This is a genomic window from Gordonia jacobaea (assembly GCF_965344965.1).
Classification (GTDB): domain Bacteria; phylum Actinomycetota; class Actinomycetes; order Mycobacteriales; family Mycobacteriaceae; genus Gordonia; species Gordonia jacobaea.
In genome coordinates this window covers 286,388-344,058 of record NZ_CBDRLS010000003.1, presented here as the reverse complement: position 1 = coordinate 344,058, position 57,671 = coordinate 286,388, and the positions used below count along the sequence as shown (strand labels likewise).

52 protein-coding genes and 1 riboswitch (2 of these 53 running past the window's edge) are annotated in these 57,671 nt (G+C 66.2%); of the genes, 13 read left to right on the top strand and 39 right to left on the bottom strand.

The window, feature by feature from the left end; genetic code table 11:
• The 5 genes from ACRVY7_RS12400 to ACRVY7_RS12380 all read right to left on the bottom strand — a co-directional run.
• Positions 1-1,277 carry the 5' portion of a cysteine desulfurase gene (locus ACRVY7_RS12400; protein WP_431817256.1) on the bottom strand. It extends 7 nt beyond the left edge of the window, so only the first 1,277 of its 1,284 coding nucleotides appear in the window; the start codon lies at positions 1,275-1,277; the stop codon falls past the left edge of the window.
• A gap of 3 nt (positions 1,278-1,280) precedes the next feature.
• Positions 1,281-2,054 (bottom strand): Fe-S cluster assembly ATPase SufC, encoded by a 774-nt coding sequence (gene sufC, locus ACRVY7_RS12395; RefSeq protein ID WP_431817255.1) that lies wholly within the window; start codon positions 2,052-2,054, stop codon positions 1,281-1,283.
• 184 nt (positions 2,055-2,238) lie between these two features.
• Entirely contained in the window at positions 2,239-3,426 is a 1,188-nt protein-coding gene (sufD, locus tag ACRVY7_RS12390) for a Fe-S cluster assembly protein SufD (protein ID WP_431817254.1), read from the bottom strand.
• Positions 3,426-4,859, bottom strand: coding sequence for a Fe-S cluster assembly protein SufB (sufB, locus tag ACRVY7_RS12385; RefSeq protein ID WP_049697309.1), 1,434 nt, complete (start codon positions 4,857-4,859; stop codon positions 3,426-3,428). Before sufB ends, sufD begins: the two co-directional genes overlap by 1 nt.
• The gene (locus tag ACRVY7_RS12380; protein WP_049697308.1) at positions 4,856-5,629 is read right to left on the bottom strand and encodes a helix-turn-helix transcriptional regulator; all 774 of its coding nucleotides are present in this window, start codon (positions 5,627-5,629) and stop codon (positions 4,856-4,858) included. The genes sufB and ACRVY7_RS12380 overlap by 4 nt, the downstream gene beginning before the upstream one ends.
• A gap of 129 nt (positions 5,630-5,758) precedes the next feature.
• On the opposite strand from ACRVY7_RS12380, the gene mptB reads away from it, so the two are divergent.
• From mptB to ACRVY7_RS12360, 4 genes are all read left to right on the top strand, one after another.
• Positions 5,759-7,534, top strand: coding sequence for a polyprenol phosphomannose-dependent alpha 1,6 mannosyltransferase MptB (gene mptB / locus ACRVY7_RS12375; RefSeq protein ID WP_200903194.1), 1,776 nt, complete (start codon positions 5,759-5,761; stop codon positions 7,532-7,534).
• A gap of 118 nt (positions 7,535-7,652) precedes the next feature.
• Positions 7,653-8,624 carry an ABC transporter ATP-binding protein gene (locus tag ACRVY7_RS12370; protein WP_049697306.1) on the top strand — a complete coding sequence of 324 codons (972 nt, stop codon included), beginning with the start codon at positions 7,653-7,655 and terminating at the stop codon, positions 8,622-8,624.
• A complete protein-coding gene (locus ACRVY7_RS12365) occupies positions 8,621-9,427 on the top strand; it encodes an ABC transporter permease (RefSeq protein ID WP_431817253.1) in 807 nt (268 codons plus the stop codon). Before ACRVY7_RS12370 ends, ACRVY7_RS12365 begins: the two co-directional genes overlap by 4 nt.
• Positions 9,424-10,464, top strand: a complete 1,041-nt coding sequence (locus ACRVY7_RS12360; RefSeq protein ID WP_431817252.1) for a COX15/CtaA family protein — start codon at positions 9,424-9,426, stop codon at positions 10,462-10,464. The genes ACRVY7_RS12365 and ACRVY7_RS12360 overlap by 4 nt, the downstream gene beginning before the upstream one ends.
• A 21-nt stretch (positions 10,465-10,485) precedes the next feature.
• Here the strand turns inward: ACRVY7_RS12360 and ACRVY7_RS12355 are convergent, their stop codons facing one another.
• Positions 10,486-10,863: a hypothetical protein gene (locus ACRVY7_RS12355; RefSeq protein WP_331436632.1), complete on the bottom strand. Its 378-nt coding sequence runs from the start codon at positions 10,861-10,863 to the stop codon at positions 10,486-10,488.
• A 79-nt stretch (positions 10,864-10,942) separates the two neighbouring features.
• On the opposite strand from ACRVY7_RS12355, the gene ACRVY7_RS12350 reads away from it, so the two are divergent.
• Together ACRVY7_RS12350 and ACRVY7_RS12345 are read left to right on the top strand one after the other, a co-directional pair.
• Positions 10,943-11,461: a phosphoribosyltransferase gene (locus tag ACRVY7_RS12350; protein WP_049697517.1), complete on the top strand. Its 519-nt coding sequence runs from the start codon at positions 10,943-10,945 to the stop codon at positions 11,459-11,461.
• A gap of 54 nt (positions 11,462-11,515) precedes the next feature.
• Positions 11,516-12,478, top strand: coding sequence for a quinone oxidoreductase family protein (locus ACRVY7_RS12345; RefSeq protein ID WP_431817251.1), 963 nt, complete (start codon positions 11,516-11,518; stop codon positions 12,476-12,478).
• 28 nt (positions 12,479-12,506) lie between these two features.
• Here the strand turns inward: ACRVY7_RS12345 and ACRVY7_RS12340 are convergent, their stop codons facing one another.
• Complete coding sequence (locus tag ACRVY7_RS12340; protein ID WP_152929978.1) at positions 12,507-13,520, bottom strand: heme o synthase; 1,014 nt, start codon at positions 13,518-13,520, stop codon at positions 12,507-12,509.
• Between the two features lie 311 nt (positions 13,521-13,831).
• Here ACRVY7_RS12340 and tkt point away from each other — a divergent pair, with 311 nt between their 5' ends.
• From tkt to pgl, 5 genes are all read left to right on the top strand, one after another.
• Entirely contained in the window at positions 13,832-15,910 is a 2,079-nt protein-coding gene (tkt, locus tag ACRVY7_RS12335) for a transketolase (RefSeq protein WP_431817250.1), read from the top strand.
• A gap of 97 nt (positions 15,911-16,007) precedes the next feature.
• Positions 16,008-17,129 (top strand): transaldolase, encoded by a 1,122-nt coding sequence (gene tal / locus ACRVY7_RS12330; RefSeq protein ID WP_049697301.1) that lies wholly within the window; start codon positions 16,008-16,010, stop codon positions 17,127-17,129.
• Between the two features lie 5 nt (positions 17,130-17,134).
• Complete coding sequence (gene zwf, locus ACRVY7_RS12325) at positions 17,135-18,670, top strand: glucose-6-phosphate dehydrogenase (RefSeq protein ID WP_049697300.1); 1,536 nt, start codon at positions 17,135-17,137, stop codon at positions 18,668-18,670.
• A 67-nt stretch (positions 18,671-18,737) separates the two neighbouring features.
• Complete coding sequence (locus ACRVY7_RS12320; protein ID WP_431817249.1) at positions 18,738-19,655, top strand: glucose-6-phosphate dehydrogenase assembly protein OpcA; 918 nt, start codon at positions 18,738-18,740, stop codon at positions 19,653-19,655.
• Positions 19,652-20,404 carry a 6-phosphogluconolactonase gene (gene pgl / locus ACRVY7_RS12315; protein ID WP_431817248.1) on the top strand — a complete coding sequence of 251 codons (753 nt, stop codon included), beginning with the start codon at positions 19,652-19,654 and terminating at the stop codon, positions 20,402-20,404. Before ACRVY7_RS12320 ends, pgl begins: the two co-directional genes overlap by 4 nt.
• Before the next feature lie 20 nt (positions 20,405-20,424).
• Here the strand turns inward: pgl and ppc are convergent, their stop codons facing one another.
• From ppc to ACRVY7_RS12250, 13 genes are all read right to left on the bottom strand, one after another.
• The gene (ppc, locus tag ACRVY7_RS12310) at positions 20,425-23,259 is read right to left on the bottom strand and encodes a phosphoenolpyruvate carboxylase (RefSeq protein ID WP_431817247.1); all 2,835 of its coding nucleotides are present in this window, start codon (positions 23,257-23,259) and stop codon (positions 20,425-20,427) included.
• A gap of 133 nt (positions 23,260-23,392) precedes the next feature.
• Positions 23,393-23,626 (bottom strand): preprotein translocase subunit SecG, encoded by a 234-nt coding sequence (gene secG / locus ACRVY7_RS12305; protein WP_049697296.1) that lies wholly within the window; start codon positions 23,624-23,626, stop codon positions 23,393-23,395.
• 149 nt (positions 23,627-23,775) lie between these two features.
• Positions 23,776-24,564 carry a triose-phosphate isomerase gene (gene tpiA / locus ACRVY7_RS12300; protein WP_049697295.1) on the bottom strand — a complete coding sequence of 263 codons (789 nt, stop codon included), beginning with the start codon at positions 24,562-24,564 and terminating at the stop codon, positions 23,776-23,778.
• A complete protein-coding gene (locus ACRVY7_RS12295) occupies positions 24,564-25,775 on the bottom strand; it encodes a phosphoglycerate kinase (protein ID WP_431817246.1) in 1,212 nt (403 codons plus the stop codon). The genes tpiA and ACRVY7_RS12295 overlap by 1 nt, the downstream gene beginning before the upstream one ends.
• Positions 25,775-26,797 carry a type I glyceraldehyde-3-phosphate dehydrogenase gene (gap, locus tag ACRVY7_RS12290; protein WP_431817245.1) on the bottom strand — a complete coding sequence of 341 codons (1,023 nt, stop codon included), beginning with the start codon at positions 26,795-26,797 and terminating at the stop codon, positions 25,775-25,777. Before gap ends, ACRVY7_RS12295 begins: the two co-directional genes overlap by 1 nt.
• 139 nt (positions 26,798-26,936) lie before the next feature.
• On the bottom strand, positions 26,937-27,914 hold the full coding sequence (gene whiA, locus ACRVY7_RS12285; protein ID WP_200903193.1) for a DNA-binding protein WhiA: 978 nt from the start codon (positions 27,912-27,914) through the stop codon (positions 26,937-26,939).
• Between the two features lie 108 nt (positions 27,915-28,022).
• Complete coding sequence (locus tag ACRVY7_RS12280; protein ID WP_431817244.1) at positions 28,023-29,033, bottom strand: gluconeogenesis factor YvcK family protein; 1,011 nt, start codon at positions 29,031-29,033, stop codon at positions 28,023-28,025.
• Positions 29,030-29,932, bottom strand: a complete 903-nt coding sequence (rapZ, locus tag ACRVY7_RS12275) for an RNase adapter RapZ (protein ID WP_049697291.1) — start codon at positions 29,930-29,932, stop codon at positions 29,030-29,032. Before rapZ ends, ACRVY7_RS12280 begins: the two co-directional genes overlap by 4 nt.
• On the bottom strand, positions 29,925-31,955 hold the full coding sequence (uvrC, locus tag ACRVY7_RS12270; protein WP_431817243.1) for an excinuclease ABC subunit UvrC: 2,031 nt from the start codon (positions 31,953-31,955) through the stop codon (positions 29,925-29,927). The genes rapZ and uvrC overlap by 8 nt, the downstream gene beginning before the upstream one ends.
• A gap of 48 nt (positions 31,956-32,003) precedes the next feature.
• A complete protein-coding gene (locus ACRVY7_RS12265) occupies positions 32,004-32,489 on the bottom strand; it encodes a PH domain-containing protein (protein ID WP_431817512.1) in 486 nt (161 codons plus the stop codon).
• Positions 32,490-32,506: 17 nt separating this feature from the next.
• The gene (gene ribH, locus ACRVY7_RS12260; protein WP_049697288.1) at positions 32,507-32,995 is read right to left on the bottom strand and encodes a 6,7-dimethyl-8-ribityllumazine synthase; all 489 of its coding nucleotides are present in this window, start codon (positions 32,993-32,995) and stop codon (positions 32,507-32,509) included.
• Positions 32,992-34,332 carry a bifunctional 3,4-dihydroxy-2-butanone-4-phosphate synthase/GTP cyclohydrolase II gene (locus tag ACRVY7_RS12255; RefSeq protein ID WP_331436630.1) on the bottom strand — a complete coding sequence of 447 codons (1,341 nt, stop codon included), beginning with the start codon at positions 34,330-34,332 and terminating at the stop codon, positions 32,992-32,994. Before ACRVY7_RS12255 ends, ribH begins: the two co-directional genes overlap by 4 nt.
• A gap of 5 nt (positions 34,333-34,337) precedes the next feature.
• Positions 34,338-34,988, bottom strand: coding sequence for a riboflavin synthase (locus ACRVY7_RS12250; protein ID WP_331436629.1), 651 nt, complete (start codon positions 34,986-34,988; stop codon positions 34,338-34,340).
• Between the two features lie 118 nt (positions 34,989-35,106).
• Positions 35,107-35,265: riboswitch (FMN riboswitch) on the bottom strand.
• A 176-nt stretch (positions 35,266-35,441) separates the two neighbouring features.
• Here ACRVY7_RS12250 and ACRVY7_RS12245 point away from each other — a divergent pair.
• Complete coding sequence (locus ACRVY7_RS12245) at positions 35,442-35,699, top strand: lipopolysaccharide assembly protein LapA domain-containing protein (RefSeq protein WP_049697512.1); 258 nt, start codon at positions 35,442-35,444, stop codon at positions 35,697-35,699.
• Between the two features lie 2 nt (positions 35,700-35,701).
• Here ACRVY7_RS12245 and ribD read toward each other — a convergent pair whose 3' ends face one another.
• The 12 genes from ribD to mihF form a co-directional block, all read right to left on the bottom strand.
• Positions 35,702-36,685 (bottom strand): bifunctional diaminohydroxyphosphoribosylaminopyrimidine deaminase/5-amino-6-(5-phosphoribosylamino)uracil reductase RibD, encoded by a 984-nt coding sequence (gene ribD, locus ACRVY7_RS12240; RefSeq protein ID WP_431817242.1) that lies wholly within the window; start codon positions 36,683-36,685, stop codon positions 35,702-35,704.
• Between the two features lie 22 nt (positions 36,686-36,707).
• On the bottom strand, positions 36,708-37,406 hold the full coding sequence (gene rpe / locus ACRVY7_RS12235; RefSeq protein WP_235434263.1) for a ribulose-phosphate 3-epimerase: 699 nt from the start codon (positions 37,404-37,406) through the stop codon (positions 36,708-36,710).
• A gap of 10 nt (positions 37,407-37,416) precedes the next feature.
• On the bottom strand, positions 37,417-37,983 hold the full coding sequence (locus tag ACRVY7_RS12230) for a GtrA family protein (RefSeq protein ID WP_049697509.1): 567 nt from the start codon (positions 37,981-37,983) through the stop codon (positions 37,417-37,419).
• Between the two features lie 231 nt (positions 37,984-38,214).
• Positions 38,215-39,525, bottom strand: a complete 1,311-nt coding sequence (locus ACRVY7_RS12225) for an HNH endonuclease (protein ID WP_431817241.1) — start codon at positions 39,523-39,525, stop codon at positions 38,215-38,217.
• Positions 39,526-39,634: 109 nt separating this feature from the next.
• On the bottom strand, positions 39,635-41,008 hold the full coding sequence (locus ACRVY7_RS12220; protein ID WP_431817240.1) for an RsmB/NOP family class I SAM-dependent RNA methyltransferase: 1,374 nt from the start codon (positions 41,006-41,008) through the stop codon (positions 39,635-39,637).
• Positions 41,005-41,949 (bottom strand): methionyl-tRNA formyltransferase, encoded by a 945-nt coding sequence (gene fmt, locus ACRVY7_RS12215; protein WP_431817239.1) that lies wholly within the window; start codon positions 41,947-41,949, stop codon positions 41,005-41,007. The genes ACRVY7_RS12220 and fmt overlap by 4 nt, the downstream gene beginning before the upstream one ends.
• A 39-nt stretch (positions 41,950-41,988) precedes the next feature.
• Positions 41,989-43,920 carry a primosomal protein N' gene (locus ACRVY7_RS12210; protein WP_431817238.1) on the bottom strand — a complete coding sequence of 644 codons (1,932 nt, stop codon included), beginning with the start codon at positions 43,918-43,920 and terminating at the stop codon, positions 41,989-41,991.
• Between the two features lie 64 nt (positions 43,921-43,984).
• Entirely contained in the window at positions 43,985-45,196 is a 1,212-nt protein-coding gene (gene metK, locus ACRVY7_RS12205; protein ID WP_005202699.1) for a methionine adenosyltransferase, read from the bottom strand.
• Positions 45,197-45,325: 129 nt separating this feature from the next.
• Complete coding sequence (gene coaBC / locus ACRVY7_RS12200) at positions 45,326-46,570, bottom strand: bifunctional phosphopantothenoylcysteine decarboxylase/phosphopantothenate--cysteine ligase CoaBC (protein ID WP_049697283.1); 1,245 nt, start codon at positions 46,568-46,570, stop codon at positions 45,326-45,328.
• 12 nt (positions 46,571-46,582) lie between these two features.
• Entirely contained in the window at positions 46,583-46,882 is a 300-nt protein-coding gene (gene rpoZ, locus ACRVY7_RS12195; protein WP_005202695.1) for a DNA-directed RNA polymerase subunit omega, read from the bottom strand.
• Positions 46,879-47,481 (bottom strand): guanylate kinase, encoded by a 603-nt coding sequence (gene gmk / locus ACRVY7_RS12190; protein ID WP_197500791.1) that lies wholly within the window; start codon positions 47,479-47,481, stop codon positions 46,879-46,881. Before gmk ends, rpoZ begins: the two co-directional genes overlap by 4 nt.
• Positions 47,478-47,792, bottom strand: coding sequence for an integration host factor, actinobacterial type (gene mihF / locus ACRVY7_RS12185; protein ID WP_005173231.1), 315 nt, complete (start codon positions 47,790-47,792; stop codon positions 47,478-47,480). The genes gmk and mihF overlap by 4 nt, the downstream gene beginning before the upstream one ends.
• Before the next feature lie 614 nt (positions 47,793-48,406).
• On the opposite strand from mihF, the gene ACRVY7_RS12180 reads away from it, so the two are divergent.
• Positions 48,407-48,961 (top strand): hypothetical protein, encoded by a 555-nt coding sequence (locus ACRVY7_RS12180; RefSeq protein ID WP_431817237.1) that lies wholly within the window; start codon positions 48,407-48,409, stop codon positions 48,959-48,961.
• Between the two features lie 69 nt (positions 48,962-49,030).
• On the opposite strand, the gene pyrF is transcribed toward ACRVY7_RS12180, so the two are convergent.
• The 7 genes in view from pyrF to pyrR are tightly spaced (each overlapping or abutting the next) and all read right to left on the bottom strand, a layout consistent with a single transcriptional unit that may run on beyond the window.
• A complete protein-coding gene (pyrF, locus tag ACRVY7_RS12175) occupies positions 49,031-49,873 on the bottom strand; it encodes an orotidine-5'-phosphate decarboxylase (RefSeq protein WP_431817236.1) in 843 nt (280 codons plus the stop codon).
• Positions 49,873-53,208 (bottom strand): carbamoyl-phosphate synthase large subunit, encoded by a 3,336-nt coding sequence (gene carB / locus ACRVY7_RS12170; RefSeq protein WP_431817235.1) that lies wholly within the window; start codon positions 53,206-53,208, stop codon positions 49,873-49,875. The genes pyrF and carB overlap by 1 nt, the downstream gene beginning before the upstream one ends.
• Positions 53,208-54,377 carry a glutamine-hydrolyzing carbamoyl-phosphate synthase small subunit gene (gene carA / locus ACRVY7_RS12165; protein ID WP_431817234.1) on the bottom strand — a complete coding sequence of 390 codons (1,170 nt, stop codon included), beginning with the start codon at positions 54,375-54,377 and terminating at the stop codon, positions 53,208-53,210. Before carA ends, carB begins: the two co-directional genes overlap by 1 nt.
• The gene (locus ACRVY7_RS12160) at positions 54,374-54,895 is read right to left on the bottom strand and encodes a PH-like domain-containing protein (RefSeq protein WP_431817233.1); all 522 of its coding nucleotides are present in this window, start codon (positions 54,893-54,895) and stop codon (positions 54,374-54,376) included. Before ACRVY7_RS12160 ends, carA begins: the two co-directional genes overlap by 4 nt.
• Positions 54,892-56,223: a dihydroorotase gene (locus ACRVY7_RS12155; protein ID WP_049697276.1), complete on the bottom strand. Its 1,332-nt coding sequence runs from the start codon at positions 56,221-56,223 to the stop codon at positions 54,892-54,894. Before ACRVY7_RS12155 ends, ACRVY7_RS12160 begins: the two co-directional genes overlap by 4 nt.
• The gene (locus tag ACRVY7_RS12150; protein ID WP_431817232.1) at positions 56,220-57,191 is read right to left on the bottom strand and encodes an aspartate carbamoyltransferase catalytic subunit; all 972 of its coding nucleotides are present in this window, start codon (positions 57,189-57,191) and stop codon (positions 56,220-56,222) included. The genes ACRVY7_RS12155 and ACRVY7_RS12150 overlap by 4 nt, the downstream gene beginning before the upstream one ends.
• On the bottom strand, positions 57,191-57,671 hold the 3' portion of the coding sequence (gene pyrR / locus ACRVY7_RS12145) for a bifunctional pyr operon transcriptional regulator/uracil phosphoribosyltransferase PyrR (protein ID WP_431817231.1). The gene runs 92 nt beyond the window's last position; the window shows 481 of its 573 coding nt (coding positions 93-573); its start codon lies off the right edge, out of view — the gene reads right to left on this strand; its stop codon occupies positions 57,191-57,193. The genes ACRVY7_RS12150 and pyrR overlap by 1 nt, the downstream gene beginning before the upstream one ends.

The following is a 57,671-nucleotide window of genomic DNA, read 5'->3' as shown; positions in this document are numbered from 1 at the left end:
ACCCCGAAGAACTTCTGCGCCTTGACGATTGCCGCGGCGAGAGCGTCGACCTCGTCGTGCGTGTTGTACACCGCGAACGACGCACGAGCCGTCGCGGCAACTCCGAAACGTCGGTGCAGTGGCCACGCGCAATGATGTCCGACGCGGATCGCGACACCCTCGTCGTCGAGGATCTGTCCGAGGTCGTGTGCGTGAATGCCGTCGACGACGAACGAGACTGCGCCGCCACGGTTTTCGGTCGTGTTCGGTCCGACGATGCGCAGTCCATCGATCTCACCGAGCGAGCGCAATGCATGCTCGACGAGCGAATGCTCATGCGCGGCAACAGCGTCCATCCCGATCGCCGACAAGTAGTCGACCGCTGCACCGAGTCCGACGACCTGCGAGGTCATCGGCACGCCTGCCTCGAACCGCTGAGGCGGATCGGCGTAGGTGGTTGCCTCCATCGTGACGGTCTCGATCATCGATCCGCCGGTGATGAACGGCGGCAGCGCGGCCAGAAGTTCCGCTTTGCCGTACAGCACGCCGACACCCGACGGTCCGAGCATCTTGTGTCCGGAGAACGCCGCGAAGTCGACGTCGAGGGCACGGAAATCGACGGGCATGTGCGGAACCGACTGGCAGGCGTCGAGCACGACGAGCGCACCGACAGCACGTGCGCGGCGAACCAACTCGTCGACGTCGGCCACGGCACCGGTCACGTTGGACTGGTGCGTGAACGCGACGACCTTCACGGTGTCGTCGAGCTCGAGTGAATCGAGGTCGATGCGACCGTCGTCGGTCACCCCGTACCAGCGCAGGGTGGCGCCCGTGCGTCGGCACAGCTCTTGCCACGGAACGAGATTCGCGTGGTGTTCGAGCTCGGTGATGACGACTGTGTCGCCCTCGCCGAGTTGGCGGCCTCCGAACAGCGGAGCGCTGCGGTCATCGCCGAGCGTGTAGGTGACCAGGTTCAGCGACTCGGTGGCGTTCTTCGTGAACACCGTCTCGGGTGCGGTGACACCCACAAAGGCGGCAATCTTCTCGCGGGCACCCTCGTAGTCGTCGGTGGCTTCCTCGGCGAGCTGATGCGCGCCACGATGCACCGCGGCGTTATGGGTCGTCAGGAACTCACGCTCGGCATCGAGCACCTGGACCGGACGCTGCGAGGTGGCACCGGAATCGAGGTAGACCAACGGCTTTCCGTCGCGAACGGTGCGAGACAGAATCGGGAAATCGGCACGGATGGCGTCGACGTCGAGCGTCGAAGCCTGATCGGCCACGGTCTCCGTCGACATGACTCAGCCCGCCGCAGCAGCCGTCGTGAAGCGGACGTAACCGTTCTCTTCGAGCTCGTCGGCCAGTTCGGGGCCACCGGATTCGACGACGCGACCGTTGACAAACACGTGCACGAAGTCCGGCTTGATGTAGCGCAGGATTCGCGTGTAGTGCGTGATCAGCAGAATGCCGCCGTTCTCCTCCGCCTTGTACGTGTTCACGCCCTCGCTGACAACGCGCAGGGCGTCGACGTCGAGGCCGGAGTCGGTCTCGTCGAGAATCGCGAACTTCGGCTTGAGCAGGTCGAGCTGCAGGATTTCGTGGCGCTTCTTCTCGCCACCGGAGAAGCCCTCGTTGACCGAGCGCTCGGCGAACGACGGATCGATGTCGAGCGCGGTCATCGCTTCCTTGGTCTCCTTGACCCAGTGGCGCAGCTTGGGAGCCTCGCCACGGACCGCGGTCGCCGCTGTGCGCAGGAAGTTCGACATCGAGACGCCGGGAACCTCGACGGGGTACTGCATCGCGAGGAACAGACCTGCGCGGGCGCGCTCGTCGACACTCATCTCCAGCACATCCTCACCGTCGAGGGTGATGGTGCCGCTGGTGACCGTGTACTTCGGGTGGCCTGCGATGGCGTAGGAGAGCGTCGACTTGCCGGAGCCGTTGGGGCCCATCAGTGCGTGGGTCTCCCCCGACTTCACGGTGAGGTCGACGCCTTTGAGGATGTGGATCGGCTCGGCGTCGGTGTCGGACTGCGCGACGTCGACGTGCAGGTCACGGATTTCGAGTGTGCTCATGTGGCTTTCTTTCTGGGGCTGGGTGATCTCGACAAGCTCGATCAGCGGGTTCGGTCTCGGATCAGCGGGTTCGGTCTCGATCAGCGGGTTCGGTCTCGATCAGCGGGTTCGGTCTCGATCAGCGGGTTCGGTCTCGATCAGCGGGTTCGGTCTCGACATGCTCGATCAGCTGGTTGAAGCGCGATCAGGCACCGGAGATCTCGAGTTCGTGTTCGATTGCGGCGGAGAGACGTTCGCGCAGCTCGGGCACCGTGATCTTGGCGATGACCTCGCCGAAGAATCCACGGATGACGAGGCGTCGGGCCTGGTCTTCCGGAATGCCGCGGGCCTGCAGGTAGAACAGCTGCTCGTCGTCGAACCGGCCGGTGGCGCTGGCGTGGCCCGCGCCGACGATCTCGCCGGTCTCGATCTCGAGGTTCGGCACCGAGTCGGCGCGCGCGTTGTCGGTGAGCAGCAGGTTGCGGTTGAGCTCGAAGGTGTCGGTGCCCTCGGCTTCCGGACGGATCAGCACGTCGCCGATCCAGACCGTATGCGCCTCACGACTGCGGTCGCCGGACGGATCTCCTTGCAGCGCACCCTTGTACACCACGTTGGAGCGGCAGTTCGGCTGGTTGTGGTCGATGAGGAGTCGCTGTTCGAGATGCTGTCCGGCATCGGCGAAGTACAGACCCCAGAGTTCGACGTCGCCGCCCGGCGCCGCGTAGCGGACCAGCGGTGAGAGGCGGACGAGGTCGCCGCCGAGGCTGATCGCGAAGTGACGCAGTACGGAATCGCGACCCACCTTAATGTGGTGCGTTGCGACGTGCACGGCGTCGTCGGCCCAGTCGTGGACATTGACGACCGTCAGCGCGGCTTGGTCGTCGACGATGAATTCGACGTTCTCCGCGTAGGTTCCGCTGCCCTTCTGATCGAGAACGACGACGGCGCGCGCGAATGCCTCGAGGCGGATCTGCACGTGACCGAACGCCGTCTTGTCGACGCCGGGACCCTCGAGCGTGATCACGATCGGGTCGGCGACCTCGACCTCGCGGGCGACGGTGACGACCGTGGCCTCGTCGAAGGACGAATATGCCTGCGCCGCAATGCGATCGAACGGGACTCCGCCCTGTCCGAGTCGCTTGTCGTCGCGCCCGACGGTCTCGACGGTGACGCCGTCACCGGCGCCGGTGACCGAGACAGTCGCCTGTCCGTCGGCCGTCGCGCTGCCATCGTGCAGGCCGCGCAAGCGTCGGAACGGGGTGAATCGCCACGCCTCTTCACGTGAGCTGGGAACCTCGAACGCCTCGACGTCGAATGAGGTGAACAGTTCGCCCTTGTTGACGGGCGCGAGTGTGCTGCCCGGAACCGAGACCGGGATTGTCGGATCAGCCATCAGCCGACGGCTCCTTCCATCTGAAGTTCGATGAGGCGGTTGAGTTCGAGTGCGTACTCCATCGGGAGTTCCTTCGCGATGGGCTCGACGAATCCACGCACGACCATGGCCATCGCCTCGTCCTCGGTCAGTCCGCGACTCATCAGGTAGAAGAGCTGATCGTCGCTGACCTTGGAGACGGTGGCCTCGTGACCCATCGTGACGTCGTCCTCGCGGATGTCGACGTACGGGTAGGTGTCGCTGCGGCTGATGGTGTCGACGAGCAGTGCGTCGCACTTCACCGTCGAACGGCTGCCGTGCGCACCGTTGTTGACCTTGATCAAGCCGCGGTAGGAGGCTCGTCCACCGCCACGCGCGACCGACTTGGAGACGATGTTGCTCGAGGTGTGCGGCGCGAGGTGGACCATCTTGGAACCCGTGTCCTGATGCTGACCCTCACCGGCGAATGCGACGGAGAGCACCTCGCCCTTGGCGTACTCGCCTGTGAGCCAGACGGCCGGGTACTTCATCGTGACCTTCGAGCCGATGTTGCCGTCGATCCACTCCATCGTGGCGCCCGCCTCAGCCTTGGCACGCTTGGTGACCAGGTTGTAGACGTTGTTCGACCAGTTCTGGATGGTGGTGTAGCGGCAGCGTCCGCCCTTCTTCACGATGATCTCGACCACGGCCGAGTGCAGTGAGTCGGTCTTGTAGATCGGCGCGGTACAACCCTCGACGTAGTGCACGTAGGCACCCTCGTCGACGATGATCAGCGTCCGCTCGAACTGGCCCATATTCTCGGTGTTGATCCGGAAGTAGGCCTGCAGCGGGATGTCGACGTGCACGCCCGGGGGCACGTAGATGAACGATCCGCCCGACCACACCGCGGTGTTCAGCGCGGAGAACTTGTTGTCGCCTGCCGGGATGACCGATCCGAAGTACTCGCGGAAGAGCTCGGGATGCTCCTTGAGACCGGTGTCGGTGTCGAGGAAGATCACACCCTGCTGCTCGAGATCCTCACGGATCTGGTGGTAGACCACCTCGGACTCGTACTGAGCGGCGACACCTGCGACGAGACGCTGCTTCTCGGCCTCGGGGATGCCGAGCCTGTCGTAGGTGTTCTTGATGTCCTCGGGCAGGTCTTCCCAGGAAGCGGCCTGCTTCTCGGTCGAGCGCACGAAGTACTTGATGTTGTCGAAGTCGATGCCGTCGAGCTCGGCGCCCCAGTGCGGCATGGGCTTGCGGTCGAAGATGCGCAGCGCCTTGAGGCGGTTCTCGAGCATCCACTCCGGTTCGCTCTTCTTCGACGAGATGTCGGCGACCACGGCGTCGGAGAGTCCACGCTGCGCGCTCGCTCCAGCGACGTCGGAATCGGCCCACCCGTATCCGTACGTGCCGAGTGAGGCGATGGTCTCCTCTTGGGTCAATGGAGCCTGTCCATCTGTAACTGTCATCGCTGGGCCTTTCGACTCGTCTGCTTCGGGTCGGCGACGGCGTCATTGCCGGGCTGGTTGTCGCCGATCATCAGGGGGACATGCGTTGTACACGCGCAATCGCCGTTGGCGATCGTCGCGAGACGTTGTACGTGCGTACCGAGAAGCTCGGTGAACGCCGCGGTTTCTGCCTCACAGAGCTCGGGGAACTCCGCCGCGACGTGTGCCACGGGGCAGTGATGCTGGCAGATCTGGACGCCGGAGCCGACCAACCTGGTGTTGGCGGCGTAACCCGCGCTGGTGAGGGCGTCGGCGATCTCTTCGACGGTGTCGGCGACAGAACCGGACTCCGCGACGGGACGTACCCCGTCGACGATGCCCTCGATGCGGTCGCGCGCGAACTCACCGATCGCTTCCTCGCCGGCGATGTCGCGGAGTTTGCGCATGGCAGCTCCGGCGAGATCGTCGTATGCGTGTTGAAGCTTTCCGCGGCCGGTCGCCGTCAGTTGGAACCACTTCGCCGGCCTGCCCCGACCGCGCTCGCCGCCCCGGCCGAAACCGGGCGAGGCGTGTTCGGCATCACCGGCATCGACGAGAGCGTCGAGATGACGACGCACGCCTGCTGGACTGATACCCAACCGCTCGGCGATCTCTCCCGCGGTCAGCGGCCCGTCTTCGACGAGCAGCGACACCACGGCAGCACGCGTCTGCCCGTCGGCATGCATGGCTCCTGGATCGGCGACCACACCGGGACGGGCGCTGTCGGCAGACAGCACTGCATCACTCCGCATGGTTTTCACAACGCCAGTGTGACGTAATTGCTTCCCGGCTTCCAGCAAGGGTGACCTAAGGGGTTGGCCCGCACGGTGCTCAGGTGCGGCATCGGAGGACCGCGAGGCGGCAACCATTACAGTCGTCTCGTGCCTGAAACCAGTGTCCTGCGTCGTGCCGCGACGTACCTCGGGCTGAAGTCTGCCCGACCAGCCGACACGGATTCCGATACGCCCGGCGGCTACGGCCGGTCGGTGGCGACACTGCACGAGACCGAGCAGGAAGTCGGCCCACTCAACGCGGAAGAGAATCGACGCCTCTTCCGGATCAAGATTTTCGGAGCCACCGGTTCGGTGCTCCTGCTGATCGGTTCGCTGGGTACCGGCCAGATCCCCGTGCTGCAGAATCCCGTCGCCGGGATGCGCCTCCTGTCGCTGCCGTCCCGAATGTGGAGCACGGCGCTGACGATGTCGATCGGCGGAACGCTGATGCTCGTCGTCGCGTGGCTGATGATCGGACGCTTCGCGGTCGGCAGGTTCAGCGTGGAGGTGCTCGAAGGTCGAAGCCCGCAGCGGCGCATGACCCGCCGCCAGGCCGACAGCACGCTGCTGCTCTGGATCGCCCCGATCCTCGTTGCTCCCCCGCTGCTCAGCAAGGACATCTACTCGTACCTGGCACAGAGCGCCATCGCCGAACGCGGCATGGATCCGTACTCGGTGAGCCCCGTCCGCGGACTCGGCGTCGACGACGTCCTGACGCGATCGGTGCCCAACCTCTGGCGAGACACCCCCGCACCCTATGGCCCGTTCTTCATCTGGATCGGTGAGGGCATCACCAAGATCACCGGCGACAACATCACCGCGGCGATCTTCCTGCATCGACTCGTTGCGCTGCTCGGGGTGGGCTTGATCGTCTGGGCGCTACCCCGCCTCGCACGGCGCTGCGGGGTGTCGGGAGTTGCCGCGCTCTGGCTCGGCGCGATGAATCCGCTCGTGATCCTGCACCTCGTCGGAGGCATCCACAACGAGGCACTCATGCTCGGCCTGATGCTCGTCGGATTGGAGCTGTGTTTCGCGGGGATCTACAGCAGCGGGAGGTTGCGGGGCTCCGGATTCTGGCCGACCCAAGCCGGGTGGATGCTCATCGCCGGCACGGCGGTGATCGCGGCGTCGTCCATGGTGAAGGTCACATCGATGCTCGCCCTCGGATTCGTCGGTATCGCCCTCGCGAGACGGTGGGGCGCCACTCTGCCCGCGCTTCGTCATGCTCCGGTGAGTACCTGGTGGTCGCGCTCGCGCGATTCCGTGCGCGCACTCGCGGCGTCGGCAGGCTTTCTCTTCGTGATTCTCGCCATAGTCGTCGTGGGCATTTGTCTAGGCACAGGACTCGGTTTCGGCTGGACCACGACGCTGTCGACGGGCGAGATCGTTAGATCCTGGATGTCGATGCCGACGTTGATGTCGGTGAGCACGGGCAGGGTCGGCGTGTGGCTCGGCCTCGGCGATCAGACGCAGGCCATCCTCGACGTCGCGCGACCGATCGGGCAGCTCATCGCCGCGATCTTCGTCGTCCGCTGGATGCTGGCGACGCTCGCCGGACGACTACACCCGCTCGGCGGTCTCGGCATCGCGATGGCGACCGTCGTCTTGTTCTTCCCGTTCGTGCAGGCCTGGTACCTGTTGTGGGCCGTCATCCCGCTCGCCGCGTGGGCGACCGGCCCGTGGTTCCGCGTACTGAGCATCGCGGCGTCGGCGATCATCGCGATCGTCGTCATGCCGACCAGCTCCAACACGAGCGGCGTTGTGCTCGCGCAAGGACTGCTCGCCGGTGTGATCATGGTCGCGGTCCTGACGGCGCTGTTCTTCGAAGATCTGCCGTTCACCCGGCACAGACGCCGACGGTCGTCGTCGAACGCCGACACGTGACGACGTCGGGCACGGGGGTGTCCGAGGGAACACCGTTTTCTCTCCAGCACCCCTCAACGCATAGTCTTGGCGTGTGCGCAGCACGGCTTCACCTTCACCATCTCCGGCAGACGATCCGATGACCGATCGTCGCCCTCGCGGATCCGTATCGACGGACGCGACGACAGAACCCGACGCCGCACTCCGCGTACGCGGACTGGTGAAGCGATACGACGACCGTGCCGCCGTCGACGGACTCGACCTCGATCTGGAGACCGGAACCGTCCTCGCACTCCTCGGCCCCAACGGCGCGGGCAAGACCACGACGGTGGAGATCTGCGAGGGATTCCTCCACGCCGACGAGGGCAGTGTGTCGGTGCTCGGCCTCGATCCGTGGCGTGACAACGACCGACTACGCACACGGATCGGCGTCATGCTGCAGGGCGGCGGCGCATATCCCGGCGCTCGCGCCGAAGAGATGCTGCGCCTGTGCGCCGCGTACTCGGCCGACCCCATCGATCCCGATTGGCTGCTCGGCGCCCTCGGTCTCGAATCAGCCGCGCGTACCCCGTTCCGGCGCCTCTCCGGCGGTCAGCAGCAGCGGCTTTCGCTCGCGTGCGCCATCGTCGGCCGACCGGAACTGGTCTTCCTCGACGAACCCACCGCGGGACTCGACGCCCAGGCACGCCTGGTGGTCTGGGAGATCATCGACCGCCTGCGCGGCGACGGCGTCTCGGTGTTGCTCACCACACACCTCATGGACGAAGCAGAAGAACTCGCCGACCAGGTCGTAATCATCGACCACGGGAAGGTCGTCGCGAACGGCACCCCGGCGGAGTTGACCAGCCGCGGAGCCGAGAACGAACTGCGGTTCACCGCCCCGCGCGGACTCGACCTCACGATGCTCGAACTTGCACTTCCCGAGGACTATCGCTGTACCGAACCGCTGCCCGGCAATTACCTGGTCAGTGGCGACGTGACACCACAGGTGTTGGCGACGGTGACCGCGTGGTGCGCCAAGATCAACGTGCTCGCCACCGACCTGCGCGTCGAGACCCGCAGCCTCGAAGACGTCTTCCTCGACCTCACCGGACGGGAGTTGCGTCGATGACCGCCGCACGGACACGGTCGACGTCGCGGTTCCCGCCGGGAACCTTCGCGCCGAACCCGCAACCCGCGTCGCTTCCCGCCATGCTCGCCGCACAGACGCGGCTCGAGTTGACCCTGCTCCTCCGCAACGGTGAGCAGCTGCTGCTGACCATGTTCATCCCGATCACACTGTTGATCGGCTTGTGCCTCCTACCCCTCGACACCGACCTCGGCACGACCAATGCCGAGCGCGCAGCGACGTTCGTGCCCGCCATCCTGACCGTCGCGGTCATGTCGACCGCGTTCACCGGACAGGCCATCGCCGTCGGGTTCGACCGACGCTACGGCGCACTGAAAAGACTTGGGGCGACGCCGATTCCGCGGTGGGGCATCATCGCGGGCAAAGCGATGGCCGTCGTCATCGTCGTCATCGCACAGGCAATCCTGCTCGGAGCGATCGGCTTTGCCTTCGGATGGCGCCCCGAACCCGTCGGCCTACTGATCGGCGCCTTCGTCATCGCGCTCGGCACGGCTGCGTTCTCGGCCCTCGGGTTGCTGCTCGGCGGAACACTCAAGGCAGAGGTCGTCCTGGCGCTGGCGAATCTCCTGTGGTTCGCGATGCTGGGCATCGGCAGCCTCGTCGTGATGTCGTCGCGCGTACCCGACTCCGTGTGGTGGGTGGCGCGCGTCGTGCCGTCCGGCGCGTTGACCGAAGCGCTACAACAAGCTGCCGACGGACGTGTCGACGTCTTCGGCGTAGTGGTTTTGCTGGCCTGGGCCGTCGTCGGCTCGGCGCTGGCAGTGAGGTGGTTCCGATTCCAATGACGACGTCAGAAACCCGTACCGAGCGGTCCCCTGAGTCCAACGATGCCGAATCGCGGGACACCACGACTCGGCGTCGCGGCCTGTTGGGCCGCGTCCCCGGATTCGCAGATCCGACGGCGCGTTTCGTTTACGGCTGGGCAATCGCACAGTTGGTGGTCAACGTCGGCATCGTCGTCACCGGAGGCGCGGTGCGTCTCACCGGTTCGGGTCTCGGCTGCCCGACGTGGCCTCAGTGCACCGACGGTTCCTTCGTTCCGCATCAGGCGCTCGGGATGCACGGAGCCATCGAGTTCGGAAACCGGATGCTCACCTGGGTCCTGGTCGTCGTGGCCATCGGCACATGGCTCGCCGTGTTCCGCCGACGCGGCTCGACGCGCGGCGACCGCTGGCTGGCGACACTCATCGCGCTCGGCATCCCGTTCCAGGCTGTCATCGGCGGCATCTCCGTGCTCACCGATCTGAATCCGTGGGTCGTCTCGCTGCACTTCGTCTTGTCGATGGCGTTGGTATCGGCGGCAACCGTTTTGGTGTTCCGTACCTCCCCTTACGAGCGGGAGAAGTCGACCAACGTCGTGGCAGCTCGCCTCGGCAGCGCCCTCTCGTGGCTGATCTACGTGCTCACCTGGGCGACCATCTACGTCGGGACCATCGTCACCGGATCGGGGCCGCATGCCGGTGATGCCGATGCGCCGCGCAATGGACTCGATCCGAGCGCGATGACGCAACTGCACGCCGACTTCGTGTTCGTGCTCGTGGGTCTTGCACTGGCAGGCGCCGTCACCGCACGGGTGCTCCGCATGCCCCAGACCCGCGCCGCGCTCATCTACGTCGGGCTGCTGGCACTCCAGGGCGTGATCGGTGGCATTCAGTACGCCACGGACCTACCGATGGTGTTGGTCATCGCGCACATGCTCGGGAGCGCGCTGTTGATGATCGGCGCCACCTGGCTGGTGCTGTGGTTCGGCAGGGACCAGCGGGCAGGTGGCGATCAGCAGGATTCCACCCGACGCGAAGTCAGCGACGCACCCGTCAACTGACCGGGCACGCCTGCTGGACTGTCAGATGATCGCGCTGTTGCGCGCCTTGGGGAAGTGCTCGGAATGGGCGACCCAGCCGGCCATCTTGCGATAGTGCTCGGGCGACACGGTTGCCTTCGACGTCAGCTCCCGATCCCACTCCCCGATCTCGAGGCCCGGCACGGCGTCGACGACGGCATGTGCGGTCGCGATGTCGTCGACGACCCGGTCGCCGAGGTATCCGTCGGACTCGCCGACGAGCGTGATGCGTACCCCGGCGGTGCCGATGGGCTGCAGGACCGCCTTGGCAGCGCCGCCCTCGCCCGCGACGAACTTCTTGATCGAGGCGACGACCTCGGCGGGCGCCTTGACCGGCGGTGTCGAGCTCTCGGCCTTTTCGGTGGTCTGCTCATCGCTCATGGTCTGTAGAGCATACCGACCGACGGCCGGTGGCCCATCCGAGGTGTGCGGCAGCCGCAGACTTGGCAGAGTTGTGTTCATGAACTCGCCCGCGCAGGAGCGCGAAATCCTCACCTGGGAACTCAACGGCGTCGCCTGCCGCGAGCTGGCCCAGATGGTCGCAGACGACGGGTATGTCCCCGACATCATCATCGGGATAGCTCGCGGCGGCCTCATCCCCGCCGGAGCAATGGCCTATGCGCTCGACTGCAAGCTGATGCTGTCGCTCAACGTCGAGTTCTACACCGGCATCGGTGAGACGCTGTCGGAGCCCGTGATGCTCCCCTCGCTACTCGAGAGCAGCGGCCTGCACGATCAGCGGGTGCTTGTCGTCGACGACGTCGCAGACTCCGGGAAGACCCTCAAACTGGTCGACGACTTCTGCGAACAGCAGGGCCGCGTCGCCGAGGTCCGCAATGCGGTGATCTTCCAGAAGCCGCACACCATCACGACTCCCGACTACTGCTGGCGCACCACGGACAAGTGGATCAACTTCCCGTGGTCGGTGGATCCGCCGGTCGTCGGCACGAGGAACTCCAGCAGCGAGTCGGACCTCTAGCGTGGCGTTCGGTACCGGCGACGGCCACAATTCCGCGCCGTGTAGAAACGACTCATGCGCGCAATTCAGGTGACACATCACGGCGGTCCCGAGGTGCTCAACTACGGGACCGTCGACGACCCCATCCCTGCTCGTGACGAGGTGATCGCGCGGACCACCGCCATCGGGGTCAACTTCATCGACACCTATCTACGGCGTGGCATGTACCCGTCGACCCCGCCGTATGTTCCGGGCACCGAGGGCGCGGGCGAGATCGTCGCGGTCGGCAGCGACGTCACCGACCTCGAGCCCGGCCAACGGATCGCCTGGGTCGACGCGCCGGGTTCTTACGGCGAACTCGTTGCGGTACGCGCCGCCCGTGCCATCCCCGTTCCCGACGGTGTTCCCGACGTCGTAGCGGGCTCGACGATGCTGCGCGGCCTCACCGCCCACTATCTGCTCGACGGCAGTGCACACCCAGCGGCTGGTGACACGATCCTGCTGCACGCGGGCGCCGGGGGCGTCGGCCTGATCCTGACGCAACTCGCCAAGCGTCGTGGCATCACGGTGATCACCACCGTGTCGACAGACGAGAAGGCAGCGTTGTCGGCGCAGGCGGGTGCCGACCACGTCCTGCGATACGGCGACGACCTCGTCGGTCAGGTCCGCGAGCTCACCGACGGCAAGGGGGTCCCGGTGGTGTACGACGGCGTCGGAGCCGACACCTTCGAACAGTCACTCGCCTCGACCGCGGTCCGCGGGATCGTCGTCGTGTTCGGCGCGGCCAGCGGACCTGTCCCACCGTTCGATATCCAGCGACTCAATCCGGCGGGCTCGCTGTCGGTGACGCGTCCGACGCTCGGCCATTTCATCGCCGACACCGACGAATTGCGGTGGCGTTCGGGTGAGTACTTCGACGCTGTTCTCGACGGCCTCGATGCCCGCGTCGGTCAGGAGTATCGCCTCGCCGACGCCGCACAGGCGCAAACGGACCTGGAGAACCGGATCACAACGGGAGCCACCGCACTCATTCCGTGAGGCGGTGACGCCGACCTGCGGCCACTCGTCAGAAGTAGCTGGCGATGGTCGGCAGGTTGACCACGGCGTCGATGGCGAGTCCGCAGAACAGGGCCGCGAGATACTCGTTCGACTGCAGGAACACCTTCAACGGTGCCACCTCGACGCCGCGACGAGTGTCGCGATAGAGCTTGTGCACCCGGTTGAGGAACCACACGCCCGCCACCACGGCGACGCCGGCGTAGATCCAGCTCGCGGCTCCGATGAGCAGGAACGAGCAGATCACCGTGAGCCACGTGTAGATGAGGATCTGGCGGGTGACGTGCTCTTCGGTGGCGATCACCGGCAGCATCGGTACGCCCGCGGCCTTGTAGTCCTCGCGGTAGCGCATTGCCAGTGCCCAGGTATGCGGCGGAGTCCAGAAGAAGATCACACCGAACAGCACGATCGGCTGCCAACTGAGCGAACCTGTGACCGCAGCCCAGCCGACCAACGTCGGCATACATCCGGCCGCGCCGCCCCACACCACGTTCTGCCAGGTACGACGCTTGAGAATCAGCGTGTACACACCGACGTAGAAGATGATCGTGGCGGACACGAGCAGCGCGCTCAGGAGGTTTGCCGACCACCACAGGACAGCGAACGAGGCCACCCAGAGCAGCAATCCGAAGATCAACGCGTTGGTTCTCGTCACCGCGTGACGAGCCAGCGGACGCTTCGCGGTGCGTCGCATCTTCTTGTCGATGTCGGCGTCGACGACCATGTTGAGCGTGTTCGCGCTCGCCGCGCCCAACCAGCCACCGAGCAGCGTGAACGCGATGATTCTGAGGTCGACGTGTCCACGATCTGCCTGCAGCATGACCGGGATCGTCGCCACCAGCAGCAATTCGATGACACGAGGCTTGGTGAGCGCGATATAGGCCATCACCGTGCCGCGAACGCGAGCGACGAGACTCGTGCCGACGGTCGTGTTCGATTCGCTGACGGGGCGGTCAGAATCCACCTCGGACGTGCCGCGAGAAGTGGCGGAACCATCTCCGCTCACACGCTCACCGATCCTCACGTCAACTCCCCTGCCCCGCCGACGATTCGGCTCGCGGGCATTTCCGACTACTACTCAGCATGGTAGACGCTGGGGTGTTCGATCAAAGAATTGAGGCTCCGCGCCGTCGGCGACCTGCGACGACCGGCTGACATGACGATCGTTACCGGCCACCCCCCACACCGACGGCACTAGCCGATTACTCTGGTCATCGTGGGTCGAAAGGCCCTGCATCAGCACTCGGACGTAACGCCCGCGAGTTGGCGTTCGCCCGACACACCAGCACCACACGCATCACGCAGGCACACCAACACGTACAGGAGACGGCACACGTGGCTGATACCGACGAGATCCGCGAACGCACCGAGGCGGCCTACCCCGAGGACTGGTCCGACGTGGACACGCGTGCGGTCAATACGGCTCGCATTCTTGCCGCCGACGCCGTCCAGAAGGTCGGCAACGGCCACCCCGGCACCGCGATGAGTCTTGCTCCGCTCGCTTACACGCTGTACCAGCGCGTCATGCGTCATGACCCGGTCGACACCACCTGGGTCGGTCGTGACCGCTTCGTCCTGTCGTGTGGACACTCGAGCCTCACGCAGTACATCCAGCTCTACCTCGGCGGATTCGGCCTCGAACTCGCCGACCTCGAAGCACTCCGCACCTGGGAGTCGCTGACGCCGGGACACCCCGAGTTTCGTCACACCAAGGGCGTCGAGATCACGACGGGTCCGCTGGGTCAGGGACTCGCGTCGGCCGTGGGCATGAGCATGGCGTCGCGTTACGAACGTGGCCTCTTCGACCCCGACGCCGCGCCGGGCGCCAGCCCGTTCGACCACTTCATCTACGTCATCGCCTCCGACGGCGACATCGAAGAGGGCGTGACGTCCGAGGCGTCCTCGCTCGCGGGCACCCAGGAACTGGGCAACCTGATCGTGTTCTACGACCAGAACCAGATCTCCATCGAAGACGACACCACCATCGCGCTCGGCGAGAACACCCCGCTGCGCTACGAGGCGTACGGCTGGCACGTGCAGACGGTCGAGAGCGGCGAGGACGTCGTGGCGATCGAAGCGGCAATCGAGGCGGCCAAGAAGGTCACCGAAAAGCCGTCGCTGATCTGCTTGCGCACCATCATCGGCTACCCCGCTCCCGACAAGATGAACACGGGCGCCATCCACGGTTCGGCTCTCGGCGCCGACGAGGTCGCCAAGACCAAGGAAGCCCTCGGATTCGATCCCGACAAGAACTTCGACGTCTCCGAAGAGGTCATCAGCCACACCCGCAAGCTCGTCGAGCGCGGGATCGAGGCCAAGGAATCGTGGACGCCGGCGTTCGACGCCTGGGCGAGCGCCAATCCCGAGAACAAGAAGCTGTTCGACCGTCTGCACGCACACGAGCTACCCGAGGGATGGCGCGACGTGATCCCGACGTGGGCTCCCGGCGACAAAGATCTCGCGACCCGCGCGGCGTCGGGCAAGGTGCTCTCGGCGCTCGGTGGCATCCTGCCGGAACTGTGGGGCGGTTCGGCCGACCTCGCGGGCTCGAACAACACCACCATGGACGGGGCGGCGTCGTTCGGCCCGACCGCGATCTCCACCAAGAAGTGGTCGGCCAATCCCTACGGCCGCACGCTGCACTTCGGTATCCGCGAGCATGCGATGGGCGCGGTGCTCTCCGGAATCGTGCTGCACGGACCGACGCGCGCCTACGGCGGCACGTTCCTGCAGTTCGCCGACTACATGCGTCCATCGGTCCGACTGGCTTCTCTCATGGAGATCGATCCGATCTACGTGTGGACGCACGATTCCATCGGACTCGGCGAAGACGGCCCGACCCATCAGCCCGTCGAACATCTCGCCGCGCTGCGTGCCATCCCCCACCTCGACGTCGTACGTCCGGCTGATGCCAACGAGACCGCAGCGGCGTGGGCGCACCTGCTGACGCGTCGCAACCATCCCGTCGGCCTGGTGCTCACCCGACAGAACGTCCCGGTCCTCGAGGGAACGTCGGTCGAGGGAGTTGCCGCAGGCGCGTACGTGCTCAGCGATTCGGACGACGACGCGCAGGTCGTCATCATCGGCACCGGCTCCGAGGTGCAGTTGGCGCTCGAGGCGCAGAAGACTCTGGCCGAGAAGGGAATCGCGGCCCGTGTGGTGTCCATGCCGAGCATGGAGTGGTTCGACGAACAGCCACAGGGCTACCGCGACTCGGTGCTGCCCCCCGCAGTGCCGCGGGTTTCGGTCGAGGCCGGTATCGCGATGCCGTGGTACCGCTGGGTGGGCAATGGCGACCAGATCGTGTCGCTCGAGCACTACGGCGCGTCGGCCGACTACAAGGTGCTCTACGAGAAGTTCGGCATCACCGCCGAAGCCGTCGTCGCGGCGTCGCTACGCGCAGTCGCGGGCTGATCGCCGGACGAGATCCATAACTGAACATCGAAATCCCAACCGAGGCACACCCACTAGAGGCGCCCCCACAAGGGGCGCACTGCCGGAGGAGAGAACCGTGACACAGAACGAGAAGCTCGCAGAATTGTCCGCAGCCGGGGTTTCGGTGTGGCTGGACGACCTGTCCCGAGATCTGATCAGCTCGGGACAGCTCCAGGAATTGATCGACACCAAGTCGGTGGTCGGCGTGACGACCAACCCGTCGATCTTCCAGGCCGCATTGTCGAAGGGCACCGCGTACGACGACCAGATCAATGAGCTGGCCGCGCGCGACACCGATGTCGACAGCACGGTCCGGACGCTGACCACCGACGACGTCCGCAACGCCTGCGACGTCCTCAAGCCCGTCTTCGACAGCACCAACGGACTCGACGGTCGGGTGTCGATCGAGGTCGATCCCCGCCTTGCACACGACACCGACAACACGGCCGCGCAGGCCGTGGAGTTGTGGAAGATCGTCGACCGTCCCAACGCGCTGATCAAGATCCCGGCGACCAAGGAGGGCCTGCCCGCGATCTCCCGCACCCTTGCGGAGGGCATCAGCGTGAACGTCACCCTGATCTTCTCGGTCGAGCGCTACCAGGAGGTCATCGACGCCTACCTGAACGGGCTCGACGCCGCACTCGCTGCGGGGCATGACATCTCGAAGATCCACTCGGTTGCGTCGTTCTTCGTCTCCCGTGTCGACACCGAGGTCGACAAGCGCCTCGACGCGATCGGCACGCCACAGGCCGTGCAGCTCAAGGGCTCTGCCGCACTCGCGAACGCTCGTCTGGCCTATCACGCCTACCAGCAGGCGTTCGAGATCGACTCACGATTCGCCGCACTCCGCGAACAGGGAGCGCTGCCGCAGCGTGCGCTGTGGGCATCGACGGGAACCAAGAATCCCGACTACGCCGACACGCTCTACGTCAGCGAACTCGTCGCACCGAACACCGTCAACACCATGCCGGGCAAGACCATGGACGCGTTCGCCGATCACGGTTGGGTCGACACGTTGTCGATCGTGGGCCGCGCACAGGAATCGCGTGAGGTCTTCGACGCGATCGCCGCTGTCGGCGTCGACTTCTCGGACGTGTTCAAGGTCCTTGAGGACGAGGGCGTGTCGAAGTTCGTCGACGCATGGACCGATCTCCTCGGTGCCACCGAGGAGCAGCTCTCCGCCGCGAAGAAGAGCTGACGTAGGTGGCAGGCACCGAGGGATGGAAGAACCCGCTCCGCGACCCACGTGACAAGCGCCTCCCCCGCATCGCAGGCCCGTGCAGTCTCGTGATCTTCGGTGTCACCGGAGATCTCGCACGCAAGAAGCTGATGCCCGCGGTGTACGACCTCGCCAATCGCGGCCTCCTGCCGCCCTCGTTCGCGCTGGTCGGGTTCGCCCGACGCGACTGGGACGACGAGGATTTCGCGAAGGTCGTGCACGACGCCGTACGTGAACATGCCCGCACCGGGTTCCGGGAGGAGGTGTGGGAGCGGCTGTCGGAGGGGTTCCGCTTCGTTCAGGGCTCCTTCGACGACGACGCCGCTTTCGATCGTCTGCAGCAAACGCTGTTGCGCCTCGACAAGGAGCGCGGCACCGACGGCAATCACGCGTTCTACCTGTCGATTCCACCCAACGCCTTCCCGACGGTCTGCGAGCAACTCGAGCGCAGTGGGTTGGCCTCCGAGGAGGGCGACAACTGGCGCCGCGTGGTGATCGAGAAGCCGTTCGGCCACGATCTGCAGTCGGCGAAGGAACTCAACGCCATCGTCAATGCCGTGTTCCCGGAGTCGTCGGTGTTCCGCATCGACCACTACCTCGGCAAGGAGACGGTGCAGAACATTCTCGCGCTGCGCTTCGCGAACCAACTGTTCGATCCCCTGTGGAGTTCGCACTACGTCGACCACGTCCAGATCACCATGGCCGAAGACATCGGCCTCGGCGGACGTGCCGGCTATTACGACGGCATCGGTGCCGCGCGCGATGTGATCCAGAACCATCTGCTCCAACTCATGGCGCTGGTCGCGATGGAGGAGCCGATCTCGTTCGAGCCCAAGCAATTACAGGCCGAGAAGATCAAGGTGCTCTCGGCGACGAGCAACATCCTGCCTCTCGACGAGAACACTGCGCGCGGCCAGTACGGGCCGGGCTGGCAGGGCAGCCAGAAGGTCCCGGGACTCCTGGAGGAGGAAGGGTTCAGCGCCGACTCCATCACCGAGACCTACGCGGCGATCGCGCTCGAGGTGGATTCACGACGCTGGGCGGGCGTGCCCTTCTACCTGCGCACGGGAAAACGCTTGGGCCGCAGGGTGACCGAGATTGCACTGGTCTTCAAGCGCGCACCGCACCTTCCGTTCGACAAGACGATGACCGAGGAGCTGTCGCAGAACGCACTCGTGATCAGAGTGCAGCCGGACGAGGGCATCACACTGCGGTTCGGGTCGAAGGTTCCCGCGTCGAGCATGGAGGTCCGCGACGTCAACATGGACTTCAGTTACGGCACGGCGTTCACCGAAGCATCTCCCGAAGCCTACGAGCGGCTGATCCTCGACGTGCTGCTCGGTGAGCCGTCGCTGTTCCCGGTCAACGACGAGGTCGAATTGTCGTGGAAGATCCTCGATCCCGTCCTCGAGCACTGGGCGCAGTCCGGTCGACCCGACACCTACGAGTCGGGTACCTGGGGACCCGACTCCGCCGACGAGATGATGGAACGTACCGGCCGAACATGGCGTCGACCCTGACGCCGACTCGGCCGATCCCGACCGACCGGTTTTCGCCGCATCCCCCGCCCGCGCCGAGGAGGCACTGATGATCGTCACCCTGCCCGATACGACGACCAACGAGGTCGCCAAGAAGATCGTCATGGTCCGCGAGGCCGGAGGCGCCATCAGCCTCGGGCGCGTGCTGACCCTGGTGGTCGTCGCCGAACACGGCGAACCGACCGAGGCAGCCATCGAGGCGGCCATCGGTGCCAGTAGCGAACACCCGAGCCGGGTGATCGTGATCTCGTGCGATCCGCGCGACGAACAATCGCGGCTCGACGCGGAGATCCGTGTCGGTGGTGATGCGGGTGCGTCGGAGGTGGTGCTGCTGACGCTGCATGGTGAGCTGGCGAATCATCCGCGCAGCGTCGTGACTCCGTTCCTGCTACCCGACACCCCCATCGTGACGTGGTGGCCAGGTGCGGCCCCCGAGGATCCCGCCAAGGACACGATGGGCAAGATCGGGCGTCGGCGCATTCTCGACGCGACGAAGTCGGCGAACCCGGAGACGGTCCTCGAACGTAGGTTGGCCACGTACGCTCCCGGCGACACCGACCTCGCGTGGACGCAGATCACCGGGTGGCGAGCGCTGCTCGCGTCGGCTGTCGAGCGGCCTCCGCATACCCCGATCACTGCCGCGGAGGTGACCGGACCCGCGACCTCCCCGAGCGTCGATCTGCTTGCGGGATGGCTTCTTTCGACACTCGGCGTTCCGACACAGCGGAACATCGGCAGCTTCGAGGTACGTCTCCACCGTGACGAGGGCACCACGGTCATGTCGATCGACCAGAACGGCAACGCCGTACTGAGCGCCCCGGGCAAACCCGACGGCCGTGTGGCGATGATGCACCGCGACCTGCCGATCTGCCTGGCAGAGGAATTGCGCCGACTCGACACCGACGACATGTACGAACTCGCCCTGCGCGGCGCGGTGGAGCTACAGGCACAGGGAGCGCCGGTATGACGACGGAAACACTCGTGTTCGACGACCGCGACATGCTGACCACCACGGCGGCAGCACGATTCGTCGACATAGTGTCACGTGCGCAGAAGGAGCGTGGCGTCGCGTCGGTGGTGCTGACCGGAGGAAGCAACGGGATCGGCATTCTGCGCGCTCTGGCACCGGGAGGCGAGGTCGACACAAGCCCGCTGGACTGGTCACGGATCGACTTCTACTGGGGTGACGAACGTTTCGTTCCGAACGACGACCCCGAACGCAACGTCGGACAGGCGACCGAGGCCCTTCTCGCGCACGTGCCGGTCGACCCGGCCCGAGTGCATCCGGTGGCGGCGTCGGACGGACCGTTCGGCGACGACATCGAGGCTGCCGCACAGGATTACGCGGCCGTCCTCGCGGCCAACGCGGATAACGGCATCTCCCCCGCGTTCGATCTGCACCTGCTAGGGATGGGCGGCGAAGGTCACATCAATTCGCTCTTCCCCCACACCGATGCCACGGCGGAGAACGTGCGGACAGTCGTGTCCGTCGAGAACTCGCCGAAGCCACCGCCGCGTCGGATCACGCTGACCTTCCCCGCGCTGAACCGGTCGTCAGCGGTGTGGTTCCTGGTGTCGGGCGCCGACAAGGCCGAGGCCGTGGCCGCCGCGCATTCGGGGGCGTCGCGCGACGACTGGCCGTGTGCAGGCGCGCACGGGACGTCGGAGACCGTGTGGTTCCTCGACGACGCCGCCGCCGGGAAACTCGCGGTGTAGTTCCCCGGTCGGCGGTCTGGCTAGCCGCTGTTCCGCAGTGCCGTCGCCAACCCGTTCATCGTGAGCTGGATGCCACGCCGTACCCGCGGGCTGTCGTCGCCTGCGCGGAACCGTCGCAACAGCTCCACCTGGAGCAGGTTCAACGGCTCGAGATACGGGAATCGGTTGTACACCGAACGCTTCAGCGCCGCGTTGTCGGCCAGCAGGTCGTCGGTGCCGGTGATCTTCGCGTACATCGCGAGGGTGCGCTCATGCTCGTCGACGATCATTCCGAATACCTTGTCCCGCAACGCTTCATCCGGAACGAGCTGCGCGTACCGGTGCGCGAGACCCATGTCCGACTTGGCGAGCACCTGCGCCATGTTCGACATCACCGTGCGGAAGAACGGCCACTTCTCGTAGTACCGATGGAGGGTCTCGAGTCGCTGCGGGTCGTCGCCGACCCACTGCTCGAAGGCCGTGCCGGTGCCGTACCAGCCCGGCAGCATCACACGAGACTGCGTCCACGACAGCACCCACGGAATGGCGCGCAGGTCCGAGATCTTCTCGGTCTGCTTGCGCGACGCGGGCCTGCTGCCGATGTTGAGTGCGCCGATTTCCGACAGCGGTGTCGACGTGGTGAAGTACTCGACGAACCCGGGCGTCTCGTGCACTAGCTTCGAGTACGCGGCACGGGCAAGGGCCGCTACCTCGTCCATGTTCTGGTACGCCTGTTCCGATTCGTCACCGAGACCCTCGACGTCGAGCAACGACGACTCGATGGTTGCCGCGAGAAGCGTCTCCAGATTGCGTTCGGCGACAACGGGTTCCGCGTACTTGGCCGCGATGATCTCGCCCTGCTCGGTGATACGCAGCGAACCCTGCACCGCCCCCGGCGGCTGGGCGAGGATCGCGTCGTAGCTCGGGCCGCCACCACGACCGACCGTGCCACCGCGACCGTGGAACAGACGCAGGCGGATACCTGCCTTCTTGGCCGCCTCAACGAGGTCGAGTTCGCCGCGATATAGCGCCCAGTTGGCGGCCATGTACCCGCCGTCCTTGTTCGAATCCGAATACCCGAGCATGACCTCCTGCATCCCGGCCTGCGAATCGACGAGGTCGCGATAGAAGGGCAGATCGAGTGCGGCGAGCAGCGTTTCGGCACCCTGCTGGAGATCTTCGATCGTCTCGAACAGCGGGACGATCCGCACCGTCGAGACCAGCTTGCCGTCGTCGTCGATGTCGATCAGGCCTGCTTCTTTGAGCAGGATCATCGGCTCCAACATGTCGCTGACCGAGGTACACATCGAGATGACGTAGTTCGGTACCGACTGCGGGCCGAATGCCTCGACGGCGACAGCGGCAGCGCGCACGATGTCGAGTTCCTTGCGCGCGAGCTCCGACAGGTCCGAGTCGGGCCTGGTGAGCGGACGGCGTGCCTGGAGCTCCGCCGACAGTACCGCCACCCTGTCCTCCTCGGACAACGACAGGTAGTCGGGTGTGACTCCTGCCCATGCCAGCAGCTCGGCGACGACCTCTTCGTGCATGTCGGAGTTCTGCCGCATGTCGAGACCGGACAGATTGAATCCGAACGTCCTGACGCCCTCACGCAGGCGCAGGAGACGGTCGTCGGCGATGGCGTCGTCGTGGTTCTCGCGGAGCGCTTCGTCGACGACGTCGAGATCGGCGAGAAGTTCGGCGGAGTCGGCATAGGGCGGCTTGCCGTCGATGAGGTCGAGATCCTCCTTCTGCAACACGTCCGGGCCGAATAGCGACTCCGCCGTCGCGACGAGTCGCGCACGAATGTGCTTGAGTGCCAACCGGAATGGCTCGTCGGTTGCCGGGTCGTCCGCGTCGACACCCGCGAGTTGGACGAGCCGCCCGCTGGTCTCGATCAACCGCGCCGACATGCTCAGCTCCTGACGGAGCAGCCGGAGTTCGGACAGGTGGTGTCCGATCGCGGTGCGCGCGGCGAGGGACGTCGCCAACGTGACCACATCGCCGGTCACATACGGGTTGCCGTCACGGTCGCCGCCGATCCACGAGCCCATCCGCAGGATCGGCTCGTCGGACAGGCCGGCGTCGGGGTACGCCGCCTGCAGTGTCGACCGCACCGACGTATTGATCTTCGGTACGACGTCGAAGAACGAGGCGTTGTAGTAGCGCAGGCCGGAACGGATCTCGTCCTGGATGGTGAGACGTTCGAGACGGATGAGTGCCGTCTGCCACAGCGTCAGGATCTGGCGCTCGATAGCCTCGATGACCTCGGCGTCCTCGTCGGAGGTGAGGTTGGTGCGTCCGCGAAAGCGCATGAGCTCGGTGATGCGGTTCTGTGCGTCGAAGACGGTGCGACGTCGGGTTTCGGTCGGATGGGCGGTGATCACCGGGACAACCGTCGCGTCGGCGAGCGCCGCTCCCACCTGCGCGTCGGACAGGTCTGCTGCCGCGAGCTTCGCGTAGGTGGCCGCGAGGCTGCTCTCCTGTGGCGGATCGCCCGCACGCACGTGAATGGCACGCCGACGCTCACGGTGGATGTCCTCGGCGAGATTCGCCAGAAGCGCGAAGTTACCGAATGCACGGATGACCGGCATCGCGGTGTCGATGTCGAGATCGATGAACATGTCGGCGAGATCATCTCGGTCGATCTCGGCGCGTCGGATTTTGAAAGCCGCGACACGCGCAGCCTCGACCAGATCGAAAACCTCGGCGCCCGCGTGCTCTCTGATCGCGTCACCGAGAAGACCGCCAAGCAGCCGGATGTCTTCACGCAGCGGTTCGGTGAGGGCACGCCCCTCGTCGTCAACGGAGATCAGATCATCGATGGACGTCGATGGACGCCAGGCCGGGGCACCGTGGGACGGATCGGTTGAGGTCATGTCCTCAAGTATTCAGGTATTCAGCGAACGGGGCATCTCGACGCAACCCGAGAAGGACAGAGCGGACACAGCACAAGGGCCGCGCACTGTGCGCGGCCCTTGTGCTGAATGTGTCAGAAGTACGTGATCTGGGTCAGGAGTACTTGATGTCGAGTTCGACGCCGATGATGAGGATGAACCACACCAGGCCGACGAAGATGGTCAGCCGGTCGAGATTGCGCTCGACAACGCTCGAACCCGAAAGACTCGACTGCACGCCGCCGCCGAACAGCGAGGACAGGCCACCGCCCTTGCCGCGGTGCAGCAGCACGAGAACGACCAGCATAACGCTGGTCACGATCAGACCGATTTCGAGCGCGAGCTTCATCCGGTGAGCATTCCTGTTTCGTCGTGTACGGCAGAGGGCAGGTTGGCCTCGTTGCAGGCGCAAGCGCGCATGACGAAACCAACCTGCCATAGTCTACGCGTCGCGAGCTATGACCCCGCGAGCGACCCACGGCCGGTGGGCACCACCCGTCAGGGCAGCGGACCACCTGCCGCGATGGCCGAGAGCGTTGCGAAGTCGTCGGCCTTCAGCGATGCACCGCCGACAAGGGCGCCGTCGACGTCGGGCTGTGCCCCGAGGTCGCCGACGTTCTTGGCATTGACCGAGCCGCCGTAGAGCACGCGTACCGTCGCCGCGGTGGCCTCGTCGGCCAACTCGGCCAGCGCACCGCGAACGGCGCCACAGACCTCTTGGGCATCCTCCGCACTGGCCACACGGCCGGTGCCGATGGCCCAGACGGGTTCGTAGGCGACGACGACCTTGCCGATCTCTTCTGCCGAGAGCCCTGCCAGCGAACCCTTGAGCTGCTCGACGTTGTGTGAGACCTGGTTTCCGGCCTCACGAACGTCGAGGTGCTCGCCAATACACACGATGGGGGTCAGTCCGTGACGCAGCGCCGCCTTGGTCTTGGCCAGCACCACCTCGTCGGTCTCACCGTGCATGGTCCGACGCTCCGAGTGTCCGACGATGACGAAGGTGCAGCCGAGCTTCGCGAGGAACGCTCCGCTGATCTCGCCGGTGTAGGCGCCCGAGTCGTGCTCGGACAGATCCTGCGCCCCGTAGGTGAGCAGCAGCTTGTCGCCGTCGACGACGGTCTGCACACTGCGGATGTCGGTGAACGGCGGGATCACCGTCACGTCGACCTTCTCGAAGTACTTCGCCGGCAGTGCGAACGCGATCTTCTGCACCAGGGCGATGGCCTCGAGATGGTTGAGATTCATCTTCCAGTTGCCCGCGATGAGCGGTTTACGAGCAGCCATCAGTCCTCCAGCACCTTCAGACCCGGAAGCTCCTTGCCTTCGAGGAACTCCAACGACGCACCGCCACCGGTCGAGATGTGCGAGAAGCCCTCTTCAGGCAGCCCGAGCGTGCGCACGGCCGCAGCCGAGTCGCCACCGCCGACGACGCTGAACGCGCCGTTGTTGGTTGCGGTGATGATCGCCTCGGCCACACCCTTGGTGCCCGCGGCGAACTTCGGAAACTCGAACACGCCCATCGGACCGTTCCAGAAGATGGTCTTGGCCCCGGTCAGCACCGCGGCGAAGCGGTTGACTGACTCCGGCCCGATGTCGAGGCCCATCCACTCGTCGGGGATGTCCTCGACCGAGACGGTGTCGGACTCGGCATCGGCGGCGAACTTGTCGCCGACGACGACGTCGACCGGAAGGTGGATGACGTCGGCGAACCGGTCGAGAAGGTCCTTGCAGACGTCGATCTGATCTTCCTGCAGCAGCGACTTACCGACGGAATGTCCTTGTGCGGCAAGGAAAGTGAACGCCATACCGCCGCCGATGACCAGGGTGTCGACCTTGGGGGCCAGCGATTCGATCACGCCGAGCTTGTCCGACACCTTCGAGCCACCGAGCACGACGGCATAGGGTCGCGCCGGATCGGTCGTCAGCGTCGTCAACACATCGACCTCACGCTCGACGAGCTGACCCGCGTAGTGCGGCAGTAGCTTGGCGACGTCGTACACCGACGCCTGCTTGCGGTGCACCACACCGAAACCGTCGGAGACGAACGCGCCGTCGTCGCCCACGAGCTCGGCGAGTTGGGCAGCCATGGCCTCGCGCTCGGCATCGACCTTCGATGTCTCGCGGGCGTCGAATCGAACGTTCTCGAGCAGGAGCACGTCGCCGTCGGTCAGACCCTCGGCGCGTGCGAGCGCATCGGGACCGACGACGTCGGCGGCGAGCTGCACGTTGCGGCCGAGTTCTTCACCGAGGCGCGCGGCCACCGGCGCCAACGAGTACTTCGGGTCGGGTTCGCCCTTGGGACGACCGAGGTGGGCGGCGATGACAACCTTGGCGCCCGCGTCGATCAACGCGTTGAGCGTCGGCAGCGACGCGATGATGCGGCCCGGATCGGTGATCTTCGTTCCGTCGAGCGGAACGTTGAAATCCGACCGGACCAGCACCGCGCGCCCTGAAACGCCTTCGGCCAGAAGGTCTTTCAGAGTCTTTACACTCATTACAGCGACTTACCCACCAGATCGGAGAGGTCGACGAGGCGGTTGGAGTAACCCCACTCGTTGTCGTACCAGGAGCTGACCTTGGCGAGATTGCCCTCGATGACCTTGGTCAGGCCCGCGTCGAAGATCGACGAGTGCGGGTCGCCGACGATGTCCGAGGAGACGATCGGTGCGTCGTAGTACCGCAGGATGCCCTTGAGCGGTCCGTCGGCGGCAGCCTTCATCGCGGCGTTGATCTCGTCGACCGACGCGCCCTTCTCGAGTTCGACGGTGAGGTCGGTGATCGAGCCGGTCGGGATCGGCACACGCAGCGCGAAGCCGTCGAGCTTGCCCTTCAACTCGGGGAGCACGAGGCCGATGGCCTTGGCGGCACCGGTCGAGGTCGGGACGATGTTGATCGCCGCTGCACGTGCGCGACGGAGGTCCTTGTGCGGACCGTCCTGCAGGTTCTGGTCGGCGGTGTAGGCGTGAACCGTGGTCATCAGGCCCTTGATGATGCCGAACTCGTCGTTGATCACCTTCGCGAACGGGCCGAGGCAGTTGGTGGTGCACGACGCGTTGGAGATGATGTTCTGGCTGCCGTCGTACTTGTTGTCGTTGACGCCCATGACGATGGTGATGTCCTCACCGGTCGCGGGTGCCGAGATGACGACCTTCTTCGCGCCGGCCTCGAGGTGGCCCTTCGCCTTCTCGGCGTTGGTGAAGATGCCCGTCGATTCGACGACGACGTCGACGCCGAGGTCGCCCCAGGGAAGCGCTGCCGGACCCTCGCGGACCTCGAGCGCCTTGATCTTCTGGTTGCCGACGACGATGGTGTCCTCACCCTCGAGCGACACGTCCTCGTCGAGGATGCCGCCGACGGAGTCGAACTTCAGCAGGTGTGCGAGGGACTTGTTGTCGGCCAGGTCGTTGACCGCGACGATCTCGATGTCGGTCTGGCCCAGCTTCTTTTGTGCCTCAACGGCACGGAAGAAATTGCGGCCGATTCGGCCGAATCCGTTGACGCCTACCCGAACAGTCACTGTGTGCTCCTTAAGCGGTTTCATCGGTCTCGGGCCTCACGGCCCGGGTCATGGGCGCAGCCAAAGTGCCTCCGCGAACCCAGTCACCGTCCAGCCTAGTGGTCCCGAACTGCTCCGGCACCCATTAGGGTCGCTAGCGTCAGGCGTCGTCGAGAAGATCCGACGTGACCGCCGACTCGGTATCGGGAATCCCCTCGGTGCGCGCCTTCTTGTCGGCCATCGACAACAGGCGCCGGATCCGTCCCGCGACGGCGTCTTTGGTCATCGGTGGATCGGCGAGTTGACCGAGCTCCTCCAACGATGCCTGCCTGTGCGTGACACGCAATTGCCCCGCGGCGATGAGGTGGTCGGGGACTTCGTCGCCGAGGATCTCCAACGCCCGTTCGACCCGCGCGGCCGCGGCGACGGCGGCACGCGCCGACCGTCGTAGATTCGCGTCGTCGAAGTTCGCGAGGCGGTTCGCGGTTGCGCGCACCTCGCGTCGCATCCGTCGTTCCTCCCACACCAAGCGCGTGTCGTGTGCGCCCATGCGGGTGAGCAGGGCACCGATGGCCTCGCCGTCGCGGATCACCACGCGATCGGCACCGCGCACCTCGCGTGCCTTGGCAGACACACCGAGCCGACGAGCGGCGCCGACGAGCGCGAGCGCCGCCTCGGGCCCGGGACAACTGACTTCGAGGGCCGACGAACGACCCGGTTCAGTGAGTGATCCGTGCGCGAGAAATGCTCCGCGCCAAGCAGCTTCGGCGTCGGCGACGCTACCGCCGACAACCTGTGCAGGCAGTCCACGGACCGGTCGGCCACGCAGGTCGAGAAGGCCCGTCTGACGCGCGAGTCCCTCGCCGTCTTTGGTGACACGCACGATGTAGCGCGCGCTCTTACGGATGCCGCCGCTGCGGAGAACGTGGACATCGGAGGCATAGCCGTAGAGGTCGTGGATGTCGCGGCGTAGGCGGCGCGCAACGTTGCCCATGTCGACCTCGGCCTCGACCACCACGCGACCGGCGACGATGTGCAGGCCGCCCGCGAACCGCAACAGTGCAGACACCTCGGCTTTGCGGCAACTCACCTGTGTCACCGTGAGCCGGCTCAACTCGTCCTTCACGGCCGCGGTCATTGCCACCGGTCCCTTGCCTCCTGTCACCTGGTTCCCAAACCCCTCGATCGGGCGATTGCGCAGACACCCGAGTCACGCAACGCCCGCGCTGCAGACAATAGACCCAGCCTAGTCGGTGACTTCACCTTCGCACAGTTGCTTCACCAGCGATGCAACCTTGACGGGGTCGTGTACGTGCTGACCGGGGACGGCCAGATCACCGACACGCAGTTGTGCGCCGAAGTTTTTCGCCGCCCGCACCAGGTGATCACGCTCGGCACCCGACGGTACAGACGCCGAGTCGACGACGACGTCGTCGATCGACAGCGTGTCATCGTGCGCGTGCAGGACGTGAAGGTGCCGCTCGACCGAGAAGCCGGGCGTCTCCCCTGGTTCGGGTGCCAGGTTGACGAACAACATCTTGCGGGCTGCGCTCTGCCGCAACGCCTTTCGCTGGGCAGGCACGAGCACGTGCGGGATGACGCTCGAGAACCACGAACCCGGACCGAGCACCACGAGGTCGGCGGCGGCGATGGCGTCGAGAGCGTCGTCACAGGCGGGCGGGTCGGGAGGCATCAGACGCACGCGACGCACCTTGCCCGGCGTCGTCGCGACCGCGACCTGTCCCCGGATCACACGACTGATGCGTGGATCAGATTCGAGGCCGGAGACATCCGCCTCGATCTCCAATGGGCCGGTCGACATGGGAAGTACCCGGCCGTCGATGTCGAAAAGTCTGCCCAATTCATCGAGGGCCGCGACCGGGTCGCCGAGAACCTCGGACAGGCCCGCGAGGAGCAGATTGCCGACGGGATGCCCTGCGAGTGCGCCGTATCCACCGAAACGATGCTGCAGAGTGCGTGCCCACAGCTCGTGACGGGAGCGCTCCATCGCGCCCGGTTCGGGGTCGTCGTCTCGATCGTCGAGCGCGGCGGGCGCGCTCATCAGCGCGACCATCGCCATTCGCAGATCACCCGGAGGGATGATGTCGAGCTCGCTCCGGAGCCTGCCGGACGAGCCGCCGTCGTCGGCCACCGTCACCACCGCCGTGACGTTCTGGCTGAGATACCTCATCGCCGTCAACGTCGCGTAGAGGCCGTGGCCTCCACCGAGTGCGACGATGCGTTCCGGGCTGCTCATTCGCGCCCCAGATCGCGGTGCATCACGCGTACGTCGTACCGGGTCGAACCGGCGTCATCTCCCGCAGCTTTCAACCGCGAAGCGAGTTCTTCGGCGATCGCGACGCTGCGATGCTTGCCGCCGGTACACCCGACGCTGATCGTCATGTACCGCTTACCCTCGCGCAGGTAGCCCTTGCCGACGACACCGACGAGGTCGGTGTAGAGGTCCAGGAAATGCCCTGCCTCGTCGTGACCGAGCACGTAGTCGCGAACCGATTCGTCGCGGCCGTTCTTCTCGCGCAGCTCCGACACCCAATACGGGTTCGGCAGGAATCGGACATCGGCCACCATGTCGGAGTCGATCGGCAACCCGTACTTGAACCCGAACGACTGCACCGCGACGGACAGTCGTGGCTCGCCGTCGTGCGGATAGACCTCCTCGACGAGCTCACGCAGCTTCGAGACCGTCAACGACGACGTCTCGACGACGAGGTCGGCCGAGTTCTTGATCGGGGCGAGGATGACACGTTCGCGAGCGATACCTTCGACGAGAGTTTCGCTGCCCTGCAACGGATGTCGACGACGAACCTGCTCGAATCTACGGACGAGGACCGGATCGGTCGCATCGAGGAACAGGACCTTCGTAGCGATCCCCGCGAGTTCGAGTTGGGTGCGCAGAGACTCCAGCTGGGCGCCGATCGTCGGATCGGATGCCCGCAGCACCACCGCCAGTCGGGTGACCGGCGGGTCGGACTCGCGCACGGTCTCGACGAGCGTCGAGAGCAGCGGAGCGGGGACGTTGTCGGCCACATACCAGCCGTCGTCCTCCAAGATGTTGGCGACAGTCGATCGGCCTGCACCCGACATACCTGCCACAAAAAGGACGACGAGTTGATCGTCGTCGGCGATCTCAGCCACTCTCTGCTCCCGTCTGGGTTGGAACACTTGGGACACCGTTCTGATCTGAAACACCACTCTGGGCCGGAGCGCCCGCGTTGACGGGCTCCAGCGCGTCGTGGACCGCGCGCGCCGTCGCCTCACCGATGCCGGGGACCTGTGCGATCTCGTCGATCGACGCCTCGCGCAGTCGGGCAACCGAACCGAAGTGGGTGACCAGTGCGGTGCGGCGTGCACGCCCGAGGCCGGCGACGCCGTCGAGCACCGATTCGGTCATCCGTTTGCTGCGCTTGCTGCGATGGAAGGTGATCGCGAACCGGTGGGCTTCGTCGCGCACGCGTTGCAGGAGGAACAACGCCTCGCTGTTGCGTGGCAGGATCACCGGATCGTCGTCGCCGGGTACCCACACCTCTTCGAGACGCTTGGCGAGGCCGATGACGGAGACGTCGTTGACGCCGAGTTCGTCGAGAACGGCTGCCGCAGCGTGGACCTGGGGCGCGCCACCGTCGACGACGTACAGGTTGGGCGGATACGCGAACTTCTTCGGCGGAGGCGGCGCGGAATCGACCGCACGCGCGGAGATCTCGCCCGATGTCACCTGCACCGCGGCCGACGCGGCGGCCTCCTGGTCGGCGCGATGACGCAGAAATCGCCTGCGGGTCACCTCCGCGATGGATGCCACGTCGTCGGAGTGCCCGTCACCGGCAGCCTGCCGAATCGAGTAGTGACGGTAGTCGGACTTGCGTGGCAGCCCGTCCTCGAACACGACGAGGGATGCGACGACGTCGGTTCCCTGGACGTGCGAGATGTCGACGCATTCGATACGCAGGGGTGCCTGGTCGAGTCCGAGCGCTTCCTGCAATTCGGTCAGGGCGGCCGACCGCGTGGTGAGATCGCCTGCGCGCCTGAGCTTGTGCTGGGCGAGAGCCTCACCCGCATTGCGCTCGACGGTCTCGAAGAGTGCGCGCTTGTCGCCGCGCTGCGGTACGCGCAGCCGGACCTTCGACCCGCGCAGGCCCGAGAGCCACTCGGCGAGTTGCTCCTCGTCCGGTGGCAGCTCCGGGACCAGTACTTCTCGTGGGATCGCCTCGCTGCCGTCGAGGTCGTCCTGCCGACCGTAGAACTGGGTGAGGAACTGCGAGACCTGCTCGGCGGGCGACTCGTCGTCCGGTTTCTCGACGACCCACCCTCGCTGCCCGCGTACGCGCCCGTCGCGGACGTGGAAGATCTGCACCGAGACCTCGAGGTCGTCGCCGACCATCGCGACGACGTCGGCGTCGGTTCCGTCGCCGAGCACAACGGCCTGCTTCTCCATCGCGCGTCGCATCGCGCCGACGTCGTCGCGCAGCCGTGCCGCACGCTCGAAGTCGAGTTGCTCTGCCGCCGTGTTCATCTCGCGTTCGAGGCGTCGAATCATCTGATCGGTGCGTCCGGCGAGGAAGTCGCAGAAGTCGTTGACTATTGCACGGTGCTCATCGGCACTCACGCGTCCGATGCACGGCGCAGCGCACTTGTCGATGTAGCCGAGCAGGCACGGACGATCGATCTGGCGATGCCGTTTGAACACACCTGCGGAGCAGGTCCTGGCCGGAAAGACGCGAGTGAGGAGGTCGACCGTCTCGCGGATCGCCCACGCATGCGAGTAGGGACCGAAATACCGGACGCCCTTCTTGCGCGGACCGCGGTAGACGAACAACCGCGGGTACTCCTCGTTCATGGTGACCGCGAGCATCGGGTAGGTCTTGTCGTCGCGATAGCGGACGTTGAACCGCGGATCGAATTCCTTGATCCAGTTGTACTCGAGCTGAAGCGCCTCGACCTCGGTGCCGACGACCGTCCACTCGACCGACGCCGCGGTCGTGACCATCCGACGCGTGCGTGGATGCAGCGACGCCACGTCGGCGAAGTACGACGTGAGACGCGAGCGGAGGTTCTTGGCCTTGCCCACGTAGATGACGCGGCCGTGTGCATCGCGGAAACGGTAGACCCCGGGGTCGGTCGGAATCGTCCCCGGCGCGGGACGGTAGGTAGTCGGGTCTGCCACGGATTCCAGGCTAGTACGCGGTACCGACCACAGCGGCGCACCCGCCGGTCAGGTCGATGACGAACCGCTCTGGTACCGCGCTGCGAGTACGCGATAGCGATCCATCGCCTCGACAGCCCTGTCCCCGTCGCCCGCTTGGACCGCCAACACCGGGATGTGCTCGTCGGCCGGCAGGAGCAACTGCGCACCGAACCCGCGGTCCGGGTAGGTCAATCCGCGCACCCGATCCCACCCGAACAGTCGGTCTCCCCACAGGTTGCGCACCGATACACCCTGCTTTCCCACGCGCAGCCGCGGCCGGGTGAAGAGCAGAATGGCGGCCGCGATGATCAGTCCGATGATGATGATCGCCGCCTGATCCGACGCCCCGATGTTCTCCGGGCCGGTGTCGGAGATCGTCAGCAACACGCCGAAGACGATGTGGATGGCCAGCACGACGATGGCGACGACGACGGCGATCCGCGCGAGTCGGCGTGGTCGGTAGATCATGTCCCACTCCGCATCACCGTTGCGGAGTGAATCGGTCGACGCCATCTGCGGACTGCTCTCGGTCACGCGGGCGACCCGGCGGTGCTCAACGCACGCAGTGTGAGCGCCGACGCCAACGCCGCGGCGGTCGCCTGGGCACCCTTGTCCTCCTTGGAGTCGGGAAGCCCGGCGCGGTCGAGGGCCTGCTGCTCGTTGAGCGTGGTCAGGACGCCGTTGCCGACAGGGGTCGACTCGTCGAGCGACACACGGGTCAGACCAGCGGTCACGGCGTCGCAGACGTATTCGAAATGAGGCGTCTCGCCCTTGATCACGACCCCGAGTGCCACGACCGCGTCATGGGTTCGGGCCAACGCCTGCACGATGACCGGCAATTCGATGGCGCCCGCGACCTGGACGATGGTCGGGTTGTCGACGCCGTACTTGGCTGCCTCCCGCACCGCACCGTCGAGGAGCGCGGTACAGATCGTTGCGTGCCACTGCGACGACACGATGGCGAGCGAGATGTCGCCCGCATCGCCGAGGTCGAGTTCGGGTTCGCCCGCGCCGCTCATGCCTGTCCCGCCTCACCTGCGACCGCTGCGCCGTCGGCGAGCGGTTCGTCGAGTCCGATGATGTCGTGGCCCATACGGTCGCGCTTGGTGCGCAGATACCGCAGGTTCTCCTTGTTTGCGCGCACCGGCATCGGCACCCGTTCGACGATCTGCAGACCGTACCCGTCGAGTCCGACGCGCTTCGCGGGATTGTTGGTCAGCAACCGCATCGAGGTGACGCCGAGGTCGGCGAGGATCTGCGCGCCGAGTCCGTAGTCACGCGAGTCTGCGGGCAGCCCGAGCTGAAGATTGGCGTCGACCGTGTCAGAGCCCGCGTCCTGCAGCTGATAGGCCTGCAGCTTGTGCATGAGCCCGATACCGCGGCCCTCGTGACCGCGCATGTAGAGCACCACGCCACGACCCTCGGTGGCGACCATCTCCATCGCGGCGTCGAGTTGCGGCCCGCAGTCACAGCGAAGCGATCCGAACACGTCACCGGTCAGGCACTCGGAGTGCACGCGCACCAGCACGTCGCTGCCGGTTCCGTCCTCGCCCGCGATGTCGCCCATCACCAACGCGACGTGCTCGACGTCGTCGTGAATGCTCGTGTAGCCGACCGCGCGGAACTCACCGTGCCGGGTCGGGATCCGTGCGTCGGCGACGCGGACGACGTGCTTCTCGTGTCGACGCCGCCAGGCGATGAGGTCGGCGATCGAGATGAGCGCGAGGTCATGTTCGTCGGCGAAGACCCGCAGTTCGGGAGTCTGCGCCATCGAGCCCTCGTCCTTCTGCGAGACGATTTCGCAGATCACGCCCGCGGGGGTGAAGCCTGCGAGGCGCGCGAGGTCGACGGCGGCCTCGGTGTGTCCGGGGCGTCGAAGAACTCCACCGTCCTTGGCGCGGAGCGGCACCACGTGGCCGGGTCGGGTGAAGTCGTTCGCGGTGCTCTCCGGATCGGAGAGCTTGCGCATGGTCGTCGCACGGTCGGACGCGCTGATGCCGGTGCCGATGCCCTCACGCGCGTCGACCGTCACGGTGTAGGCGGTGCCGTGCTTGTCCTGGTTCACCGAGTACATCGGGGGCAGGCCGAGCCGGTCGCAGGTGTCGCCGTCGAGGGGCACACACAGGTAGCCCGAGGTGTAGCGCACCATGAACGCAACCAGTTCCGGGGTCGCCTTCTCGGCGGCGAAGATCAGATCGCCCTCGTTCTCGCGGTCCTCGTCGTCGACGACGACCACAGCCTTACCGGCGGCGATGTCGGCGATGGCGCGCTCGACGGTGTCGAGCTCGACCGTCGTGTGCGTACCGGTGTCGTCGGTGACTGGGCTCTCGGTGAGGGCGCTGTTGTCGGTGCTCATCTGTGTCACTTCACTCCTGCTGCGTCCGCGGGTGTCGCGGTGGTATTCGCCGACGCGAGACGTTCGACGTACTTGGCGATGACGTCGACTTCGAGGTTGACCACGGCACCCACCTGCGCCGTACCCAAGTTCGTCTCGTTCAACGTGGTGGGGATCAGGGAAATTTCGAACCAGCTCTGCCCGTTCCCGCCGGGTTCGGTACCGATGGCCGAAACCGTGAGGGACACTCCGTCGACGGTGATCGATCCCTTCTCCACGAGATAGCGCGACAGTGTGTCGGGAACCGCGATGCGCACGACGGTCCAGTGCTCGGAGGGAGTCACGGAGGTCACCGTTCCGGTTCCGTCGACGTGGCCCTGCACGATGTGGCCCCCGAAGCGTCCGTCCGCAGCCATCGCGCGTTCGAGGTTGACGCGGCTGCCGGTCGCGAGGACATCGAGCGAGCTGCGATTGAGGGATTCGGCCATCACGTCGACCGTGAACGCGCCGTCGGACGAAAGCTCCACGACGGTCAAGCACACGCCGTTGACCGCGATCGAGTCACCGTGTGAGGCGTCAGAGGTGACGAGCGGTCCGGAAATGGTGAATCGGGCCGAATCCGAAAGGTCGTCGCGCGCGACGATCGTGCCGAGTTCTTCGACGATGCCGGTGAACAATATGCGCTCCTGTCCTGCCCTCGTTGTGGGCGACCCGCTGCGTTCTGGGCTGCCCGGCGTGTTCTGGCGAACACTGTCGGCAACCCGCTGGGGCGGACAGGGCGGCACACGTGTGCCGTCTTGTTCTCTCGCATCCGGACTGTGACCGTCGGCTCCGGAATCACACCGGATCTGCTGACCCCGACCTTGTGGCCGGGCGCTCGCGGGCTTGTCGTCGCGAACCTGATCGCGACCACTCACCGCCGGTGGGGACTTTCACCCCGCCCCGAGAACGTCACTTTCGACGCTAGCACGCAGGTGAAGGGGTTCGACACTCACCCGAAACCCGCAATCCGCCACCGGTGCCCCTCACCGGGTGATAATTCCGATCAGCGGGCGTACATCGCCCACGCCGCAGTGCTCAACCGCAGCACTCAACCGCAATGCTCAACCTCATGGAAAGGCGGTGTCGCCGTGACCGCGAACACCGAGCGCAGTTCAACAGGACAGACGACGTCGTCGAAGCTCCTCGGACTCGCCGCACGCAACTGGATTCCACTCCTGCTCATCGTTCTGGGCGTCATCTTCATCGCGCAGAACACCCAACATGTGCGCATCAATTTCTTGTTCATCCACGTCGGAGCGTCGCTGTGGCTCGTGCTGACGATCATCGCGCTCGCGGGCGTCATCGCGGGATGGTTCATCGGCCGGAACCGCTTGAAGCGCAAGTAGGTTCAGCCGCGCGCCATGCGAATGAGAACGTCGTCGCCGAGTCGCTCGACCTCGGTGGTGGCGAATCTCTGCGCTTGCGCGAGCGTCGTGAGTGTCGGCCGATCGACAGATGCAGCACCTGCGCCGAGCACTGTCGGCGCAACGTAGGCCTCGATCTCATCGACGAGACCCGCGTCGACGAACGCACCGATGATCGCCGGTCCACCCTCGACGAGCACCCAGGTGGCGTCGGGTAGCGCCGCGAGGACGTCTGCCGGCTCGCGGCTGCGGACATGCAGAAACGGTGCGGCGTCGTCGCGGATGCGCGCCGACGTGTCGACGTCGCGCAACCCCATCGCCACCCTGGTCGGCTGGTGTGGCGCGAGAGTGTCGTCGGGCAGGCGTGCGGTGAGCGAGGGATCGTCGGCGAGCACGGTTCCGGTGCCGACGACGATGGCGTCGATCTGCCCACGCTGCCGGTGTGCGCGCGCTCGCGACTGAGGGCCGGTGATCCACCGACTCGTGCCGTCGGGTGCTGCGACCCGGCCGTCGACGGTCGATGCGATCTTCGCGGTGACGAACGGTCTGCCGTGCTCCTGCGTGAACAGCCAATGGCGCAGCGGGCCTCTGCGCGCCTCGACGTCGAGGCGACCGGACTCGACGTCGACGCCCGCGTCGCGCAGCCGTCCGGCTCCCCCGCTGGCGGTGGGATTGGGGTCGGCCACCGCGAACACCACGCGCGAGATCCCCGCGTCGATCAGAGCTTGTGAACAGGGGCCCGTGCGGCCTGTGTGATTGCAGGGTTCGAGTGTCACCACAGCGGTCGCGCCGCGCGCCGCGTCTCCCGCAGCACGCAGCGCCATGATCTCGGCATGCGGCCCACCAGGCGGCTGCGTGTGGCCGCGCGCGATGATCTCGCCGTCGGGCGACACGATCACCGCCCCGACGGGCGGGTTGGGAGAGCTGAGTCCCAGCGCGCCGACCGATTCCTCGATGGCTGACCGCATCGAAGAATCGAGCAGGGGGTCGTCAGTCGACACGAGCCCTGGCCGTGGCGGCCTGCTCGCGCAACGCTGCGACGGCCTTACCGGGATCGTCGGCGCCGTAGACGGCAGAGCCCGCGACGAAGCAGTCGACGCCCGCCTCCGCGGCCTGCTCGATGGTGTCGGCGTTGATCCCGCCGTCGATCTCGACGAGCAGTCGCAGATCCGACGAGTCGACGATCGTGCGCACGATCTTGACCTTCTCCAGCACCTCTGCGATGAACTTCTGTCCGCCGAAGCCCGGCTCGACACTCATCACGAGCAACGTGTCGATGTCGCGCAGGATCTCCAGATATGGCTCGAGCGGCGTGTTCGGCTTGATCGCCAGGCCGGCCTTTGCCCCTGCGGCGCGGATGTCGCGCGCAACGTCGACGGGATCCGACGTCGCCTCGGCGTGGAACGTGACGTTGTAGGCACCGGCCTCGGCGTATGGCGGAGCCCAGCGCTTGGGATCGTCGATCATCAGGTGGCAGTCGAGGGGGATGTCGGTTGCCTTGAGCAGGCTCTCGACGACCGGGAGTCCAAGGGTGAGGTTCGGGACGAAATGTGCGTCCATCACGTCGACATGCAACCAGTCGGCGCGAGTGCTGCCCGGATGCGCGACCGCGGCGGATTCGGCTGCGAGATTGGCGAAATCGGCGGAGAGAATCGACGGCGCGATCATCGGAGCGTTGGCGTCAGTCATGGCAGCCAATCTAACTGTCCACCGGCCCCGACGATGTGGCAGGTTCCGCGGAGGCAGTTGGCGGCACCTGCTCTTCACGCTCGGCGATCGGTGACCGCACCGCACGGAACGTCCACAGCTTGTTGACGGCGAAGTTGATGGGCATCGTGATCACGATCGTGATGATCTGGGCCCAGTATTCGCGCGAATGCAGGCCTGCTCCCTCGTGGAAGAACGACGACGAGAGGTAGATCGGCGACGTCGGATTGGTGAAGCCGACCTTCAGGAACATCCCGACGATCGCGGCGACGCTGCCGACCGCGAGAAATGGCCAGAACTCCGACCACCAGCTGGCATGTTTGGAGCTTTTGAAGGTCCATGTGCGGTTGAGCTGGAAATTCACGCAATTCGCCACGAGGAATCCGACGATCCAGACGATAACGGTGAACCGAAGGTTGAAGTCGGTTCCGCTGACGTGCCACACCACGTCGTTCGCCTTCGAGGTACCGCCGTGCGCCTTGTTGAGCAGGATCGCGACGACCATGTTGACGACGACTCCGCACGCCCCGACAATGCCGAAACGGACAAATTGGCCCATGCTACGTATGTGTTCGGCGTACCGGGCTGCGCGAAGATCGTTCACGTAAGGGCAATATACGTGGTCACCGCTCAAACTCCCGCACCGAGAATCCGCGCGCCGTGGAAAGTGATCACAATTGAGTGTTCTGAATGCGCTGCATTTCGACCATCTGCCATAGCTGATGTCGACTCGTCGTCGTCGACGACGAGGTCGGCGGGACCCTCGTCATCGTCAGTTGCGCAACCGACGTCACGCTGCGTTGATCAGCGCCGCCAGTTCGGTCTCGAGCGCACTCTCCCCGGGCGGCCGGAAGCCGACAGCGGGCGGTGACGTGCTCCGGTGCTCGCGCCCCGAGGGTGTGATGACGTCGATCACAGTGATGTCGCCGAACTCGGTGCGCCGACGGTACTTCCAGCCGGGTAGTTCCTTGACCAGATTATGGAGACGGCACAGCCCCTCGCCGTTCTCCGCGGTCGTTGGCCCACCACTGCGGTGGGCGAGGATGTGGTCGATGTGTTCGACGTGCCCGTTGCAGTAGGCAACCCTGCATCGCCTGTCACGCCGGGCGACGAAGAGCGCCAGTGCCGCGGGAAAGCAGCGCGACTTTGCGTCCATCGAGACCAGCGTGCCGTCGGACGGCCTCGCGTACAGGCGTCTCAACGTTGACGCGGTCTCACTATCGGGGTCGAAGCCCTCGGAGATGAGCTGACGTGCAATAGACGCCGGAATCGGCCCGTATCCCGGAACCTCCGCCGCCTTCTCGCCCCCGAGCATCGTGTCGGCCGACATGACGACGTTGACCGCGACGGGGACGGCGTCGGCCGATGCCTGTCCGGTGACCCGCTCGACGAGCGTGTCGGCCATGATCTGCGCGTGGCTGCGGTCGTCTGCACTGACGACCGAGTCGGCGTACCGCTTGAGTGCCGCGTAGACCGAGATTCCCTGCTTCATCGGCAGCAGCGCGGACAACTGAGTCATCAGATCGGGCGCCGGACGTACCGACACTCGACGATCCTTCTCGGCCTTCGCTTTTCGATCCACCACGGCCTGAGGTTCCAACTCGTAGGCGTGCTGCTTGGCGAGCGCCTCGAGTTGCCTGTCGCCGACGCCGTCGAGCGTCGTCGGATCCGCGCAGACTCGTCGGTCGATCTCCTCGCGTGTTTCGCGGGTGAGGTAGGCCGTCTCGCGGACCAGAATGGTGGCACGCCACTCCGTCAGCCGACCCGACGCTAGCGCGTCTCGCGTGTGGGGCATCTCGTGCTGGATCGCCCGCGCGAACCCGAGATACTGAGAACCCTTCTGCGAAGAAGCTTTTCGAGCGATTCCGACTTCGGCCGAGAGTCCCCTGCCCTGCCTCGCCTTCGGTACGCCACGCAGTTCCTCATCGGCGCGACGGAGTTCATCCAGCCGAGCGGCCTCACGCGCTTGCGCTGCGGCACAGGCGGATTTGATCTCTTCCAGAACGGTCAGCCGGGCGGCGGCATCGGCTTCGGACTCAGCGGCAGGCATCTCACCGAGCGCAGAAACCAGCGATTCCAGGTCACTGGTTTCTGCGAACATGAGACCCCCGACGCCGTCGAATATTTGTTCTAGTCCATCTCGAATCAGGCCGTGCCGCAAGCCTTTTCGATCAATGCAGCACTGGACCGAACGCGCCGAGGAGTAGTGGTCACTCCTTCGTCAGCGCGGCCAGGAACATGGCGTCGGTGCCCTGGCGATGGGGCCAGAGTTGTACGTGCGGGCCGTCGCCGATCTCCTCGGTGCCGACCAGTGGCCGGGCGTCGAGCTGGCGGGCCTCCGGGACGTCGTCGAGAACAGAGGCGACGAGTTCGGTCGTCTCCGCGGGATGCGGCGAGCACGTCGAATAGACGACGACGCCGCCGGGGCGCACCATTCGCAATGCCTCCGTGAGCAATTCACGCTGCAGGCCTACGAGTTCGGTCACGTCGTCGGGAGTACGCCGCCAGCGGGCCTCCGGTCGACGACGAAGCGAGCCGAGTCCCGAGCACGGGGCGTCCAGCAGAATCCTGTCGTAGCCCGGGGCCAGGCCCGTCTCGGGCGTGAGGTTGCGTGCGTCGCCGACGTGGACGTCGACGGGCATGTCGCGGGTGACACCCCGGATCAGGTCGGCGCGGTGTTCGCTCACCTCGACGGCGTCGAGGTGGGCACCGTCGATGTCGGCGATCGCGCCGATCAGCGCAGCCTTACCGCCGGGGCCCGCGCACATGTCCAACCATCGGCCGCCGTCCTCGCCGACGTCGGCAGCGGTGACTGCCCGTGCGACGAGCTGACTCCCCTCGTCCTGAACTCCCGCATAGCCCTGGCGGACAGCCTCAATGTCACCGGGGTCGCCGCCCGGCAGGTACACCGCGTACGGCGAGTAGCGTCCGACCTCACCACCGCTCGTGAGGGCCAATTCCTCTGCGGTGATGAGTCCCGGGCGTGCGACAAGATGCACGGGTGGTCGGTCGTCGTCGGCGGCGAGCGCGGCCTGCAGTTCGCCTGCGGAGCCACCGAGCGCGTCGGAGAAGACCTCCGCGATCCACCGCGGGTGCGCATACCGGAAAGCCAGGTTCCCGACAAGGTCGTCCCAGATCGGCGGAGCCAGGTCGTCGACCCACAGGTCCTCGTCGCGTTGAGAGATCTTGCGCAGCACGGCATTCACGAAACCCGAAGGGCCCATGCCCTTTTCGCTACGAATGAGGTCGACGGACGTCGAGACCGCCGCGTGCGCCCCGATGCGGGTCCGCAGCAACTGGTAGGCACCGAGACGCAGTACGTCGAGGACGTCGCCGTCAATCTCGGACACCGGGCGATTCGCCGCCGCGGCGATGATCGCGTCGAGAGTGCCGAACGCACGCGCGGTCCCGTAGGTCAGCTCCGTGGCCAGCGCGGCGTCGCGTCCGGTGATCTTGCGCTCCCGCAACAGTTTCGGGAGTACGAGGTTCGCGTAGGCGTCGCGCTCGCGGACGGCGCGCAGAACGTCTCGGGCGACCTCGCGTACCGGATCGGCGGCCTTCTTCCGAAGTTTGGGATCACTCATGACAGCACCGTCTCCTCGTCGAGGCGCGCACCACGCGCCCAATCTGTGGCCGGCATCTGCTTCTTACCCGGCGGTTGCACCCACCCGAGCCGCACGGGATCGGTGGCCGTACCCACGAGCACCACCTTCTTGGTCACGACGACGCGCCCGGGCGCCAGATCCTTTGGCGCGGAAGGGTCGTCGGAGCCGACGAGACCGACCGGGCCGACCTTCACGCGTGCGTCGCCGAGCGTCGTCCAGGCGCCCGGTGCGGGAGTGTGCGCACGAATACGTCGATCGAGCAGGTGCGCGGGCAGATCCCACCGCACCCGCGCGTCGTCGACCTCGACCTTGGGTGCGTGGCTGACCCCGTCTGCGGGCTGCGGCACCGGTGACAGCGCACCCGCGGCGATCCCGTCCAGGGTGGACAGAAGCAGCGTCGACCCGGCGTCGGCCAATCTGTCCAGCAGTTCTCCGCTGGTGTCGGTCGGGCGGATCGTCTCGGTCAACACGCCGTAGACGGGGCCGGTGTCGAGTCCCTTCTCCAGCAGGAAGGTGCTGGCACCCGTGGTCTCGTCACCCGCGGCGATCGCGGCCTGCACCGGTGCGGCGCCACGCCATGCGGGCAACACCGAGAAGTGCAGGTTGATCCAGCCGTGCCGTGGGATCTCGAGAACGTCCGGCGGAATCAGCCCGCCATAGGCGACGACGGCTCCGACGTCGGGTTGCCACCGCGCGAGTGCCTCGGCGACCTCCGCGTCGGACATCCGACGCGGAGTGATGACCTCGATAGCGTTCGCATCGGCGAGTTCGGCGATCGGTGACCGCGACACCTTACGACCACGTCCCGCGACCGCATCGGGTCGTGAGATCACACCGACGACCTCATGGTCGGGTGACTCGAGGAGCCGCTGCAGCGAGGGCACCGCGACCTCGGGTGTTCCGGCGAACACGATCCGCACGTCAGACTCCTTCGGCGTCGTTGGGCGCAGACATTGCGCTCATCCGATGGTAGGTGGATCGACCTGCACACGGATCGGCCCGGTCTCATGATGTGTGTTGCGCCGCACCTGCGCCTCGGTCAGCGCCGCCGTCAGTTCGCGCCCGTGCCGACGATCGGTGCGCACCAGAATGCGTTCGATCTCGGCGCCGTCGGGAACACCTGCGGGAGGACGCACACCCGGCGGCAGTGGCACGGGCCCGAGAACGTCTGCGCCGGCGGGCAATTCGATCAGATCGGTGAACGCGTTGATCGACGCGGTGTCGCCGTCGATCGACGCCATCGTGACCGCGGGCGGAAAACCCAGCTCGACCCGATTGGCGAGTTCGTGCGCGGCGAAGCCCACCGGGTCCCACCGGATGACCGCTTGTACCGGGCTCAGTGAGGCGTCGGCGACGATCACCATCGCGCCGCCGTCGTGACGAGCACGGATCAGCGCACCAATCGCCATCCAGCGGCGGACCGCGTTCTCGTCGACGCGCAGGTCGAATCGGTCGAGTTGCGCCCATGTGTCGAGGACGACCGCGGCTCCGTAACCGCCGTCGGCAATTGGCTCGGCGCCTGGCGTCGACACGACGACGCGCGCACCGCCGTCGATCCGGTCGTGGATCGACGAGCCACCGCTGGTGAGTACCGGGACCCCCGCGAACGCGCGCCCCAATTCCTCTGCCGTACGACGAGCGCCCGTCGTGAGCGCTCTGACCTGCGTGCCGCCGCACTCGACGCAGCGGAAGCGCAACTCCACACGGCCACACCATCGGCAGGTGAGCTGCTGGTCGGCGCCCATCTGTACCGGCCCATGACACGATCGGCAGCGCACATGGGTACGACACCGCGCGCACGCAAGCGACGGGATGTAGCCGCGCCGCGGCACGCTGAACAGGACCGGGCTGTCGGCGGCGATGGCCTTCCGCGCGGCGTCGAACGCCACCTCGGGTATGCGTGCACTGTGCGCCAGCGGATCACGTGCCACGCGCGAATCCTCGTCGCTGATCGCATCGATCCTGGGGCTGCGGTCGCGGACCGTCGCGCGCGCGGCAACGAGGTCGTGTGCCCAGCCCGCCTCGGCGAGCACCTGTGCCTCGGCGGTGCGTGCGAAACCACCGATTACGAGTCCGGCCCTCTCGATGTGCGCCCGCAACACCGCGACCTCGCGTGGATGCGGATACGGCGCGCGCGGCTCATCCAGGCTGTCGTCGCCGTCGTCCCAGATGACCATCAGCCCCAGATCGTGCACGGGCGCGAACACCGCGCTGCGGGTCCCGAGCACGACGTCGGCACCACCACGCCGCACCGCCAACCACCGCCGATACCTCGCGGTCGGGCCGAGTCCCGCGGCGAGGGTCACGCACCGGTCGCCGAGCAGCGGCTCGCACGCCGCCGACAATCGGTCGAGGTCACGTTGATCGGGCACCACGACGACCACACCGCGTCCCGCCGCGGCGACGTGGGCCGCGAGTTCGGCGAGTCGGGCAGGCCAGTCCTCCCCCGGCGTCGCCTGCCACAGCGCACGTGGAGCGCCGTCGGCGAGTGAGTCGAGGAAGGAGTCGGCGTTCAGATACGCACGCCACCCGTCACGTTCGGGAACGACGACGTCCGACGTCGGTGCAGGCGTCTCCTCCTTCTCGGTGCGCGCATGTCGAGGCGGCACGGCGAGTCGGATCACGTCGGACATCGTGCCCGCGTAGCGCTCGGCCACGGCACGGCACACGAGCATCATCTCGGGTGAGAGCACCGGCTCGGGTGAGACGATCCGTTCGAGCCACCCCAGCTTGCCGGGATGCTCGGATTCTTCGACGCGGTCGAGAAGGAAGCCGTCGACGAGTCGGCCGGAGAACCGAACCCGCACACGGACACCCGGGACGGCATCGGCATCTTGCTCGGCGTCGATCAGATAATCGAAAGGCCGGTCGAGATGGGCCAGCCCGAGCATGGGCAGGACCTTCGCGACCGGCTTCGACGCTGCACGTTCTTTCTGCAGAACTGCGGCTTATGTCTTAGAGACCCGCTGCCGAGCGCAGCTTGTCGGCCCGGTCGGTGTTCTCCCAGGGCAGGTCCAGATCGGTGCGTCCGAAGTGGCCGTAGGCCGCCGTCGGGCCGTAGATCGGGCGCAGCAGGTCGAGATCGCGGATGATCGCGAGCGGCCGCAGATCGAACGTCTCGGAGATCGCCTTGCGGATGACCTCGGGATCGGTCTTCTCCGTGCCGAAGGTCTCGACGAAGAGTCCGACGGGAGCGGCCTTGCCGATCGCGTAGGCGACCTGCACCTCGATGCGGCTGGCAAGACCGGCAGCGACAGCGTTCTTGGCGACCCAGCGCATGGCGTACGCCGCGCTGCGGTCGACCTTCGACGGATCCTTACCCGAGAAGGCACCACCACCGTGGCGGGCCATGCCGCCGTAGGTGTCGACGATGATCTTGCGTCCGGTCAGGCCGGCGTCGCCCATGGGGCCGCCGAGCACGAACTTGCCCGTGGGGTTGACCAGCAGTCGGTAGCCCTCGGTGGTGAAGCCGGGCAGATCCAGCTCGGCGAGGACGGGATCGATCACCTGCGACTTGATGTCGGGGGTGAGCATCTTCTCGAGGTCGATATCGGCTGCGTGCTGCGTCGAGACGACGACGGTATCGAGTCGGACCGGCTTGTCGCCGTCGTATTCGATGGTGACCTGGGTCTTGCCGTCGGGTCGCAGGTACGGCAGCGTACCGTTCTTGCGAACCTCGGTGAGCCGACGCGACAGTCGATGTGCGAGCGCGATCGGCACCGGCATCAGCTCGGGTGTCTCGTCGGTGGCGTACCCGAACATGAGTCCCTGGTCGCCCGCGCCCTGAGCGTCGATCTCGTCCTCGGAGATGCCGCTGCGGCTCTCGTGGGAGTTGAAGACACCGCCCGCGATATCGGGTGACTGAGCGCCGATTGCCACGTTCACACCGCACGACGCGCCGTCGAAGCCCTTGGTGGACGAGTCGTAGCCGATTTCGAGGATCTTGCTGCGGACGATGCCGGGGATATCGACGTAGGCGGTCGTCGTGACTTCTCCTGCCACGTGAACCTGCCCGGTGGTGACGAGGGTCTCGACGGCAACGCGGGCCTTCGGGTCGTCGGTGAGGATCGCGTCGAGGACCGAATCGCTGATGGCGTCGCAGATCTTGTCCGGATGGCCCTCCGTGACCGACTCACTGGTGAACAGGCGTGACGCAGAGCTGGTCATCTGATCCTCTCAAACATGTGTCCCCCCACTGGGAGCACACGGCAATTCGAATGATCGCCGTTGGTGGTCTCGTGGATTACAAACCTACACACTCGTCCCGACATCCGATTGACGAGGTGGAGCGCGAACCTAATCAGGCAGCAAAGCGTGAACTTCGTCAAGTATTCGGCTCGCCATGAGTGTTTTTGAACCGTACGGAAGCGACGTTTCGTTGCCGTTCGCTGCGAGTAACCAGCCGGTATTGTCCTCGGTTCCGAACGCCTTGCCGTCGCCGACCGCGTTCACGACGAGCAGATCGCAGCCCTTTCGACGCAGCTTCTCGCGGCCGTGGTCGAGCACGCCGCCGTGTTCGTCCCCGGTCTCGGCCGCGAAGCCGACGATCACGACCTCGGACGGGATGGCTCCGGACTCCCGGGACTGCACGAGACCCCGCAAGATATCCGGATTGGTCGTCAGCTCGATCGGCGCGGGGCCGTCGTCGTTCTTCTTGATCTTGGTGTCGTTGACGGTGATCGGCCGGAAGTCGGCGACGGCCGCCGCCATGATCACCGCGTCGGCGTCTGCGGCACGCTTGGTCATCTCGTCGGCGAGTTCTCGCGCATCCTCGATGTGGACGACGTCGACGCCTGCCGGTTCGCCCGCCTCGTTGGTCGAACCCGCGACGACGGTCACGTGGGCTCCGCGCTGTGCTGCGGCGCGTGCGAGAGCGAATCCCTGCTTGCCCGAACTGCGGTTGCCGAGGTAGCGCACGGGGTCGAGCGGTTCGCGGGTGCCTCCCGCGCTGATCACGATGCGCGCTCCGGCCAGGTCGTATGGCAGTGCGTCGGAGCGGTCGAGCAGCAGTTCACCGAGAAGCGCGATCTCCTGCGGCTCGGGTAGGCGTCCGGCACCGGTGTCGCGACCGGTCAGCCTTCCGGAGGCCGGTGTCACGACCGTGGCGCCGCGTTCACGCAACGTGGCGACGTTGGCCTGCGTTGCGGGGTGCTCCCACATCTCCGTGTGCATGGCGGGCACGAACATCACCGGACACGTGACCGTCAGCAGCGACGCGGTGAGGAGGTCGTCGGCGCGCCCCGTCGCGGCGCGCGCCATGAGATCGGCTGTGGCAGGCGCGACGATCACCAGGTCGGCGCCCTGCCCCAATCGGACGTGCGGCACCTCGTCGACGTGTTCGAAGACCTCGGTGGACACCGGATGACCCGACAGTGCCTCCAGGGTCGCGGCGCCGACGAATTCGAGGGCGGCACGAGTCGGGATGACCCGCACCTCGTGTCCGGCCTCGGTGAAGTGTCGGATGACCGAGCACACCTTGTACGCGGCGATACCGCCGCCGACGCCGACCAGAATGCGCCGCTTGGCGCCCGGAGTGGTCATCTCCTGTGGGTACTACTCGCCCTCGGTGTGCTGCAGCAGATCCGAGTGGATCTCGCGCATGGCGATCGACAGCGGCTTCTCCTGCATACCCGGCTCGACGAGCGGGCCGACGTACTCGAGGATGCCGTCGCCGAGCTGGTTGTAGTAGTCGTTGATCTGACGTGCGCGCTTGGCCGCGTAGATCACCAGGGCGTACTTCGACGACGCGCGCTCGAGCAGATCGTCGATCGGAGGATTGGTGATTCCGAGCGGTGTGTCGTACGACGGTGCGTCGACGATCTCGGGGGTGTCGAAATTGGTCTGCGTGCTCACGCGAACTCCTGCTTTGTATTGTCGGATCCAACCAGCAAGGATACCAACTGGCGGGCGGCTGAGTCGACTTCGTTGTTGACCACCACGTGGTCGAACTCGCCCTGCGCGTCCATTTCGGTTCTGGCGGTTTCGAGACGACGCTGTGCCGCCTCGGGTGTTTCGGTGCCGCGACCAGCGAGTCGTTCGACGAGATCGTCCCAACTCGGCGGCGCGAGGAAGACAGTGATGGCCTCGGGAAGTCGGCGTACCGCGTTGCGTGCGCCGGCCAGGTCGACCTCCAACAGTACCGGCTGTCCCTTGGCGAGGGCGTTTTCGACAGGCTTTGCCGGCGTGCCCGATCGCTGGAGTCCGCCGTGGATCTCTGCCCACTCGAGGAACTCGTCGTCGGCGATCATGCGATCGAACTCGGCGTCGGAAACGAAGTAGTAGTCGCGGCCGTCGACCTCGCCGGGGCGCGGCGCGCGCGTCGTGGCGGAGACGCTGAAGAACAGGGTTGGCACGAGCTCGCGGACTCGTCTCACGACGGTCGACTTACCCACGGCCGAGGGGCCGACCAGAATAACCAGTCGGCCCCTCGTGTGTGTGTTCTGCCCGCTCAGGACGGGAACTTCTCGAGCAGCGCCTTGCGCTGACGATCGCCGAGGCCGCGCAGGCGGCGCGTCGGGGCGATCTCGAGTTCGGTCATGATTTCCTGCGCCTTGACCTTGCCAACCTTCGGCAACGCCTCGAGCAGAGCCGAGACCTTCATCTTGCCGAGGATCTCATCGGTCTCGGCATCCTTGAGCACCTGCGAGAGATCGGTGCCGCCGCGCTTGAGACGCTCCTTGAGCTCGGCGCGTACTCGGCGAGCGGCAGCTGCCTTCTCCAACGCAGCGGCGCGCTGCTCGTCTGTCAACTGGGGAAGCGCCACGGGTTCCTCCGTCTTTCGTTCTCGAACTGACTACACCGGCGCCCGGGGCAGGCTCCGGCGGCGTGTGGCCGCGGGTCCCGACGTGTACTCGCCCCGATCTGGGGCGACATCACCTCGAATGACTGCAGCGAAAGCGACCGTACCCATCTGAACAGGCATTTGCGAGAGGCACCCCCGCGTTTTCGGTCGGCCTCGGTGATGTAGAGGGTTCGGAAACTCCCTGCTCACCGACGACCCGGCAGAGCCTACGCGTTTGCTGTGACAGACCACGAATCCGGATAAACCCGCAGGTCACAGACCCGGCTCCGTGACACGATCGTTTCCGACGCCCCGAAGTCGTCGATGCTCGTCGAATCCCGCCTGGTACTGCTGTGACAGCAGTTGCGACCGACAAACTCAGCGAATTGATGCACTCGTTGAGCGTGTCGCGCGCCCGCGTCCTCGACGTTCCCCTGTGCCGACGCCCACATCCACCGATCGGGGGATGCGCTGATCATCCTGCTGATCAGCCCGTCGGCGGAGGTTGCGAAGGGCTTCTGAGCGGCAAAGTCATTGGTGTCAGAAACAGCGACCACGCCCCCAAAGGACGCGGCCCCGTCGCAAGGAGAAACACCATGAACGCCAACAACACCACCCCCGAGACCAACACCACCGCCGCAAGCACCGAGACCGGCAACACCGCAAGCACCGGGCAGACCACGCCGCGTAACCGCAAGACCTTCGCAATCCGCACCGCGGCCGTCGTCGCAGGACTCGGAATCGCCGGCACACTGGCCGCCGCCGGAGTCGGCGCGGCACACGCGGGCACCTTGCCCGTGAACCATCCGGGAGAGCCGACCGTCGCCATGACGATCACCAACCACACCGATCACACCGAGTTCTACGCGGGCGGCACACCGGGCTCCGGTCAGTGGATCAACGCGCCTCAGTTCGCTCTGGCCCCGGGTGCCAGTGAGGTCGTCACCGCCAGTGCACCGAACGCGTCGTCGGAGACGGTGTTCGTCAACTACCAGGTCGGTGCCTTCGGCCCGCGTGCGATCTACGAGCTGGAGAACGTGCGCGGCGATGTGAACACCAACATGACCGGCACCACCGGTGGTCACTACTTCGTCAATGCCTCGGTCGCGAGCGGATTCCCCAACGCGAACGCCGTCTATGACCTGTGGTGATAGGAACAAGCAGGCGCCCGTCCGGCACGGATGTGTCGGGCGGGCGTCTCGTCGTCGAGAATCCGACGATCAGCGCAGGGCGGCCTCTACCTCGTCACGAGCAACCGCGAACGCCGCCCGCAGCGCCGCGACGTCGGGACCCGCGCGCAGGACGCCACGGGAACTCGCGGGCAACACCCAGTCGGGGTCGGCGCCGTCGAAGACCTCGGGCAGGTCGGCGGCCGTCGCACCCTGCGCTCCGAGACCGGGAGCCAAGATGGGGCCGTTCAGTTTGCTCAGATCGAGCCCGTGCGCACGAGTTGCTCCGACGACAAGCCCGACCGTCGCCGATCCGTCAGCGTTCTGTTCAGCGGCGTCGTCGACGATCGTCTGTCCGACGGTCCGGTCGCCCGTCGTGGCGAGCTGCAGGCCGGCACCCTCGGGGTTGGATGTGCGCGCGAGCACGAAGACACCGCGCCCACCGCTGCGCGCGGCGTCGATCGCAGGCGACAGTGAGCCGAATCCCAGATACGGCGAGACGGTGACGGCGTCGGCGCACAGCGGTGACGCTTCGTCGAGCCACGCGTGCGCGTACGCCTGCATGGTCGAGCCGATGTCGCCGCGCTTGGCGTCGGCCAGTACGACGGCACCCGCCGCCCTGCACCCCGCGATGACCGACTCCAACACCGCGAATCCCGCAGCGCCGAACGCCTCGAAGAAGGCCACCTGCGGTTTGATCACGGCTGCGACCGGGCCGAGCGCGTCGACGCAGATGTCGGCGAACTGCCGCAGTCCGCTGGTGTCGACGGGCAACCCCCACTGCTCGAGCAGTTCGACGTGGGGGTCGATCCCGGCGCACAGCCTGCCACGTTCGGCAACAGCAGATCGGTAGTGAACCGCGAAACCTGTTGTGTCCGAACGTGTCACACTCATCACCCCTCGTTGATCAACGTTGCGTGCCGACGCTGAAGCGATTCGACGCCGATCTCTTCTCGCAACGCGGCCTCGATGCCCTGGACCGCGGCGCTGGCTCCCTGCACGGTGGTGATGCACGGAATTCCGGCGGTGACTGCAGCGCTGCGGATCTCGTAGCCGTCGACGCGCGGGCCCGACTGGCCGTAGGGCGTGTTGATCACCATCGCGACCTCACCGGCGAGAATCGCATCGACGATCGTGCGCTCCCCCGGCTTGGCCTCGAAGTGCTTCGGAACCGTTGTCGCGACGATTCCGTTGCGGCGCAACACCTCTGCGGTGCCCTCAGTGGCCAGGATGGTGAACCCGAGGTCGGCGAGGTGCTTGACCGGGAAGAGTAGGGCACGCTTGTCCTTGTTGGCCACCGACACGAAGACGGCGCCCTGCGTGGGCAGTGAGCCGTATGCCGCGGTCTGCGACTTGGCAAACGCCCGCCCGAAATCGGCGTCGATTCCCATGACCTCGCCCGTCGACTTCATCTCCGGGCTCAGCAGCGCGTCGACTCCGGTGCCGTCGAAGCGGCGGAAGCGGTTGAACGGCAACACCGCTTCTTTGACCGCGATGGGAGCGTCGATCGGCGCGGTGCCGCCGTCTCCGGTGGCGGGCAGCAGTTGCTGCTCACGCAGTTCGGCGATGGTTTCGCCGAGCATGACGCGTGCGCACGCCTTCGCGAGCGGGACAGACGTGGCCTTCGACACGAACGGCACGGTGCGGCTCGCACGCGGATTCGCCTCCAGGACATACAGGATGTCGTCCTTGAGCGCATATTGCACGTTCATCAACCCACGCACGCCGATGCCCTTGGCCAATGCCTCGGTGGAGCGTCGGACCATCTCGAGATCCGATCGGCCCAGCGTGATCGGCGGCAGCGCGCACGCCGAATCGCCGGAGTGGATACCGGCCTCCTCGATGTGCTCCATGACGCCACCGATGTACACCTCGGTGCCATCGCACAGCGCGTCGACGTCGATCTCGACCGCGTCTTCGAGGAAGCGGTCGACGAGCACCGGGTGGTCGGGCGTCAATTCTGTTGCGCGCGAGATGTAGTCGGCGAGCGATGCCTCGTCGTACACGATCTCCATGCCGCGACCGCCGAGCACGTAGGACGGACGCACCAGTACCGGATAGCCGATCCGGGCGGCGGTGTCGCGTGCCTCCTCGAACGAGGTGGCCGTACCGAACGCGGGCGCGGGCAGTCCGGCGTCGGTCAGTACCTTGCCGAACTCGCCACGGTCCTCCGCGAGATCGATTGCCGCGGGGCTGGTTCCGACGATCGGGACCCCGGCGGCCTCGAGACGGTCGGCAAGTCCGAGCGGTGTCTGTCCGCCGAGCTGGACGATCACTCCCGCGACCGTGCCCGACTCCGACTCCGCGTGGTAGACCTCGAGCACATCCTCGAAGGTCAGCGGCTCGAAGTAGAGGCGGTCGGCGGTGTCGTAGTCGGTCGAGACCGTCTCCGGGTTGCAGTTGACCATGACCGTCTCGTAGCCGGCCTCCGACAGGGTCAGCGCCGCATGCACACACGAGTAGTCGAACTCGATGCCCTGGCCGATGCGGTTGGGACCCGAGCCGAGGATCAGCACCTTCGGCCGCTCGGTCTGCGGAGCGATCTCGCTGGTTGCTGCGGGATCGAGCTCGTAGGTCGAGTAGTGGTACGGCGTCTTCGCCTCGAACTCGGCAGCACAGGTGTCGACGGTCTTGTAGACCGGTCGGACGCCGAGCCCGTGACGATGGGCGCGAACGGCATTCTCGTCGGCGAAATCGTCACGCAGAGCGGCGATCTGACGATCGGAGAAGCCGTTCGACTTCGCGTCGCGGAGCAGATCCTCGGTGAGCTCGTCGGCGGCACGGATCTGCGCGCCGAGCGCACCGATCCCCGCGATCTCGGCGAGGAACCACGGGTCGATGGCGGTGGCGTCGTAGACCTGCTCGATGGTGGCTCCGGCGTCGAACGCGAGCATCACCTTGTAGATGCGACCGTCCTTGGGCGTCGCGATCTCCTCCAGCAGGGCGTCGAGGTCGACGGTCGCCGGATCGGGTCGGTTCGGCTCGGTCCAGAATCCGGCCGCCTTGGTCTCGAGCGAGCGCATCACCTTGCCGAACGCCTCGGCGAGGCTACGTCCTAGACTCATCGCCTCGCCCACCGACTTCATCGTGGTGGTCAGCGTGTCGTCGGCGCCGGGGAACTTCTCGAACGCGAAGCGTGGCGCCTTGACCACGACGTAGTCGAGCGTGGGCTCGAAGCAGGCCGGAGTCTCCTTAGTGATGTCGTTGGTGATCTCGTCGAGGCTGTAGCCGATCGCGAGCTTCGCGGCGATCTTGGCGATCGGGAAACCCGTTGCCTTGGAAGCCAATGCCGACGAACGGGACACTCGCGGATTCATCTCGATCACGATGAGTCGTCCGTCGCGCGGGTCCTGCGCGAACTGGATGTTGCAGCCGCCGGTGTCGACGCCGACCTCGCGCAGAATGTCGATCGAGAGATCGCGCATCTTCTGGTATTCGCGGTCGGTCAGGGTCATCGCCGGTGCGACGGTGATCGAGTCGCCGGTGTGCACTCCGACCGGGTCGACGTTCTCGATCGAACAGACGACGACCACGTTGTCGCGGTTGTCGCGCATCAGCTCGAGCTCGTATTCCTTCCACCCGAGGATCGACTCCTCGATGAGCACGTTGGCGGTCGGCGACGCCGCGAGGCCACCACCCGCGATGCGGTCGAGGTCGTCGGTGTTGTAGGCCATACCCGAACCGAGGCCACCCATCGTGAACGACGGGCGCACGACCACGGGATACCCGAGGTCGGCGACGGTCTCACGCACTTCTTCCATGGTGTGACAGACGCGCGACCGTGCGCTCTCTCCCCCGACCTTGGCGACGATGTCCTTGAACATCTGCCTGTCCTCGCCGCGCTGGATGGCGTCGAAGTCGGCACCGATCAGTTCGATGTCGTACTTCTCGAGAGAACCCCGATCATGCAGGGCCACAGCGGTGTTCAGCGCGGTCTGCCCACCGAGGGTGGCGAGTACCGCGTCGATCGGATGACCGGCGTCGCGCTCGGCCTCGATGACCTTCTCGACGTACTCGGCCGTGATCGGCTCGATGTAGGTGGCGTCGGCGAACTCCGGATCGGTCATGATCGTCGCCGGGTTGGAGTTGACCAGGCTCACGCGCAGGCCCTCGGCCTTGAGGACGCGGCACGCCTGGGTGCCCGAGTAGTCGAACTCGCAGGCCTGTCCGATGACGATCGGGCCGGAGCCGATCACCAGGACGTGATTGATGTCGTCGCGGCGCGGCATTAGGACCTCGTTCCGTTGGCGCGATCAGCCTCCAGCAGGGAGACGAATCTGTCGAACAGATAGGCGGCGTCGTGTGGACCGGCGGCCGCTTCTGGGTGGTATTGGACCGAAAACGCTCGGCCGGAGAGCAATTCGACGCCTTCGACGGTTCCGTCGTTGGCGCAGACGTGGCTGACGCGGGCACGTCCGAAGTCGGTGTCGAACTCTTCGCCCGCTTCGCCCTCGAGCGCGAAGCCGTGATTCTGTGCGGTGATCGACACCTTGCCGGTCGCAGCGTCGATCACCGGGATGTTGATGCCGCGGTGGCCGAACTTCATCTTGTAGGTGTTCCGGCCGAATGCGCGGCCGAGGATCTGGTTACCGAAGCAGATGCCGAACAGCGGCAGATCGGCGCCGAGGACCTGACGGGTCAGCGCGACGGCATCGTCGGCGGTCGCCGGGTCGCCCGGGCCGTTCGACAGGAACACGCCGTCGGGCTTCAGCTCGGCGATCGCGTCGAATCCCGCGTCCGCGGGCAGCACGTGTACCGCGACTCCGCGTTCGGCGAACATGCGTGGGGTATTGGTCTTGATACCGAGATCGATTGCGGCAACGGTGAATTGCGGGTCGGAGCCCGGTTCTACGAGGTAGCCGGTGTCGGTGCTGACCTCGCCAGCGAGGTTCGCGCCCTTCATCGACGGCTGGCTACGCACCCGGGAGATGAGCTCGTCGTCGTCTGCGAGCGCAGCACCGGAGAAGACCCCGGCCCGCATCGATCCGTGGTCGCGCAGCACACGCACTACGGTCCGGGTGTCGATACCCGAGATACCGACGATGCCCTGACGCTCGAGCTCCGCCTCCAGTGACGTGGTCGCGCGCCAATTCGACACGCGCCGTGTGGGATTGCGCACCGCGTACCCGGCAACCCAGATCTTGCCCGAGTCGCCGACCTCGCCCTCACTGCCCGCGCTGCCGGTCGATTCGCCATCCTCGTTGTTCCAGCCGGTGTTACCGATCTGCGGGGCGGTCGCGACGACGATCTGGCGGTGGTAGCTGGGGTCGGTCAGTGTCTCCTGATAGCCGGTCATCGCGGTGCAGAACACCGCTTCGCCGAGCGTCTCGCCGACGGCGCCGTATTCCCGGCCGCGGAACACCTGGCCGTTTTCGAGCACCAGAACCGCTGCGGTCATTGGTCTTTCCTCTGTTCTGTATCGGGCTGTGTGTCGAATGCGGCCACCCATCCCGGGTAGACGGTCTTGTCGTCGGCACGTATTCCTGAATCGATTTCGGTTCCGGTCGGCAGCACCCAGCGGATCACCAGCAGTCCGTCGGCCGTCATGACCTTGCCCGCGAGTCCGCGCTCGGTGCGGACGGCGGTGATCGACGAGCGCGGAATCCAGATATCGCTGGCACCACGCCGTTCGAGCAGCACACCGCCGGGGTAGGCCGAGATGGTCGCGGTGGCACGATCGCCGACGTCGCCGACGGCCACCCGGTTCTGCCAACTCGGCGCGAGCGTCGAACCGACGTACAGACCGGAGTCGGGGCCGAGCTGCGGCTCGCCGAGTTCGGCTGGGGCCACGGGCATCTCGCCGATCAACTCGGCCTGGCCACGGCCTCGGTTGCGCCATCCGCGCAGCACCAGTGAGATCAGTCCCAGCCACACCAGCACGACGACGATCACGATGAGGATCTCCGACGCACTCACCGTGTCACCTCGCCGTCGCGCGCCGTGACCACGCCGCGCAGCAGTGTCGCCACCACGGTGGCGGGCATCGACATCGACTCGTAGGGGGTGTTGTCGGAGAGGCTCGCGAGCTCGCGACCGTGCACCACCCACGACGTCTCCGGGTCGACCAGCGTCAGATTCGCGGGTTCGCCGACGGCGACCGGGCGGCCCTGATCGGTGAGCCCGACGATCTGTGCCGGACGTTCACTCATGACGCGGGCGACGCCTCGCCAGTCGAGCAGGCCCGGGTTGACCATGGTCTCGACGATGATCGGCAGCGCGGTCTGTAAGCCGAGCATTCCCGGCTTGGCCTGCGCGAACTCGCAGCACTTCTCCTGCGCGGCATGCGGCGCATGATCTGTCGCGACGCAATCGACGATCCCGTCGGCCAGCGCCTGACGCAGCGCGACCTTGTCGCGCTCCTCACGCAGCGGCGGATTGACCTTGTTGATGGCGTCGTAGGTCTGCAGCCGCGAGTCGTCGAGCAGCAGGTGATGCGGGGTGACCTCGGCGGTCACGTCGATCCCCTGCTCCTTGGCCCAGCGCAGCAGTGCGACGGTGCCCTCGGTCGACGCGTGGCAGATGTGCACCCGCGCCCCGGCGTCGCGTGCCAACAGGGCGTCGCGGACGACGATCGACTCCTCGGCCGCGCGCGGCCAGCCCGCGAGTCCGAGCCGTGCCGCCGTCGGGCCCTCGTGCGCGACGGCGCCGACTGTGAGGCGTGGCTCTTCTGCGTGCTGGGCGATGAGTACGCCGAGTCCCTTGGCGTATTCAAGCGCGCGCCGCATAAGTAATGGGTCGGAGACGCATTTTCCGTCGTCGCTGAACATGCGGACACCCGCGGCTCCCGACGCCATCATGCCCATCTCGGCGAGTTGCTTACCCTCGAGTCCGACGGTGACGGCCCCGACCGGGTAGACGTCGACGAGTCCGACTTCGCGTCCGGAACGCCAGACGTTGTCGGTCACCGTCGAGTTGTCGGCGACGGGCGCGGTGTTAGCCATCGCGAACACGGCCGTATATCCACCGAGAGCCGCTGCGGCAGAACCACTTCGGATCGTCTCGGTGTCTTCGCGGCCGGGTTCACGCAGATGCGTGTGCATGTCGACGAAGCCCGGCAGCACGATGGCGCCGTTGCCGTCGACGACCTCGATGTCGTCCGGGGCGTCGATCGACGTTCCGATCTCCGCGATCTCGCCGTCGGTGACAAGCACGTCGACCGGGTCGCCCTCGCCGTACGGGCGGACCGAGCGGATCAGCACCGATCCGGTGGCAACCGATCCTGCTGCCGAGCTGGGGCCGGTCACAGCGCACCTCCTGATTCTGTGCCCGCGAGCAGCCGGAAGAGCACCGCCATGCGGACATGCACGCCGTTGCGCACCTGTTCGAGAATGGTCGCGCGCGGCGAGTCGGCGACCGAATAGCCGATCTCCATGCCGCGCAGCATCGGACCCGGGTGCAGCACGACGGCGTCGTCGGACAGCAACCCCATCCGACGCTCGTTGAGGCCGTAGCGCACCGAGTATTCGCGCGAGGACGGGAAGAAACCACCGTTCATGCGCTCTGCCTGTACCCGCAGCATCATCACTGCGTCGGCGCCCGGTAGTTCGGCGTCGAGGTTGCCCGACGTCTCGACAGGCCACTCGTCGACTCCCACCGGGAGCAACGTCGGCGGCGCGACCAGCACGACGTCGGCGCCGAGTGTGGAGAGCAGGTGCGCATTCGACCGCGCGACGCGCGAGTGCAGCACATCGCCGACGATGGCGATCCGTCGTCCCTCGATGCTGCCGAGTCGCTGGCGGAGCGTGAGGGCGTCGAGCAGCGCCTGCGTCGGGTGCTCATGGGTGCCGTCGCCCGCGTTGATCACCGCAGGTCCGGTACCTTCCGCATCCGGGCCGTCGGGGCCGAATCCGCCGGATGTCCACGCGGCGATCTGATGTGCCGCGCCCGACGCGGGATGCCGCACGATGAGCGCATCGGCTCCCGCGGCCCGCAAGGTCTTTGCGGTGTCGCGCAGCGATTCGCCCTTGTTGACCGACGAGCTCGACGCGCTCACGTTGATGACGTCGGCGCTCATCCATTTGCCGGCGACCTCGAAGGAAACCCTTGTGCGAGTGGAGTTCTCGTAGAACACCGTCATGACGGTACGTCCGCGCAGCGTCGGGAGTTTGCGGATCTCGCGACCGGTCAGCGCTTGTTCGAAGCGTTCTGCCTCGTCGAGGAGATCGGTGGCGTCGTCGCGGGTCAGGTCGGCAGTCGAGAGTAGGTGGCGCATCACTGAGCCGCCTGCTCGTCGCCCGACCCCTTCGAGCCGAGCACAACCTCGTCGACGCCGTCGTGCTCGGTCAGGTGGACCGACACGGTCTCGTCACGCGAGGTGGGGATGTTCTTGCCGACGTAGTCGGCGCGTAGCGGTAGTTCGCGGTGGCCGCGGTCGACGAGGACCGCGAGTTGGACCGCGGCGGGACGTCCGAGGTCGCGGAGCGCGTCGAGTGCGGCGCGAACGGTTCGGCCCGAGTAGAGCACGTCGTCGACGAGGACGACGACCGCGTTGTCGACGCCGCCGGCAGGCACCATCGTGCGTCCGAGTGGGCGGTGCGGTTTGGCGCGGAGATCGTCGCGGTAGAGCGTGATGTCGAGGTATCCGACGGGAACGTCGACGCCGGAGAACTCTTTGATCCTCGCAGCCAGCCGATTGGCGAGAGTCGTTCCGCGCGTCGGGATTCCGATGATCACCACGCGAGGTGCATCAGGT

Coding starts and splice junctions, on each gene's coding strand:
- ACRVY7_RS12255 (WP_331436630.1), bottom strand. CDS start 34,332: ATGAGCACCGACAACAGCGCCCTCACCGAGAGCCCAGTCACCGACGAC.
- ACRVY7_RS12230 (WP_049697509.1), bottom strand. CDS start 37,983: ATGGGCCAATTTGTCCGTTTCGGCATTGTCGGGGCGTGCGGAGTCGTC.
- metK (WP_005202699.1), bottom strand. CDS start 45,196: ATGACCAGCTCTGCGTCACGCCTGTTCACCAGTGAGTCGGTCACGGAG.
- ACRVY7_RS12360 (WP_431817252.1), top strand. CDS start 9,424: ATGACGACGTCAGAAACCCGTACCGAGCGGTCCCCTGAGTCCAACGAT.
- sufC (WP_431817255.1), bottom strand. CDS start 2,054: ATGAGCACACTCGAAATCCGTGACCTGCACGTCGACGTCGCGCAGTCC.
- pyrF (WP_431817236.1), bottom strand. CDS start 49,873: ATGAGTGTGACACGTTCGGACACAACAGGTTTCGCGGTTCACTACCGA.
- carA (WP_431817234.1), bottom strand. CDS start 54,377: ATGACCGCAGCGGTTCTGGTGCTCGAAAACGGCCAGGTGTTCCGCGGC.
- whiA (WP_200903193.1), bottom strand. CDS start 27,914: ATGACCGCGGCCGTGAAGGACGAGTTGAGCCGGCTCACGGTGACACAG.
- ppc (WP_431817247.1), bottom strand. CDS start 23,259: ATGACCTCAACCGATCCGTCCCACGGTGCCCCGGCCTGGCGTCCATCG.
- rpe (WP_235434263.1), bottom strand. CDS start 37,406: ATGACTGACGCCAACGCTCCGATGATCGCGCCGTCGATTCTCTCCGCC.
- ribD (WP_431817242.1), bottom strand. CDS start 36,685: ATGCGGTCAGCCATCGAGGAATCGGTCGGCGCGCTGGGACTCAGCTCT.
- ACRVY7_RS12320 (WP_431817249.1), top strand. CDS start 18,738: ATGATCGTCACCCTGCCCGATACGACGACCAACGAGGTCGCCAAGAAG.
- ACRVY7_RS12345 (WP_431817251.1), top strand. CDS start 11,516: ATGCGCGCAATTCAGGTGACACATCACGGCGGTCCCGAGGTGCTCAAC.
- ACRVY7_RS12350 (WP_049697517.1), top strand. CDS start 10,943: ATGAACTCGCCCGCGCAGGAGCGCGAAATCCTCACCTGGGAACTCAAC.
- sufD (WP_431817254.1), bottom strand. CDS start 3,426: ATGGCTGATCCGACAATCCCGGTCTCGGTTCCGGGCAGCACACTCGCG.
- ACRVY7_RS12180 (WP_431817237.1), top strand. CDS start 48,407: ATGAACGCCAACAACACCACCCCCGAGACCAACACCACCGCCGCAAGC.
- sufB (WP_049697309.1), bottom strand. CDS start 4,859: ATGACAGTTACAGATGGACAGGCTCCATTGACCCAAGAGGAGACCATC.
- ACRVY7_RS12295 (WP_431817246.1), bottom strand. CDS start 25,775: ATGAGTGTAAAGACTCTGAAAGACCTTCTGGCCGAAGGCGTTTCAGGG.
- carB (WP_431817235.1), bottom strand. CDS start 53,208: ATGCCGCGCCGCGACGACATCAATCACGTCCTGGTGATCGGCTCCGGC.
- secG (WP_049697296.1), bottom strand. CDS start 23,626: ATGAAGCTCGCGCTCGAAATCGGTCTGATCGTGACCAGCGTTATGCTG.
- ACRVY7_RS12355 (WP_331436632.1), bottom strand. CDS start 10,863: ATGAGCGATGAGCAGACCACCGAAAAGGCCGAGAGCTCGACACCGCCG.
- ACRVY7_RS12150 (WP_431817232.1), bottom strand. CDS start 57,191: ATGCGCCACCTACTCTCGACTGCCGACCTGACCCGCGACGACGCCACC.
- ACRVY7_RS12380 (WP_049697308.1), bottom strand. CDS start 5,629: ATGCGGAGTGATGCAGTGCTGTCTGCCGACAGCGCCCGTCCCGGTGTG.
- ACRVY7_RS12370 (WP_049697306.1), top strand. CDS start 7,653: ATGACCGATCGTCGCCCTCGCGGATCCGTATCGACGGACGCGACGACA.
- tpiA (WP_049697295.1), bottom strand. CDS start 24,564: ATGGCTGCTCGTAAACCGCTCATCGCGGGCAACTGGAAGATGAATCTC.
- ribH (WP_049697288.1), bottom strand. CDS start 32,995: ATGAGCGGCGCGGGCGAACCCGAACTCGACCTCGGCGATGCGGGCGAC.
- ACRVY7_RS12280 (WP_431817244.1), bottom strand. CDS start 29,033: ATGAGCAGCCCGGAACGCATCGTCGCACTCGGTGGAGGCCACGGCCTC.
- coaBC (WP_049697283.1), bottom strand. CDS start 46,570: ATGACCACTCCGGGCGCCAAGCGGCGCATTCTGGTCGGCGTCGGCGGC.
- ACRVY7_RS12210 (WP_431817238.1), bottom strand. CDS start 43,920: ATGCTCGGGCTGGCCCATCTCGACCGGCCTTTCGATTATCTGATCGAC.
- ACRVY7_RS12225 (WP_431817241.1), bottom strand. CDS start 39,525: ATGTTCGCAGAAACCAGTGACCTGGAATCGCTGGTTTCTGCGCTCGGT.
- ACRVY7_RS12220 (WP_431817240.1), bottom strand. CDS start 41,008: ATGAGTGATCCCAAACTTCGGAAGAAGGCCGCCGATCCGGTACGCGAG.
- ACRVY7_RS12265 (WP_431817512.1), bottom strand. CDS start 32,489: ATGGCGTCGACCGATTCACTCCGCAACGGTGATGCGGAGTGGGACATG.
- pgl (WP_431817248.1), top strand. CDS start 19,652: ATGACGACGGAAACACTCGTGTTCGACGACCGCGACATGCTGACCACC.
- ACRVY7_RS12365 (WP_431817253.1), top strand. CDS start 8,621: ATGACCGCCGCACGGACACGGTCGACGTCGCGGTTCCCGCCGGGAACC.